This window comes from Microbacterium sp. MM2322 (assembly GCF_964186585.1).
Classification (GTDB): domain Bacteria; phylum Actinomycetota; class Actinomycetes; order Actinomycetales; family Microbacteriaceae; genus Microbacterium.
In genome coordinates, this window is sequence record NZ_OZ075067.1 from 2,092,552 (window position 1) to 2,149,130 (window position 56,579).

Annotated in this window: 56 protein-coding genes (2 of these 56 only partly in view); 23 read left to right on the forward strand and 33 right to left on the reverse strand. The window is 69.7% G+C overall.

The window, feature by feature from the left end; all coding sequences use genetic code 11:
• Positions 1–170, forward strand: partial view of a phosphoserine transaminase gene (serC, locus tag ABQ271_RS10270; protein ID WP_349308666.1) — the final stretch only. 949 nt of this gene lie to the left of the window's left edge; only the last 170 of its 1,119 coding nucleotides appear in the window; its start codon lies off the left edge, out of view; it ends in the stop codon at positions 168–170.
• 73 nt (positions 171–243) lie between these two features.
• Here serC and ABQ271_RS10275 read toward each other — a convergent pair whose 3' ends face one another.
• Together ABQ271_RS10275 and ABQ271_RS10280 are read right to left on the reverse strand one after the other, a co-directional pair.
• On the reverse strand, positions 244–903 hold the full coding sequence (locus ABQ271_RS10275) for a DUF3027 domain-containing protein (protein ID WP_349310890.1): 660 nt from the start codon (positions 901–903) through the stop codon (positions 244–246).
• Positions 896–1,279 carry a cold shock domain-containing protein gene (locus ABQ271_RS10280; RefSeq protein ID WP_349308667.1) on the reverse strand — a complete coding sequence of 128 codons (384 nt, stop codon included), beginning with the start codon at positions 1,277–1,279 and terminating at the stop codon, positions 896–898. Before ABQ271_RS10280 ends, ABQ271_RS10275 begins: the two co-directional genes overlap by 8 nt.
• Positions 1,280–1,384: 105 nt before the next feature.
• Between ABQ271_RS10280 and ABQ271_RS10285 the strand changes: the two genes are divergently transcribed.
• The 3 genes from ABQ271_RS10285 to ABQ271_RS10295 are packed head-to-tail and all read left to right on the forward strand — an operon-like array spanning position 1,385 to position 5,042.
• On the forward strand, positions 1,385–1,663 hold the full coding sequence (locus ABQ271_RS10285) for a multidrug ABC transporter ATPase (RefSeq protein WP_349308668.1): 279 nt from the start codon (positions 1,385–1,387) through the stop codon (positions 1,661–1,663).
• Position 1,664: 1 nt separating this feature from the next.
• The gene (locus ABQ271_RS10290) at positions 1,665–3,371 is read left to right on the forward strand and encodes a helicase-associated domain-containing protein (RefSeq protein WP_349308669.1); all 1,707 of its coding nucleotides are present in this window, start codon (positions 1,665–1,667) and stop codon (positions 3,369–3,371) included.
• A 27-nt stretch (positions 3,372–3,398) separates the two neighbouring features.
• On the forward strand, positions 3,399–5,042 hold the full coding sequence (locus tag ABQ271_RS10295) for a DNA repair helicase XPB (protein WP_349308670.1): 1,644 nt from the start codon (positions 3,399–3,401) through the stop codon (positions 5,040–5,042).
• Positions 5,043–5,050: 8 nt separating this feature from the next.
• Here the strand turns inward: ABQ271_RS10295 and ABQ271_RS10300 are convergent, their stop codons facing one another.
• The gene (locus ABQ271_RS10300) at positions 5,051–6,415 is read right to left on the reverse strand and encodes a type II CAAX endopeptidase family protein (protein WP_349308671.1); all 1,365 of its coding nucleotides are present in this window, start codon (positions 6,413–6,415) and stop codon (positions 5,051–5,053) included.
• 99 nt (positions 6,416–6,514) lie between these two features.
• Between ABQ271_RS10300 and ABQ271_RS10305 the strand changes: the two genes are divergently transcribed.
• The 3 genes from ABQ271_RS10305 to ABQ271_RS10315 all read left to right on the forward strand — a co-directional run bounded on the left by ABQ271_RS10305 (position 6,515) and on the right by ABQ271_RS10315 (position 9,342).
• Positions 6,515–7,207, forward strand: coding sequence for a response regulator transcription factor (locus ABQ271_RS10305; protein ID WP_036311868.1), 693 nt, complete (start codon positions 6,515–6,517; stop codon positions 7,205–7,207).
• Positions 7,208–7,295: 88 nt separating this feature from the next.
• Entirely contained in the window at positions 7,296–8,936 is a 1,641-nt protein-coding gene (locus tag ABQ271_RS10310; RefSeq protein ID WP_349308672.1) for a HAMP domain-containing sensor histidine kinase, read from the forward strand.
• A 118-nt stretch (positions 8,937–9,054) separates the two neighbouring features.
• Positions 9,055–9,342 (forward strand): WXG100 family type VII secretion target, encoded by a 288-nt coding sequence (locus ABQ271_RS10315; protein WP_349308673.1) that lies wholly within the window; start codon positions 9,055–9,057, stop codon positions 9,340–9,342.
• A gap of 65 nt (positions 9,343–9,407) precedes the next feature.
• Here the strand turns inward: ABQ271_RS10315 and groL are convergent, their stop codons facing one another.
• Entirely contained in the window at positions 9,408–11,027 is a 1,620-nt protein-coding gene (groL, locus tag ABQ271_RS10320) for a chaperonin GroEL (RefSeq protein WP_349308674.1), read from the reverse strand.
• Positions 11,028–11,437: 410 nt separating this feature from the next.
• Between groL and ABQ271_RS10325 the strand changes: the two genes are divergently transcribed.
• Complete coding sequence (locus ABQ271_RS10325) at positions 11,438–11,962, forward strand: DUF4303 domain-containing protein (protein WP_349308675.1); 525 nt, start codon at positions 11,438–11,440, stop codon at positions 11,960–11,962.
• 6 nt (positions 11,963–11,968) lie between these two features.
• Here ABQ271_RS10325 and ABQ271_RS10330 read toward each other — a convergent pair whose 3' ends face one another.
• The 3 genes from ABQ271_RS10330 to ABQ271_RS10340 all read right to left on the reverse strand — a co-directional run bounded on the left by ABQ271_RS10330 (position 11,969) and on the right by ABQ271_RS10340 (position 13,217).
• The gene (locus ABQ271_RS10330; protein WP_036311856.1) at positions 11,969–12,172 is read right to left on the reverse strand and encodes a cold-shock protein; all 204 of its coding nucleotides are present in this window, start codon (positions 12,170–12,172) and stop codon (positions 11,969–11,971) included.
• A 142-nt stretch (positions 12,173–12,314) separates the two neighbouring features.
• Positions 12,315–12,947, reverse strand: coding sequence for a LytR C-terminal domain-containing protein (locus ABQ271_RS10335; RefSeq protein WP_349308676.1), 633 nt, complete (start codon positions 12,945–12,947; stop codon positions 12,315–12,317).
• 9 nt (positions 12,948–12,956) lie between these two features.
• Positions 12,957–13,217 carry a DUF3263 domain-containing protein gene (locus ABQ271_RS10340; protein ID WP_349308677.1) on the reverse strand — a complete coding sequence of 87 codons (261 nt, stop codon included), beginning with the start codon at positions 13,215–13,217 and terminating at the stop codon, positions 12,957–12,959.
• 87 nt (positions 13,218–13,304) lie between these two features.
• On the opposite strand from ABQ271_RS10340, the gene msrB reads away from it, so the two are divergent.
• On the forward strand, positions 13,305–13,715 hold the full coding sequence (gene msrB, locus ABQ271_RS10345; protein WP_349308678.1) for a peptide-methionine (R)-S-oxide reductase MsrB: 411 nt from the start codon (positions 13,305–13,307) through the stop codon (positions 13,713–13,715).
• A 12-nt stretch (positions 13,716–13,727) separates the two neighbouring features.
• Here msrB and ABQ271_RS10350 read toward each other — a convergent pair whose 3' ends face one another.
• From ABQ271_RS10350 to ABQ271_RS10360, 3 genes are all read right to left on the reverse strand, one after another.
• Entirely contained in the window at positions 13,728–14,684 is a 957-nt protein-coding gene (locus ABQ271_RS10350; protein ID WP_349308679.1) for a DMT family transporter, read from the reverse strand.
• Positions 14,685–14,693: 9 nt separating this feature from the next.
• A complete protein-coding gene (locus ABQ271_RS10355) occupies positions 14,694–15,722 on the reverse strand; it encodes an ATP-dependent 6-phosphofructokinase (RefSeq protein ID WP_349308680.1) in 1,029 nt (342 codons plus the stop codon).
• Between the two features lie 93 nt (positions 15,723–15,815).
• Complete coding sequence (locus tag ABQ271_RS10360) at positions 15,816–17,972, reverse strand: DEAD/DEAH box helicase (protein WP_349308681.1); 2,157 nt, start codon at positions 17,970–17,972, stop codon at positions 15,816–15,818.
• Between the two features lie 228 nt (positions 17,973–18,200).
• On the opposite strand from ABQ271_RS10360, the gene deoC reads away from it, so the two are divergent.
• Positions 18,201–18,911 (forward strand): deoxyribose-phosphate aldolase, encoded by a 711-nt coding sequence (gene deoC, locus ABQ271_RS10365; protein ID WP_349308682.1) that lies wholly within the window; start codon positions 18,201–18,203, stop codon positions 18,909–18,911.
• Between the two features lie 9 nt (positions 18,912–18,920).
• On the opposite strand, the gene ABQ271_RS10370 is transcribed toward deoC, so the two are convergent.
• Genes ABQ271_RS10370 through truB form a run of 4 tightly spaced genes read right to left on the reverse strand, consistent with a single transcriptional unit; the run spans position 18,921 to position 21,667 of the window.
• Positions 18,921–19,886, reverse strand: a complete 966-nt coding sequence (locus ABQ271_RS10370) for a bifunctional riboflavin kinase/FAD synthetase (protein ID WP_349308683.1) — start codon at positions 19,884–19,886, stop codon at positions 18,921–18,923.
• A complete protein-coding gene (locus ABQ271_RS10375; RefSeq protein ID WP_349308684.1) occupies positions 19,883–20,347 on the reverse strand; it encodes a hypothetical protein in 465 nt (154 codons plus the stop codon). Before ABQ271_RS10375 ends, ABQ271_RS10370 begins: the two co-directional genes overlap by 4 nt.
• 58 nt (positions 20,348–20,405) lie before the next feature.
• Positions 20,406–20,774, reverse strand: coding sequence for a hypothetical protein (locus tag ABQ271_RS10380; protein WP_349308685.1), 369 nt, complete (start codon positions 20,772–20,774; stop codon positions 20,406–20,408).
• Positions 20,771–21,667, reverse strand: a complete 897-nt coding sequence (truB, locus tag ABQ271_RS10385; RefSeq protein ID WP_349308686.1) for a tRNA pseudouridine(55) synthase TruB — start codon at positions 21,665–21,667, stop codon at positions 20,771–20,773. Before truB ends, ABQ271_RS10380 begins: the two co-directional genes overlap by 4 nt.
• 23 nt (positions 21,668–21,690) lie before the next feature.
• Here truB and ABQ271_RS10390 point away from each other — a divergent pair, with 23 nt between their 5' ends.
• Entirely contained in the window at positions 21,691–22,557 is an 867-nt protein-coding gene (locus ABQ271_RS10390; RefSeq protein WP_349308687.1) for an A/G-specific adenine glycosylase, read from the forward strand.
• Positions 22,558–22,563: 6 nt separating this feature from the next.
• Here ABQ271_RS10390 and rbfA read toward each other — a convergent pair whose 3' ends face one another.
• The 4 genes from rbfA to nusA all read right to left on the reverse strand — a co-directional run bounded on the left by rbfA (position 22,564) and on the right by nusA (position 27,241).
• On the reverse strand, positions 22,564–22,995 hold the full coding sequence (rbfA, locus tag ABQ271_RS10395) for a 30S ribosome-binding factor RbfA (RefSeq protein WP_349308688.1): 432 nt from the start codon (positions 22,993–22,995) through the stop codon (positions 22,564–22,566).
• 137 nt (positions 22,996–23,132) lie between these two features.
• On the reverse strand, positions 23,133–25,883 hold the full coding sequence (gene infB / locus ABQ271_RS10400) for a translation initiation factor IF-2 (protein WP_349308689.1): 2,751 nt from the start codon (positions 25,881–25,883) through the stop codon (positions 23,133–23,135).
• A gap of 92 nt (positions 25,884–25,975) precedes the next feature.
• Entirely contained in the window at positions 25,976–26,242 is a 267-nt protein-coding gene (locus ABQ271_RS10405) for a YlxR family protein (RefSeq protein WP_349308690.1), read from the reverse strand.
• Between the two features lie 9 nt (positions 26,243–26,251).
• The gene (gene nusA / locus ABQ271_RS10410) at positions 26,252–27,241 is read right to left on the reverse strand and encodes a transcription termination factor NusA (RefSeq protein WP_036311820.1); all 990 of its coding nucleotides are present in this window, start codon (positions 27,239–27,241) and stop codon (positions 26,252–26,254) included.
• 119 nt (positions 27,242–27,360) lie between these two features.
• On the opposite strand from nusA, the gene ABQ271_RS10415 reads away from it, so the two are divergent.
• Positions 27,361–28,161 (forward strand): DUF1206 domain-containing protein, encoded by an 801-nt coding sequence (locus ABQ271_RS10415; RefSeq protein ID WP_349308691.1) that lies wholly within the window; start codon positions 27,361–27,363, stop codon positions 28,159–28,161.
• Position 28,162: 1 nt separating this feature from the next.
• Here ABQ271_RS10415 and ABQ271_RS10420 read toward each other — a convergent pair whose 3' ends face one another.
• The 3 genes from ABQ271_RS10420 to ABQ271_RS10430 all read right to left on the reverse strand — a co-directional run bounded on the left by ABQ271_RS10420 (position 28,163) and on the right by ABQ271_RS10430 (position 31,965).
• Positions 28,163–28,864: a hypothetical protein gene (locus ABQ271_RS10420; protein ID WP_349308692.1), complete on the reverse strand. Its 702-nt coding sequence runs from the start codon at positions 28,862–28,864 to the stop codon at positions 28,163–28,165.
• A 151-nt stretch (positions 28,865–29,015) separates the two neighbouring features.
• On the reverse strand, positions 29,016–30,095 hold the full coding sequence (locus tag ABQ271_RS10425; protein ID WP_349308693.1) for a TIGR00730 family Rossman fold protein: 1,080 nt from the start codon (positions 30,093–30,095) through the stop codon (positions 29,016–29,018).
• Between the two features lie 76 nt (positions 30,096–30,171).
• A complete protein-coding gene (locus tag ABQ271_RS10430) occupies positions 30,172–31,965 on the reverse strand; it encodes a proline--tRNA ligase (RefSeq protein ID WP_349308694.1) in 1,794 nt (597 codons plus the stop codon).
• Between the two features lie 62 nt (positions 31,966–32,027).
• On the opposite strand from ABQ271_RS10430, the gene pcp reads away from it, so the two are divergent.
• On the forward strand, positions 32,028–32,663 hold the full coding sequence (pcp, locus tag ABQ271_RS10435; RefSeq protein ID WP_349308695.1) for a pyroglutamyl-peptidase I: 636 nt from the start codon (positions 32,028–32,030) through the stop codon (positions 32,661–32,663).
• 12 nt (positions 32,664–32,675) lie between these two features.
• On the opposite strand, the gene ABQ271_RS10440 is transcribed toward pcp, so the two are convergent.
• On the reverse strand, positions 32,676–33,692 hold the full coding sequence (locus ABQ271_RS10440; RefSeq protein ID WP_349308696.1) for a hypothetical protein: 1,017 nt from the start codon (positions 33,690–33,692) through the stop codon (positions 32,676–32,678).
• A 74-nt stretch (positions 33,693–33,766) separates the two neighbouring features.
• Complete coding sequence (locus tag ABQ271_RS10445; protein WP_349308697.1) at positions 33,767–34,594, reverse strand: cation-transporting ATPase; 828 nt, start codon at positions 34,592–34,594, stop codon at positions 33,767–33,769.
• A gap of 90 nt (positions 34,595–34,684) precedes the next feature.
• Between ABQ271_RS10445 and ABQ271_RS10450 the strand changes: the two genes are divergently transcribed.
• The 3 genes from ABQ271_RS10450 to ABQ271_RS10460 are packed head-to-tail and all read left to right on the forward strand — an operon-like array spanning position 34,685 to position 37,846.
• On the forward strand, positions 34,685–36,121 hold the full coding sequence (locus ABQ271_RS10450) for an RNB domain-containing ribonuclease (RefSeq protein WP_349308698.1): 1,437 nt from the start codon (positions 34,685–34,687) through the stop codon (positions 36,119–36,121).
• Between the two features lie 46 nt (positions 36,122–36,167).
• Complete coding sequence (locus ABQ271_RS10455; protein ID WP_349308699.1) at positions 36,168–36,830, forward strand: GntR family transcriptional regulator; 663 nt, start codon at positions 36,168–36,170, stop codon at positions 36,828–36,830.
• Complete coding sequence (locus ABQ271_RS10460; RefSeq protein ID WP_349308700.1) at positions 36,827–37,846, forward strand: 1-aminocyclopropane-1-carboxylate deaminase; 1,020 nt, start codon at positions 36,827–36,829, stop codon at positions 37,844–37,846. Before ABQ271_RS10455 ends, ABQ271_RS10460 begins: the two co-directional genes overlap by 4 nt.
• A gap of 45 nt (positions 37,847–37,891) precedes the next feature.
• Here the strand turns inward: ABQ271_RS10460 and ispG are convergent, their stop codons facing one another.
• Positions 37,892–39,043, reverse strand: a complete 1,152-nt coding sequence (gene ispG / locus ABQ271_RS10465; RefSeq protein ID WP_349308701.1) for a flavodoxin-dependent (E)-4-hydroxy-3-methylbut-2-enyl-diphosphate synthase — start codon at positions 39,041–39,043, stop codon at positions 37,892–37,894.
• A gap of 217 nt (positions 39,044–39,260) precedes the next feature.
• On the opposite strand from ispG, the gene ABQ271_RS10470 reads away from it, so the two are divergent.
• The gene (locus ABQ271_RS10470; RefSeq protein WP_349308702.1) at positions 39,261–41,162 is read left to right on the forward strand and encodes a chorismate-binding protein; all 1,902 of its coding nucleotides are present in this window, start codon (positions 39,261–39,263) and stop codon (positions 41,160–41,162) included.
• Positions 41,163–41,171: 9 nt separating this feature from the next.
• On the opposite strand, the gene ABQ271_RS10475 is transcribed toward ABQ271_RS10470, so the two are convergent.
• Positions 41,172–42,488 (reverse strand): site-2 protease family protein, encoded by a 1,317-nt coding sequence (locus ABQ271_RS10475; RefSeq protein WP_349308703.1) that lies wholly within the window; start codon positions 42,486–42,488, stop codon positions 41,172–41,174.
• An 85-nt stretch (positions 42,489–42,573) separates the two neighbouring features.
• Between ABQ271_RS10475 and ABQ271_RS10480 the strand changes: the two genes are divergently transcribed.
• The 3 genes from ABQ271_RS10480 to ABQ271_RS10490 all read left to right on the forward strand — a co-directional run bounded on the left by ABQ271_RS10480 (position 42,574) and on the right by ABQ271_RS10490 (position 45,545).
• On the forward strand, positions 42,574–43,158 hold the full coding sequence (locus ABQ271_RS10480) for a hypothetical protein (RefSeq protein ID WP_349308704.1): 585 nt from the start codon (positions 42,574–42,576) through the stop codon (positions 43,156–43,158).
• A gap of 79 nt (positions 43,159–43,237) precedes the next feature.
• Positions 43,238–43,930, forward strand: coding sequence for a DUF1775 domain-containing protein (locus tag ABQ271_RS10485; RefSeq protein WP_349308705.1), 693 nt, complete (start codon positions 43,238–43,240; stop codon positions 43,928–43,930).
• A gap of 40 nt (positions 43,931–43,970) precedes the next feature.
• A complete protein-coding gene (locus ABQ271_RS10490) occupies positions 43,971–45,545 on the forward strand; it encodes a UDP-N-acetylmuramoyl-L-alanyl-D-glutamate--2,6-diaminopimelate ligase (protein WP_349308706.1) in 1,575 nt (524 codons plus the stop codon).
• Between the two features lie 6 nt (positions 45,546–45,551).
• On the opposite strand, the gene ABQ271_RS10495 is transcribed toward ABQ271_RS10490, so the two are convergent.
• Both ABQ271_RS10495 and ABQ271_RS10500 read right to left on the reverse strand, forming a co-directional pair.
• Complete coding sequence (locus ABQ271_RS10495) at positions 45,552–46,634, reverse strand: 1-deoxy-D-xylulose-5-phosphate reductoisomerase (RefSeq protein ID WP_349308707.1); 1,083 nt, start codon at positions 46,632–46,634, stop codon at positions 45,552–45,554.
• A 43-nt stretch (positions 46,635–46,677) separates the two neighbouring features.
• The gene (locus tag ABQ271_RS10500) at positions 46,678–47,637 is read right to left on the reverse strand and encodes an FKBP-type peptidyl-prolyl cis-trans isomerase (RefSeq protein WP_349308708.1); all 960 of its coding nucleotides are present in this window, start codon (positions 47,635–47,637) and stop codon (positions 46,678–46,680) included.
• 142 nt (positions 47,638–47,779) lie between these two features.
• Here ABQ271_RS10500 and ABQ271_RS10505 point away from each other — a divergent pair, with 142 nt between their 5' ends.
• Positions 47,780–48,559: a lysophospholipid acyltransferase family protein gene (locus tag ABQ271_RS10505; protein WP_349308709.1), complete on the forward strand. Its 780-nt coding sequence runs from the start codon at positions 47,780–47,782 to the stop codon at positions 48,557–48,559.
• On the opposite strand, the gene ABQ271_RS10510 is transcribed toward ABQ271_RS10505, so the two are convergent.
• Complete coding sequence (locus ABQ271_RS10510; RefSeq protein WP_349308710.1) at positions 48,528–49,025, reverse strand: OsmC family protein; 498 nt, start codon at positions 49,023–49,025, stop codon at positions 48,528–48,530. The genes ABQ271_RS10505 and ABQ271_RS10510 overlap by 32 nt on opposite strands.
• 60 nt (positions 49,026–49,085) lie before the next feature.
• On the opposite strand from ABQ271_RS10510, the gene ABQ271_RS10515 reads away from it, so the two are divergent.
• Entirely contained in the window at positions 49,086–50,075 is a 990-nt protein-coding gene (locus ABQ271_RS10515; protein WP_349308711.1) for an asparaginase, read from the forward strand.
• Positions 50,076–50,084: 9 nt separating this feature from the next.
• On the opposite strand, the gene ABQ271_RS10520 is transcribed toward ABQ271_RS10515, so the two are convergent.
• Both ABQ271_RS10520 and ABQ271_RS10525 read right to left on the reverse strand, forming a co-directional pair.
• The gene (locus ABQ271_RS10520) at positions 50,085–52,805 is read right to left on the reverse strand and encodes an FtsK/SpoIIIE domain-containing protein (protein ID WP_349308712.1); all 2,721 of its coding nucleotides are present in this window, start codon (positions 52,803–52,805) and stop codon (positions 50,085–50,087) included.
• Positions 52,806–52,871: 66 nt separating this feature from the next.
• Positions 52,872–53,690 carry a protein phosphatase 2C domain-containing protein gene (locus ABQ271_RS10525; protein ID WP_349308713.1) on the reverse strand — a complete coding sequence of 273 codons (819 nt, stop codon included), beginning with the start codon at positions 53,688–53,690 and terminating at the stop codon, positions 52,872–52,874.
• Between the two features lie 177 nt (positions 53,691–53,867).
• Here ABQ271_RS10525 and ABQ271_RS10530 point away from each other — a divergent pair, with 177 nt between their 5' ends.
• The gene (locus tag ABQ271_RS10530; protein ID WP_349308714.1) at positions 53,868–54,386 is read left to right on the forward strand and encodes a DUF4870 domain-containing protein; all 519 of its coding nucleotides are present in this window, start codon (positions 53,868–53,870) and stop codon (positions 54,384–54,386) included.
• Here the strand turns inward: ABQ271_RS10530 and ABQ271_RS10535 are convergent.
• The 3 genes from ABQ271_RS10535 to atpD form a co-directional block, all read right to left on the reverse strand.
• Entirely contained in the window at positions 54,376–55,140 is a 765-nt protein-coding gene (locus ABQ271_RS10535; protein ID WP_349308715.1) for a peroxide stress protein YaaA, read from the reverse strand. The genes ABQ271_RS10530 and ABQ271_RS10535 overlap by 11 nt on opposite strands.
• 63 nt (positions 55,141–55,203) lie before the next feature.
• Positions 55,204–55,464, reverse strand: coding sequence for a F0F1 ATP synthase subunit epsilon (locus ABQ271_RS10540; RefSeq protein ID WP_349308716.1), 261 nt, complete (start codon positions 55,462–55,464; stop codon positions 55,204–55,206).
• Between the two features lies 1 nt (position 55,465).
• Positions 55,466–56,579, reverse strand: partial view of a F0F1 ATP synthase subunit beta gene (gene atpD / locus ABQ271_RS10545; protein WP_349308717.1) — the 3' portion only. Its footprint extends 335 nt past the window's final position; only the last 1,114 of its 1,449 coding nucleotides appear in the window; its start codon lies off the right edge, out of view; the stop codon is at positions 55,466–55,468.

A 56,579-nucleotide genomic window follows, 5' to 3' on the forward strand; every position in this document is an offset into this window, starting at 1 on the left:
CCGCCGCCATCGCGAAGAGCCTCCGGGCGAACGGCATCGTCGACACCGAGCCGTACCGCAAGCTCGGCCGCAACCAGCTGCGCGTCGCGACGTTCGTCTCGATCGAGCCCGACGACGTCCGTCAGCTGATCAAGGCCATCGACTACACGGTGGAGCACCTGCGCGACTGAGCTCCGCTCTACGACGACGCGGCCCCGAGGAGTGATCCCCGGGGCCGCGTCGTTTCAGAGCGGATGCCGCGCGTCAGTACTCGCGCAGCACCTCGGTGTTCTCGTCGCCGTCATCCGACTCGTCGTCCTCGTCGGACTCGTCGTCGTCGGCTTCAGCGTCGTCGGACTCGTCGTCGTCGTCCTCGTCGGACTCGTCGTCCTCGTCGGATTCGTCGTCGTCGTCAGCAGACTCGTCGAGCTCGTCGATGTCGACTCCGTCGACGTCGCCCGCGTGAAGGATGGGCGATCCGTCGTCGTCGAAGTCGGCGGCGTCGAGGTCCTCCGCATCCACCTCGTCATCGTCATCGTCTTCGTCTTCGTCTTCGTCGTCGACGTCCTCCGGCTCATCGCCCGAGGCCGCCTGCGCAGCCTGGTACTCGGCAAGGCGCTCCGCCCACGGCAGCCATTCGGGGGCGAGCAGCGCACCGTCGCCGGGGAGCAACTCGACCTCGAGCACCGTCGGGTCGGATCCCTCGACGACCGCGACGCTCACCGTCCAGAGCCAGCCGGGGTAGCCCGGCATGCGGTTCGCGAAGCGCAGCGACACGACGCCGTCGTCTTCGAGGAGGTAATCCGCGGCGTCACCGATCGTCGCCTCGGGGGTCACCTCGACGAGCGCGGCGCGCGCGAGATCGTACGCTTCGAAGAGGCGCGGATCGGTCGGAGCGGACTCCTGCTCGGCGGACTCAGGCATCGAGTTCATCGGCGACCTTGCGGAGCACGGCGGCGACCTTCTTACCGTGTGCGCCGCTCGGGTACCGCCCGTGGCGGAGGTCCCCGCCGATGCCGTCGAGCAGCTTCACGAGGTCCTCGATGATGACCGCCATGTCGTCGGCGGGCTTGCGGTTGCGCTTGCTGAGGCTGACGGGAGCATCGATCACGCGGACGGCGAGCGCCTGCAGACCGCGGCGGCCGTCGGCGACGCCGTACTCCAGACGCGTGCCGGGCTTCATCGTCGTGGTGTCGGCGGGGAGCGCAGTCGCGTGCAGGAAGACATCCTGACCGTCGTCGCCGGTGATGAAGCCGAAGCCCTTCGCCTCGTCGTAGAACCTGACCTTGCCGGTGGGCATGTGTCGAACCTCGCTGCTCGAGCCCGCGTGCGGGCATGGAAAAGTGGAACCGTCTCAGCCCCACCACCAGACTACGGCACCCCGACGAGCCGCTACTCTGATCGGATGAGCACTCCGCCCCCGGCCGGCGACCTTCCCGTCCGTCGCATCGACCGCATCCTGGCGTTCATGTCCCTGGGGCTGCTCATCCTGTCGGTGGTCTGCTTCTTCGCGATCATCTTCGCCTCGGGTCCGGGCGGACTGAAGCAGGCCGACTTCGCGACCGGGGTATGGCCGGTGGTGAGCCTCGTCGTCTACGTCGCCCCGCCGGTCGCGTTCGCGCTGCTCCTCGCGCTCCTGATCTCGACCTTCGTGCGACGCGGACGGGCCAATAAGGGCCTGTGACGTGACAGCTTCCGATGCTCGTGCTCTCGCGACCCGCCTCGCGACGCTCGATCCGGACGCCCTCGCCACGCTGTTCGATGCCCGCCACATCGCCCCGAGTACGACGTGGACGGACTTCTTCGACGCGGCTGACGCGCTGCTCGACCCGACTCACCTGACCCGGGCCTTCGCCGATGTCTCCGACCTCGAGGCGGCGGCTCTCCGCGCAGCGCTCGAGACGGGCTCGCCGGTCAGCCCCGCACTCCGGGACGGACTGGTGGCACGCGGTCTCGTCGACGAGAACGGCCATGCCTATGGAGCCGTCGCCAGCGCCCTCGACGCCGCGACTCCCGTCGACGCTCCCGCACTCTTCCCCGGCGAGCGGGAATCGGATGCCGCAAGCGCCGAGCGTGCGTTCGATGCCGTCGCGTCCCTCGCCGACATCCTCCACGCCGCGACGCGCACGCCGCTGGGGCGCATCGGGTCCGGCGCCCTGAGCGCAGGAGATCGGCGTCGCCTCGTCGACGCGGGCGCCGCCGGCACCCCCGACGACGCAGACACCCTCGTCGCGATCGCCGCCGAGGCGGGACTCCTCGCAGGATCCGACCGCACCTGGACGATCACCGAAGCGGGCGCGACCTGGCTCGGGACGCGCACCGTCGAACGGTGGGTCGACGTCGCCCACCGCCTGCGCGAGCGACTCCCTGACGCGTTGCGGGCGCCCGAGGGAGGGTGGCGCGCACCGGCCGAGTGGCCCGGAGCGCACCCGTTCGACCCGGCCTGGCCCGATCGGGTACGACGCCTGGCCGCGATGCTGACCCAGTGGGCGATGCTCACCCCCGATGGATCCTCGCCGAAATGGGCCGAGGGGCTGACCCTCGGAGACGATGCCGACATCGACGCGCTCCGGGCGCTCCTTCCCCACGAGGTCGACAAGGTGTACCTCCAGAACGATCTGACGGCCATCGCCCCCGGTCCGCTGGAACCCCAGCTCGACCAGCGCCTGCGCACGACCGCGCGCCGCGAGTCCCGAGCACAGGCGGCGACCTACCGATTCACGGCCGACACGATCGGCGCCGCCTTCGCCGGCGGCGAGACCGCGGCATCCCTCACCGCGTTCCTCACCGAGCTGTCGCTCACCGGAGTGCCGCAGCCACTGGCCTACGAGATCGAACGCGCCGCCGCGCGGCACGGCACCCTCCGGGTCGGACTCGACCGGCAGGGCTACACCCGCATCTCGGGGGATCGTGACCTTCTCCAAGCGATCAACGTCGACCATGCCCTCCGCCCGCTCGGACTCGTCCCTGACGGCGACGACCTGGTCACCCGAACGAGCCCCGACACGACCTACTGGATGCTCTCGGACTCCCGCTATCCGGTTCTGGCTGTGGATGCCGACGGTGCCCCCCGACCCATCGGTCGCCACGAGGTCGTCGAGAGCCCCGCGCCTGCGCCGGCGGCCACCGATCGGTACCGTCCGCTGATCGAGACGCTGCGGGCGAGCCTGTCGGACGACGCGGATGCCGCCTGGCTCGAGCGCGAACTCGATCAGGCCGTGCGCACGCGCTCGACGATCGACATCACGGTGCGGATGCCCGACGGGTCGACGCGCGACGTCACGCTGGAGGCCGCAGGCCTGGGCGGTGGCCGACTCCGCGGCCGTGACCGCGCCGCCGACGTCGAGCGGACGCTGCCGCTGTCGAGCATCGTCAGCGTTCGACCGGTGTGACCGGCGCGGCCGGTAGACTTTCCCGTTATGGCTAACGGCCCCCTCATCGTCCAGAGCGACCGCACTGTGCTGCTCGAAGTGGCGCATCCCGACGCGGAGAACGCGCGCCACGAACTGGCGATCTTCGCCGAGCTCGAGCGCGCCCCCGAACACATCCACACCTACCGCGTCACGCGTCTCGGACTGTGGAACGCCCGCGCCGCCGGGCACGACGCGGAGGATATGCTCGCGACCCTGGAACGGTGGGCGAAGTTCCCCGTTCCGCCGTCGGTGTCGATCGACATCCGTGAGACGGTCGGACGCTACGGCCGCCTCATCATCGAGCGCGACGACGAGGGCACCCTCATCCTGCGCTCCACCGACAAGCCGGTGCTCGCCGAGATCGCGCGGAACCGCCGCATCCAGCCGCTGCTCATCGCCCACCCGACGCCCGACACCTACGTCATCGACGCCTGGGCGCGCGGACAGATCAAGCAGGAACTCCTGAAGATCGGCTGGCCCGCCGAGGACCACGCCGGCTTCACGCCCGGCACACCGCACGAGATCGAACTGAACGAAGACGGCTGGTCGCTCCGCCCCTACCAGCGGAAGGCCGTCGACATCTTCAGCGAGGGCGGGTCCGGTGTCGTCGTGCTCCCCTGTGGCGCCGGTAAGACGCTCGTCGGCGCAGCTGCGATGGCCGATACGAAGACGACGACGCTCATCCTGGTGACCAACACCGTCAGCGCCCGTCAGTGGCGCGATGAATTGCTCAAGCGCACATCGCTCACCCCCGAGGAGATCGGCGAGTACTCCGGTCAGTCCAAGGAGGTCAAGCCGGTCACGATCGCGACGTACCAGATCCTCACGGCGAAGCGGAAAGGCGAGTACGCCCACCTCGCTCTGCTCGATGCGCTCGACTGGGGCCTCATCGTTTACGACGAGGTGCATCTCCTGCCGGCGCCGGTGTTCAAACTGACCGCGGACCTGCAGGCGCGCCGGCGCCTCGGCCTCACCGCGACGCTCGTCCGCGAAGACGGCCGTGAGGGCGACGTGTTCAGCCTCATCGGTCCCAAGCGGTTCGACGCCCCGTGGAAGGAGATCGAGGCGCAGGGGTTCATCTCCCCCGCCGTCTGTTACGAGGTGCGCATCGACCTGCCGGCATCCGATCGGCTCGAATATGCGGCATCCGCCGACGACGAGCGCTACCGCCTCGCAGCGACGGCTCACGCGAAGATCGACGTCGTGCGGGACCTGGTCGCCAAGCACGAGGGCGAGCAGATCCTCGTGATCGGCCAGTACCTCGACCAGATCGACGTGCTCGCCGAGGCCCTCGACGCCCCGAAGATCACCGGATCGACGCCGGTCGACGAGCGCGAGGTGCTGTTCGACGCCTTCCGCCACGGGCGCATCCCGGTTCTCGTCGTGTCGAAGGTCGCCAACTTCTCCATCGACCTCCCGGATGCGTCGGTGGCGATCCAGGTGTCGGGGTCGTTCGGCTCACGCCAGGAGGAAGCCCAGCGGCTCGGTCGCCTTCTTCGTCCCAAGTCGAACGGTCACAAGGCGAGCTTCTACACGCTCATCGCGCGGGACACCGTCGACCAGGACTTCGCGCAGAACCGTCAGCGCTTCCTCGCCGAACAGGGCTACAGCTACACGATCCTCGACGCCGACAACCTCCGCGCCGCCTGAGCGGCGGCTCAGTCAGACGACGACGAGCCCGACGAACCGTCCGAACCGCCGCCGCTACCGGAATCCGATCCCGACCCGCCGTCCGCCGGCGGGGTCGTGTCGGGCGCCGGGGTCGTATCGGGCGCGGGAGTCGTGTCGGGCGCGGGTGCGTACTCGCCCCACCGCGGCGCCTGGTGCGGCTGGAGCGGCGGCCCATCGTACGGCGCGGCCGGCGGCGGAGGAGACGGCTGGACGGCCGGCGGCTGGCCATACACCGGGGGCTGGCCGTACACCGGGGGCTGGCCATACACCGGGGGCTGGCCATACACGGGCGGCTGCCCGTACACGGGCGGCTGCCCGTAGACAGGCGGCTGCCCGTAGACAGGCGGGTAGCCGTAGACGGGCGGCGCGTAGACGGGCTCGGGTGGCGGGGAGAGGCGCAGCGTGCGACGTCCATCGCCGCGGCGCCACAGCCATTCGACAACGCCGACGAATGCCGCGATCATCACGACGGACGACACCAGGCTGACGATGCTCGTGTCGGTCGCGGCGGCGTCACTGAGACCGAAGACCGAGAACCCGAAAGCGGCCAGGTTGTTCACGATGTGCAGGGCGATGGCCGCCTCGAGTCCGCCGGTCCGCCACGTCAACCAGCCGGCCGCGATCGCGAACACGCCGACACTCGCCTGACCGACCCAGTCGTACACGTGACCCAGCACGAACAGCGGCACCGGCAACAGAATCGCCCACGCGGGATGCTTCAACCATCGCCCCACCGTCTGCATGAGGTATCCGCGGAAGACGTATTCCTCCGCCGCCGCCTGGAACGGGACGAGCAGGAGGACGACGAGAAGGGATGCCACGAAGGCCGGGTTCTCCGCAGGGGAGACCAGGTTCCCCTCGGAGCCCTCCTCCGCCGGCAGGAGGAACGACAGCGCCGAGATCACCATGTAGACGACGACGGCCGCGCCGACGCACAGGAACAGCCACTTCCAGCGGAGCCGACCTGCCACCGACGAGATGTGACCGACGCGGCGGCCGTTCACCAGGAACGACGCCAGCAGGTAGATCGGCCACATCACGGCGAGCGACAGCAGGATGATCGCCAGCCCCAGCGGGTCGGTGACGTCGATGGTCAGGAGCCGATCCGTCAACGTGAAGATGTCGACCGACGGATCCGAGACGAGGACGGCGATCCCGAAGACGACTCCGATGACGGTGCTGACGACGAGGTACAGGACCACGCCGATGGCCCCCGTCGCGAGGGGGGTCCACCAGCCGCGTCGCTGTCGCGCGAACAACAGCCGGTGGAAGGCGGCACCCGGCCCGGTGACGTCGGCGGGCAACGCCGGTGCGGGTCGGTGTGGAACGGGAACGGGCTGCGGAACAGTCACCGTTCCATCCTGTCTCACCGCGGCCGGGGATCGCACCCCGGAGCAACCCGACACCGGAATGTCCAGCAAACCGATTGATTCCGGTGCCAGTATGGGCTCATGACCGCTGCACGCATCCTCGTCGTGGACGACGAGCCGAACATCCGGGATCTGCTCGTCACCAGCCTCCGGTTCGCCGGATATCAGGTCCGTGCCGTCGCGAACGGCGCCCAGACCATCTCGGCTGTTCTCGAAGAAGAACCCGATCTCATCATCCTCGACGTCATGCTGCCCGACATGAACGGGTTCAGCGTCACGAAGCGTCTTCGCGGAGCGGGCTACACCGCCCCCATCCTCTTCCTGACTGCGAAGGATGCCACCGAGGACAAGATCGAGGGCTTGAACTCCGGCGGCGACGACTACGTCACGAAGCCGTTCAGCCTCGATGAGATCGTCGCGCGCATCCAAGCGATCCTCCGCCGCACGATGCAGGCCGACGAGGACTCCATCATCAAGGCCGGCGAGATCACGATGGATCAGGACACCCACGACGTCCAGGTCGGCGACGTCTCGATCGACCTCTCCCCCACCGAGTTCAAGCTCCTGCGCTACCTGATGCTCAACCCCAACCGGGTGCTCAGCAAGGCTCAGATCCTCGACCACGTGTGGGAATACGACTTCAACGGTGACGCGGGCATCGTCGAGAGCTACATCTCGTACCTCCGACGCAAGATCGATCCGCACTCCTCCGAACCGCTCATCCAGACCAAGCGTGGTTTCGGATACATGCTGAAGGCCGACCGCACCGCCTGAACGGAGGCGCCCCCTGGGCCCGACGGCATCGCAGGACCGCGTCACCCATTGGTGGCGCGGCCTCAGCCTGCGCACCAAAGTCACGGGGGTGACCGTCAGCATCCTCGCCTTCGGCATGATCGCCGCCGGCGTGGGGACCATGATCTTCCTCCGCAACGCTCAGCTCAGCGCGGTCGACCAGTCGCTGACCCAGACGGTCACGACGGATATCGCCAGCAACCTCATGAACGTGACGCTCGACGACGGCGAGGCGACGTTCACGCCGATCGCCGCTGCTCCGACGGACTTCTCCGTCGCCGTCTACAGCGGCAAGGGTGAGGGCGAGCGTCTCGCCGTCGCCGGTGGGGATTCGTCGCTGTCGCCGCCGGACTATCCCGCCACGTTCTCGCTCGACCAGACCGTGCTCGACGGTACTGCCCCGTTCGACCTCACGTCGGCGGACGGCACGGTGCGGTACCGCGCGAGCGTCGACACCCTGCCCATCGCGGGGTCGCGGGAGTACTACACGCAGCTCGTCGCGCTCCCGCTCAACGACGTGAACCGCACGGTCGCCAACTACATCGGCATCTACACCGCCCTCGCCCTGTTCACGATCGTCTGCAGCGCCATCCTCACCCGCGGACTCGTCACCCTGGCCTTCCGCGGACTCGGTCAGGTGGAGTCCACGGCCATGACGATCGCGAAAGGCGACTTCAGCCAGCGCATGAGCGACATCGCGCCGGGCACCGAGGTCGGACGACTGAAGACAGCGATCAACGTGATGCTCGAACGCATCGATGAGGCTCTGGGCGAGCGGGATTCGACCGTCGAGCGGATGCGGCGCTTCATCGGCGATGCGAGCCATGAGCTCCGAACGCCCCTCGTCACGGTGCGGGGGTACGCCGAGCTGTACCGGATGGGAGCCATCGGCGATCCCGAGCAGACGGCGCAGGCGATGGAGCGGATCGAGAAGGAAGCGATCCGCATGGGCGCGCTCGTCGAGGACTTGCTCGCTCTCGCCCGCCTCGACGAGCAGCGCGACATGGCCGTGGTCCCCGTCGACCTCCGTCCCATCGCGAGGGATGCCGCCCTCGACGCGCGCGCTGCGTCGCCCGACCGCGAGGTCACCTTCACTGGTCACACCCCGACGTCGACGACTCCGATCGCGGTGTTCACCGCGCAGGATCCCTCTCCCAAGCGCCGCAGTGGCGGCATGTCCGGCGCCGGCCGCCTGCTGCGTCGCCGCCCTCGGACGGATGCCGCACCCCCCTCGCACGAGACTGAGCCGATCCTCCTGCAGGCACCGCAGAGCGTCACTCCGATCGTGATCGGCGATGAGAACCGCATCCGCCAGGTCGTCGCCAACCTCCTGGGTAACGCGCGACGCTACACGCCGCCGGGGTCTCCCATCGAACTCTCGGTGGGGGCTGATCTCGACTCGGCACGCGGCTGGATCTCTGTCGCCGACCACGGCGAGGGAGTCCCGGAGCAGATCCGCAGCAAGATCTTCCAGAGATTCTGGCGGGCTGACTCGTCGCGCACGCGCGAGACCGGCGGGTCGGGGCTCGGCCTGTCGATCGTCGCATCGATCGTGGCGACACTGCAGGGCACGATCGAGGTCACCGACACCCCCGGCGGCGGCGCGACGTTCACGGTGTCGCTGCCCCTCGCGATCGACCGCGCGACGGCCGGCGAAGCGGTGGACCTCGAGACCCGACCGCTCCCGCGGCCCCCGCACGCCGAGGGCTGAGCGGGATTCCTCCCCAGGATGCCGGTACGCGGCATCCTCCCCAGGCGGATGGCGACCCGGACGAGTGCGTCGCGGTGCTGTCTAGCGTGGCGGCATCCCACTCGAAAGGACACCCGCCATGACCGCCTTCACCGTCGACAGCGACGCCGTTCTCGCCGCCACCTCCACGATCCGCGCCACGGGCGACCGGGTGCAGTCGGAGACCGCCGCGATGCTCGGACACCTCACCCAGCTGCAGGGCTCGTGGACCGGCAGCGCGTCGGTCGCCTTCCAGTCCGTGGTCGAACGCTGGCGCGCCGCGCAGCGAGAACTGGATGCCGCTCTCGCCGACATCAGCACGGCTCTCGGAGCCGTCGGCCAGCAGTACGCGCAGACCGAGATGGCTGCCGCGGGCATGTTCCGCTGACACGCCCGCAGAACGACGAAGGGCCCCTCCTCGCGGAGGGGCCCTTCGTACTGCTCAGCGCTGGATCAGAAGTCCATGCCGCCGGTCGGGTCGCCGGCCGGAGCCGACGACTTCTCGGGCTTGTCGGCCACGACTGCCTCGGTGGTGAGGAACAGGCCGGCGATCGAGGCTGCGTTCTGCAGCGCCGAGCGCGTGACCTTGGCCGGGTCGATGATGCCTGCGGCGAACATGTCGACGTACTCGCCGGTCGCGGCGTTCAGGCCCTGGCCCGCGGGGAGCTCGGCCACCTTGTTCGACACGACACCCGGCTCGAGGCCGGCGTTGAGGGCGATCTGCTTCAGGGGAGCCTGGATGGCCACCTTGACGATGTTCGCACCCGTCGCCTCGTCGCCGACGAGCTCGAGCTTGGCGAAAGCCTTCTCGCCCGCCTGGATGAGCGCAACGCCACCACCGGGGACGATGCCCTCTTCGACGGCTGCCTTCGCGTTGCGAACGGCGTCCTCGATGCGGTGCTTGCGTTCCTTGAGCTCGACCTCGGTCGCGGCGCCGGCCTTGATCACGGCGACGCCACCAGCGAGCTTCGCAAGACGCTCCTGGAGCTTCTCGCGGTCGTAGTCGCTGTCGGTGTTCTCGATCTCGCGGCGGATCTGGGTCACGCGACCCTCGATCTGCGCAGCGTCACCGGCACCCTCGATGATGGTGGTCTCGTCCTTGGTGATGATGACCTTGCGAGCACGGCCGAGCAGGTCGAGGGTGGCGTTCTCGAGCTTGAGACCGACCTCCTCGGTGATGACCTGGCCGCCGGTGAGGATCGCGATGTCCTGCAGCTGGGCCTTGCGACGGTCGCCGAAGCCGGGAGCCTTGACGGCAGCCGACTTGAAGATGCCGCGGATCTTGTTGAGCACGAGGGTCGCAAGAGCCTCACCCTCAACGTCCTCGGCGATGATCAGCAGTTCCTTGCCGTCCTGGATCACCTTGTCGACGACGGGCAGAAGGTCCTTGATGTTCGAGATCTTCTGGTTCGCGATCAGGATGTAGGGGTCTTCGAAGACCGCTTCCTGACGGTCGGCGTCGGTGACGAAGTACGGGTTGATGTAGCCCTTGTCGAAGCGCATACCCTCGGTGAGCTCGAGCTCGGTGCCGAAGGTGTTGGACTCCTCGACGGTGACGACGCCTTCCTTACCCACCTTGTCGATGGCCTCGGCGATCAGGGCGCCGATCTCGGGGTCGGCAGCAGAGATGGATGCCGTCGCCGCGATCTGGTCCTTGGTCTCGATCTCCTTCGCGCCGGCGAGCAGCTCGTCGGAGAGAGCCTTGACTGCCTTCTCGATGCCCTTCTTGAGCGAGATCGGGTCGGCGCCGGCTGCGACGTTGCGCAGACCCTCGCGAACGAGCGCCTGAGCGAGGACGGTGGCCGTCGTCGTGCCGTCACCGGCGACGTCGTCGGTCTTCTTCGCGACCTCCTTGACGAGCTCCGCGCCGATCTTCTCGAACGGGTCTTCGAGCTCGATCTCCTTGGCGATCGACACGCCGTCGTTCGTGATCGTGGGGGCGCCCCACTTCTTCTCGAGCACGACGTTGCGGCCACGGGGGCCGAGCGTCACCTTGACGGCGTCGGCCAGGATGTTGAGGCCGCGCTCGAGGCCGCGGCGGGCCTCTTCGTCGAAAGCGATGATCTTTGCCATAAGTGTGTCGTCCCTCCCGGACGTGAGGTTCAGTACCGTGCTCCCACGGAGTGGGAGCGGGATCGTTCTGGCACTCAGGATGAGTGAGTGCTAAATCATTCTGGCACTCGACCCTAGGGAGTGCAAGCCGCGCGGCCCCGACTCGCGGTACCGTTGGCGACGCCGCGCCGATGACCACGACGAGGCGTCGATCACCGCACGGAGGAACGGATGCCGACGATCTCAGACATAGCCTCTCTCCTGGGGATGCCTGCATCCGAGGCTCTTCGTTCGTCGCTGCTCGCTGGCCTCGCATCAGAGCGTTCCGTCGAGACGGATCTCCCCCGAGGACGGGCATTCGAAACACGTGCGATCCGACCTCGATCGCGGCGAGATCACGCGATCGCCTTCATGAGATCGGACATTGTGCCGTGAACCGCGAGCAGATGCGAAAAGCGCTGCGAGAGGCGACGGTGGCCGCTTTCGATGACGCGATCGGGTCTCTGGCCGGCGAGCGGTTGTACGCCGTGGCACTGACGACGGACGACGGCGCGATGAGCCCCGGGCTCTGCGTCACCACCGTCGAGCACTACGAGGCGAAGAGATCAGAAGCGGATGCCGCCGACGTCCTCGCCTCCCCCGGGTACGACGCCTACCTGCGGTGGGACACCGCCGAGTGGCGCGATGAACTGGCGGGCTGGGAGCACTTCGAACCGATCTCTGAGGCACTCCCGGAAGAGTCGGACGACGCCGACGGCTGGTTCGAGGAACACATCGATGCCCTGACCGCCGCCCTCGCGCACCTGCGGGCCGAGCGCGCAGAGGCGCTTGCCGGAGTCACCCTCTTCGTCTCCGTCACCGACAGCGACGAGACCGAGGCCATCGAGAACCGCTCCGCCCGCGCGCTGAATCCACCCGAGCTGACCGAACGGTTCCTGCGCCGCTACGAGAGCTGAGAGGCCTCAGGCGACGACGCGGACGGATTCGGCCTGCGGGCCCTTCTGTCCGCTGCCGACAGTGAACTCGACGGCTTGGCCCTCTTCGAGGACGCGGAAGCCCGACATGTCGATGTTGGAGTAGTGGACGAAGACGTCCTGTCCGTCACCGAGGGTGATGAAGCCGAAGCCCTTCTCGGCGTTGAACCACTTGACGGTTCCCTGGGTCATGCGAATCTCCTGAAGCTGTGGGACATCGAAATGCTAGCCACGCCTTCAGGCCTCGACAGGCCGTTCCGGGCTTTGTTGACACCCCGGAACCGAAGTGTTTACGACAGCGAAACACGCAGGGCCGCAGACCCCGGGGCGTACGTCATTCCGAGCCGAAGTCGAGCCCCACGACGACGACGAGCTGCGGCCGACTCGTACCGCCTGCCGCGGCCGTCTCGGGCGGAGCGACCACTTGGTAGGTGTCGTCGAGGGAGACCTCGGCACCGCCGATCGCGTCGGCAAGACCGCGCGCAGCGGCTTCGTCGGCAGACGATCCGTAGTACACCGTGGTCGTCGGGAAGTCGTTCGAGCTCGCATTGCTGACTTCGACGTCGGCCTCGGCCCAGCCGGCTCCGATCACGGCTTCGCGCACTTTCGCTCCGAGCCCGGTTTCCGCCGTGGCGTTGAGCACGAGGACCTCGTACGAGGTGTCGACTCGGGGGGCGACCACCTGGGAGCTGTTGCTGGGCTTGGCGGCCTGCGCGAAATCGAGTCGCCCCGTCGCCAGCAACGTGCCGAAGACTCCCGCGATCACGATGGCGACAGTTGCGACCGCAGACCAGAGGACGATGACTCCGACGCGAAGTCGCGGAGTCTCCGCGCGGTGCGCTCCGATACGGGCGGGGCGCCCGGGCAGGTCGTCGAAGCGGTCCTTGGCGGCGGGCCGCCCCCTCGAAGCGGAGAGTTCCGTCGGGGTGGGCTGCTCTTGCTCGGGCGGGGAGGTCGGAGACGGCACTCGAGAATGCTACCGGGCCGACGCCGGGAGGATCCTGGTCCGACTGCGACGCTCGCTCTCCTGCGTCGCCTGCAGCCGCCTGAGGCGGTGGACGAGCACAGGATCGTGGGCGACGGCATCCGCGGAGTCGAGGATGCGGCCGAGCAGCTGGTAGTACCGCGCCGGCGTCAGCGACAGCTCGGCTCGGAGCGCTTCCTCCTTCGCCCCGGAGTGCCCGTGCCAGTTCGCCTCGAAGTCGAGGACGGCTCGATCGCGGTCGGAGAGGGGCACTTCCCCACCGTACGACCGACATCGAGCGACACCGCGGAACATCCGGGCGGTTCGTCCGGTTGAATGTATCGAGGGAAGGAAGAACACATGAGCTATCGCGTGGACAAGACCGACGAGCAGTGGCGTGAAGAACTGACGGACGAGCAGTACGCCGTCCTGCGTCAGGCGGGGACGGAGCGCGCCTGGACCGGCGAACTCCTCGACGAGGACCGCGCTGGGTTGTACGCCTGCGCCGCCTGCGGATCGGAGCTGTTCCAGAGCGGAACGAAGTTCGACTCGCACTGCGGATGGCCGAGCTTCTACGAGTCGGTCCGCCCGGAAGCGGTCGAACTCATCGAGGACAACAGCCACGGCATGGTGCGCACCGAGGTGCGCTGCGCGAACTGCGGGTCGCACCTGGGACACGTGTTCCCCGACGGGTTCGGAACTCCGACCGGCGACCGCTACTGCATGAACTCGCTTTCGCTGTCGTTCACGCCGAAGAACGACGAGTCCTGAGCGAGACGCTTCTCAGCGCCGCACCCGCCAGAACGCCGCGACGGACACCGAGGCGAGGCCGATCGCGACCGTGATCGCCTCGACGAGGAGTCCGGGTCCGGCGGGTGCAGGCCAGGCGGCGTCCAGGGCCAGCGCGGCGAGAAGCTGTCCCGACACGGCGGCCAGACCGAACAGCAGGACTCCGGTCCTCACCACGATGGCTGCCGACATCACGATGTAGACGACACCCAACGCACCCCCGAGGTAGAGCCACGGCTCCCCCGGGGGTGCCGCCGGGGGCCCACTGACGATCGTCGCGATCACGGCGAGCACCGTCAGGATCGCGGTACCGACGAAGAAGTTCGCGAGCGTCGCCGTCAGGGGCGTCCCCACCCGCGCGCGCAGTCGGCCGTTCGTGGCCTGCTGCCACGAGAGACCGACCCCCACGAGGACGGGCAGGATCACCATCCACACCGGGACGCCTGCGAGACCGTCACCGGCCACCAGGACGACGCCGACAGCCGCGAGAGCGAGCACTCCCCCGACGAGGCGCGGCACGGTGACAGCCACGGCGCCGCCCGGGCCGTAGCCGATCCGATCGAGGACGAGACCGCCCAGCGTCTGACCCGCGACGATTCCGACCGTGTAGAGCGACACCCCCACGACGCCCACCGCGATGCTCTGAGTTGCGACCGTGAACGCTCCGGCGGCGCCGCCCGCCAGCATCCACCAGGGAATCGTGTGTTCGCGGATGCCGCGCACCAGAGCGACCGCTCCGCGTCGCCCCGCAGACGTCATCGCGCTGATCGCGGCGATGAGGAGCAGTCCGCTCGCGAAGGAGATGACGGCGGCCGCCGTCGGGTGTTCCAGATTCACGCCCAGCTGGCCGTTGACGCGCGCTTGGACCGCGGTCAGCACGCCCACCGACACCGCGCCGAGAAGCGCGGGGGTGAGGGATGCCGGAGCGGAGGGTGTCGTCGCCTGAGTCACGCGTCCGGCTCAGCCGAAGAGCGCGGCAGCTTCTTCGTAGCGGTGCAGAGGCACCGTGTGGAGCGAACCGAGGGCCTCGGCGAAGGGGACCCGGACGATCTCGGTGCCCTGCATCGCGACCATCTGCCCCCACGCGCCGTCGACGATCGCGTCGGCGGCGTGGAGACCCAGTCGCGTAGCGAGGACGCGGTCGAAGCCCGACGGCGAACCGCCGCGCTGGATGTGACCGAGGACCGTCGAGCGGGTCTCGATGCCCGTGATGCGCTCGATCTCGGGGGCGAGGATCTCGCTGATGCCGCCGAGTCGGGGCCGGTTGAAGGCGTCGAGTCCCTTGTCGCTGAAGGCCTCGTCCATGCCGGTGAGCGTGAAGCCCTCGGACACAACGACGAGCGGAGCGCGGCCGCGATCGTGCGCCTTCGTGACCTGCTCGGCGATGTCGTCGATGGACATCGGGTGCTCGGGGATGCAGATGACGTGCGCACCTGCGGCGATGCCCGAGTGCAGCGCGATCCAGCCGACGTGGCGTCCCATGACCTCGGCGACCATGCAGCGCTGGTGCGAGTCACCCGTCGTCCGCAGGCGGTCCATCGCTTCGGTGGCGATGTTCACCGCCGTGTCGAACCCGAAGGAATAGTCGGTGGCGTGCAGGTCGTTGTCGATCGTCTTCGGCACGCCGAGGACGTTGATGCCGTCCTTGTGCAGGCGGTCGGCCGCAGCGAGCGTGCCTTCGCCGCCGATCGCGACGATGCCGTCGAGGCGGTGACCGTACAGGGTCTTCGAGATGTTCTCGGCGCCGCCGCGGGGACCCTCGTAGGGGTTCGTCCGGCTCGTTCCGAGGATCGTCCCGCCGACCTTCGACAGACCCTTCACCTCGTGGCGGGTGAGGGGGAAGAAATCACCGTCGACCACGCCGCGCCAGCCATCGCGAATCCCGACGAACTCGATGTCGTAGGTCGTCGTGCCCTTCAGCACGATGCCTCGGATGACGGCGTTCAGGCCGGGGCAGTCGCCGCCGCTCGTGAGGATACCGATCTTCATGAGACGTCCTTTGGTGATTCGGGTTGATGCTGGGGGCGACGCTGCCTCCACGACACTAGCGTCGCGGAGGCAGCGTCTGCCAGCGGATCGATCTCAGACGGCTCCGAGGGACTGCCGGAGCAGGTGCATCAGCGCCGACAGCTGCACGGAGTCGCTCGAGGTCGGGTCGACCGCGTCGCCGTCGAGCGCACGCTGGGCGAGGCCCTGCTTACTGTCGATGAGCTCGGCGATCTTGGTGTCGATCGTGTGCGCCGCGATGATCCGCCACGCGGTGACCGGCTCGCCCTGACCGATGCGGTGAACACGGTCGATCGCCTGCGTCTGCTCGGCGGCCGTCCAGCTGAGCTCGGCGAGGACGACGTTGGATGCGGCCTGGAGGTTGAGGCCGACACCGGCCGCGGTGAGCGAACACACCGCGATGGCGACATCCGGCTCACCGTTGAAGGCGTCGATGGCCTGCTGGCGGACGGGCGTCGTCTGGTCGCCACGGATCGAGACGGTGCGAAGGCCGGCCGACGCGAAGTGCGCCTCAGCGGCATCCATCACGTCGATGTGCTTCGCGAAGAAGACGACCTTGCCGACCGAGCGCTGCAGCTGGACGGCGTAATCGGCGGCGAGGTGCGCCTTCGCCTGGCCGATGCGTCGCACCATCGTGAAGACGTTCTCGGAGCCGCTGCCGGCAGCCTTCGCCTCTTCGAGTTCGCCGTGCGCGACGAGACGCACGATGTCCTCGTCGACGTCACCGCGGACGACGCGGTCGCCGCGGGCTTCGAGGATGCGGCGGTACTTCGCCGCGAGGCGATCGCCCAGCTCGCGCTCGGCGGCGCGGATGGAGCGACCGAACTCGTCGTCGAGCTCGACGGGGAGATCGGCGACGAGCTTGTCGGGCAGGTCGGCGGCGACGTCCTTCTTCTTGCGCCGCACGATGCCCATAGAGATGACAGCGGAACGCGCCTCGGGGTAGAACGCCTTGTCGGCCGGAGTCAGGCCGGTCTCATCGAGACGGGCCATGAGCTCGGGACCGGGCTTCTCGCCGGTGGTCCAGCCCAGGAAGCGCCAGATGGCGTCGAAGTCCTCGACGTCGTTGATGAGCGGGGTACCCGTGAGGGCCAGCAGGAGCGGGTCGCGCACCTGTTCGCGGATGCGCCCCGCGAGAGCGAGCACGTTCCGGGAGCGCTGCGAGGTCAGGTTCTTGATGAAGTGGGCCTCGTCGACGACCATGCCCTTCAGGCCGATCGAGCCGAGCCACGACAAGTGGCGGTCGAGGATCTCGTAATTGACGATGAAGATGTCCGCGAAGGCATCCATCGTCTCGCCGTCGCCCTGGATGACCGTCGCGCGGCGCTGCGGCGTCCACCGCTCCACCTCGCGCGCCCAGTTCATCTTGACGACGTTGGGAACGACGACCAGCAGCGGGTATGCGTCGGCGACGGATGCCGCCAGCACCGACTGCGCCGTCTTGCCGAGGCCCGGCTCATCGGCGAGCAGGAAGGCGCGGTGTCCCGTGCGGACGGCCTCGAGGAACCGCGACTGGTGCGGCATGACGTCGAGGCCCTTGGGCGACAGCCGGTCGAATTCGGGCAGCGGCGGCAGGTCCATGGAGGCGGCACCGCCACCGGCACCCGTCTCGAACGCCTTGTAGAGGGGGCCCATGAGCTCCCAACCGTCGAGTCGACGGCGCGGCGTGGGTCCCGCGGCGCGGATTGCCGCGTCGGGGGCGAGGAAGGGGTTCGACTCCTTGCGCGCCTCGATCTGCGGGGGCACGACCTGACGGTCGACGACGCCCTCGGGGACGACCGGCGTCTGAGCCGGCTTCGCGTCGGTGATGATCAGCTCGTCCTCGGGCAGGTCGGCACCCGACTCGATGAGCCAGTCGCGTCGCATGCGGCGGGCGACGGGCGACGTCGCCTGATCGACCTCGAGCAGCTGGATGAGCGAGGTGTCCCGAGCAGCCGTCTTCGCGAGGATCGTCGCGACCCCGTCGAGCCGCTTGAGCAGCTCGGCACGGGCACCGTCGGCGATGTCGGTCGCCGACTTGACTCGCGCGCGTTCCTCGCGGACGAGGAAGGCGATCACCTGGAACTTGACGCGGTTGGTCGGCCCCAGCTTTCCGCGCTGCGCCTTCGCCTCGACCTCGCGCACCTTTCGGGCGAGGATCGGGATGAGGGGGGCTTCGTCGTCTCGACGCGACGATGATCCCCGGCGACGCCGAGCGGCGGTCTTGGGGGCGGTGGCTGCCGTGGTCGGCATGCTCCTCCTGAGCGTGACACCGGCGGATGCCGGCGATCGCCGTCAGTGACGACGTTCTTACGGGACCGCGACGGACGAGTCGCGGCGAGGTGTGTTCCTCGGACCTCCCGGCTGCGGGCACTCGCTTCAGCGAGCTGCGGCGACGGAGGGATCCTTCGGGAGACAGTCTAGCGCGTCCCCGGCGTCGGACACGTCGCCGCACCGAAGCGGACGCGTACGCTGGTGAGCATGCCCACCGAACGCGAACTCGCCGCCACCATCGACCACGCCATCCTGAAGCCCGAGCTGACCCGGGCCGACGTCGACAGCGAGCTCGACATCGCGGCCGAGTGGGGCGTCTTCAGCGTCTGCGTGCGCCCGAGCGACATCCCCCACGCCGTCGAGCGGCTGGCCGGAACGGGCGTCGCCGTCGGCACCGTCATCGGGTTCCCCCACGGCACCACCTCCACTGCGGCGAAGGTGGCCGAGACCCGCCAGGCGATCGCCGACGGTGCGGCCGAAGTCGACATGGTCGTCAACATCGCCGCCCTCCGCTCCGGATTCGACGACGTGGTCGTCGCCGATATCCGCGCAGTCGTCGAGGCTGCGGACGGTCACGTGACCAAGGTGATCCTCGAGACCGCCCTCCTCGACGACGAGCAGATCGAGCGCGGCAGCCGCCTCACCGAAGCCGGCGGCGCGCACTTCGTGAAGACCTCCACGGGCTTCGCCGGCGGCGGCGCAACGGCCCCCCACGTCGAGCTCATGCGCCGCACCGTCGGTGCCGACGTGCAGGTGAAGGCGTCCGGCGGCGTTCGCAGCTACGCAGACGCGCTCGCGATGATCGAGGCCGGTGCCAGCCGCCTCGGTACGAGCGGCAGCGCCGTCATCCTCGGCGAAGCGCGTCGAGTGGATGCCGGGGCCGACGCGACCGGCGCCGTCGACGACACCTCGTACTGACGCGCGGCCTCAGCGTCCGGGCTGGAGGGCTGCGCGGACGCTGGTGACGTCGGCATCCATCTGAGCGATCAGCGCCTCGATGCCGTCGAAGCGCACCATGCCGCGGACGCGCGCGGTGAAGTACACCTGGACGATGTGGCCGTACAGGTCGAGCCCCGTCTCGTCGAGCACGTACGCCTCGACCTGCCGGACGGGCACATCGTCGAACGTGGGGTTCGTGCCGACCGAGATCGCCGCGGCGTAACGGGTCGCGGGAGCGTAGCCACCGGCATCCGTCCCCTCGTCGACGAGCCAGCCGGCGTACACGCCGTCGGCGGGGATGAACCCTTCGGCCGCCGTGGCGAGGTTCGCCGTCGGGTAGCCGAGCTCGCGACCGCGCTTGAGGCCGTGGACCACTTCGGCACGCACGGCGTGAGGGCGTCCCAGCAGACGAGCGGCGTCCTCGACCTGCCCTGCGGCGAGCAGCTCGCGCACCCACGTCGAAGAGACCCGTCGGCCGCCGCCCTGGACGTCGCCGACGATGTCGACGGTGAATCCGTGCTCCTGGCCGAAGGCGACGAGGAAGTCGGGTGTGCCCGCTCCCCCGCGACCGAAACGGAAGTCGGCGCCCACCATGACGCGGACCGCACCGAGCGCGTCCACGAGGATCCGCTCGGCGAACGTCTCGGGCGCGAGCGCGGCAAGCGCTTCGTCGAAGCGGAGCACCAGGACGGCGTCGACTCCGGCGTCGCGGAGGAGCGCGATCTTCTGATCGACGCTGACGAGTGCCTCGGGGCAGAGCTCGGGACGCAGCAGGCTGAGGGGATTGCGGTCGAACGTGACCGCGACGACGCGGGCTCCGGCATCCGTCGCCGTCACACGGGCGCGATCGATCACGGCGCGGTGACCGGAGTGGACGCCGTCGAACTTGCCGATCGCGACAACGCTCGGGCCGAAGCCGTCGGGGATCTCGCTCGGGTCGCGGAAGACGATCACGCCGCCACCTCCGTCGGACGGCCGCGTCGATGCGCGATCAACCACCAGAGGCCGAGGAACGGCAGCACGAGCGGGATGAGGACGTAGCCGATGCCGTACCCGGACCACACGGTCGGGTGGTCGAAGAGCTCGGGATGCGTAAGGGAGAGCGTCCCGACGACGAGGACGCCGACCAGCTCGAACACGATCGCCGCCCACGCGACGCGGTACCACCGCTCCGACGCGCTGAAGATCAGAGCCAGGGTCGCGAGGATGTAGACGAGCGCCGACAAGGCAGACAGCGAATACGCGAGCGGAGCCTCATCGAACTCGCGGACGATCTGCACGAACGAGCGGCCCGTGGCGCCGAGCGCCATGATCGCGTAGACCACGACGAGAACGCGGCCGACACCGGTCATCCGGCGAGGGGACGAGGAGGATGCGGCCGACGGAGCGGTCGAGGTCGGCGCGGTCTCAGGCATGGCCCCTCAATCCTACGACCGCCAGCGGACGCCTCCGCCGTCCTGGCGGGAGTCCGGATCAGGCGACCTGGACGGTCCAGATGACGTTCATGCGCCACACCATGACGGCGATCGCGAACGCGGCGAAGCCCATGACGACCGTGCTCCAGCGGCTGCGCTCGATGAGCGCCCAGATGACGGCTGCCGGCGGGATCAGCACGGCCGAGACGAGGTAGACCCAGAACTCGAGGAGGTCGCCCGTGGGTGGATTGCCCGCGAGCGGGGCGATGATCGCGATCACCACCTGCACGACGAGCAGGACGAGAATCAGCGCCTGGGTGCCGACGGACAGGTCGCTGGGGCGACGGCCGGCGAGACCGAGCACCGTGCACAGGAGGCCCGCGCCGCACGCGACGATGATCTGCGTGACGGTGAACCAGGCGATCACGACTGCTGCTCCTCGGGCATGTTCATGAGGCTCTTCACGTCGGAACCGCGCCGGCCGACGATCCCCACGAGCACGCCGTCCGGCGCGATCGCGGCGGGCGTCTCGCCCTCCAGGCGGTCGGCCGCGCCGAGCAGACGCTTGCCGTGGCGGAGATCGCGAGCTTCGTCAGCGGTGACGGGGAAAGCGCCGAGGAGGGATGCGGCGACACCGGCGGCATCCTTCAGCGGGGCATCCGGGGTCAGTTCCGAGACGGCGTCGGCGACGTCGAAGGGCCCGACGCGAGTGCGGCGGAGCGCGGTGAGATGGCCGCCGACACCGAGGTCCCCACCGAGGTCGCGAGCGAGCGCGCGGATGTACGTGCCGCTGGAGCAGTCCACGACGACGTCCACGTCGATGACGCCGTCCCCGCGACGGATGCCGCGCACGTCGAACCTGCTCACGACGACGTCTCGCGCCTTCAGCTCGACCTGCTCCCCCGCCCGGGCCAGATCGTACGCACGTCGTCCGCCGATCTTGATCGCCGAGACCGTGCTCGGCACCTGAGCCATGGGCCCGGTCAGCGAGCGGATGCCGGCGTGGATCGCGTCGTCGGCGACCGCAGCGGCATCCGTTCGGGAGGTCTCGACGCCGTCGGCATCATCGGAGTCCGTCGTGACGCCGAGACGGATGGTGGCCTCATACGTCTTGTCGAGACCGACCACGTAGGTGAGCAACCGGGTGGAGTGTCCGATGCCGAGCACGAGGAGTCCGGTCGCCATCGGGTCGAGGGTGCCGGCGTGGCCGATCTTGCGCGTGTTCAGCGCACGGCGGGCCCGCGCCACGATGTCGTGGCTGGTGACGCCGCCCGGCTTGTCGACGAGGAGGATCCCGCCGCTCCCCTGGGTCTGCTGCATGGGTTCCAGCCTAGGCTGGAGCGGTGCCCGACCTCGCCTCCCCGCTCATCGCGTGGTACCGCGAGAACGCCCGGGACCTGCCGTGGCGACGCGAGGGTTTCGGCGCGTGGGGGACGCTCGTGAGCGAGTTCATGCTCCAGCAGACACCCGTCGCACGCGTCATCCCCCGTCTCGACGAGTGGCTCACCCGCTGGCCGACACCGGCGGACCTCGCCGAAGCTCCGCCGGCAGACGCGGTGCGCCTGTGGGCGAACCTCGGCTATCCGCGCCGGGCGCTGTGGCTGCACCGCGCGGCGACGGAGATCCGCGACCGCCACGACGGAGTGGTTCCCCGCGACGTCGACGCCCTCCTCGCTCTGACGGGTATCGGGGACTACACGGCGCGCGCGGTGGCGGTGTTCGCGTACGGCGACCGGCATCCCGTCGTCGACACCAACACCCGACGCGTACTCGCGCGGGCCGTCGACGGACGCTCCCAGCCCGGCCCGCCCGCCAAGACCGACCTCGCAGCCATGACCGCGATCCTCCCGGTCGACGACGATGAGGCTGCCGTCGTCAACGCGGCGACGATGGAGCTCGGCGCCGTCGTCTGCACGGCGCGCTCCCCCCGCTGCGAGGCGTGCCCGCTCGCCGACGTCTGCGCGTGGCGCGCAGCGGGCTACCCCGACACCGGCGACGACCGCCGCAAGCAGGCCCGGTACGAGGGCAGCGACCGCCAGGCACGGGGCGCCGTCATGAAGGTGCTGCGGGATGCCGACGGCCACGTCGCGCGCGCGGAGGACGTGATCGCCGAATGGCCCGACCCGCATCAGCGGGACCGGGCCATCGACTCACTCATCGCCGACGGCCTGGTCGAGGCCACCGGCGGGACGTTGCATCTGCCGCGCTGACGCGGGTCAGTCCTCGTCTTCTTCGCGGGGCTTCACATACGGGTCGGCGTCGCCGGCGTAGGTGCCGGATGCCGCGATACCCGCGACCTCGGCGTCGCGCTCGCGCGCGGCGCGGAGGAGCTCCTCGATGTGCCCGGCGTTCTCGGGGAGGGCGTCGAGGATGAACTCGAGGCTCGGGGTGAGCCGCGTGCCGAGCTGACGCCCGACCTCGCTGCGCAGCAACCCGGTCGCCGCCTTCAGGGCCGCGGCGGAGTCCGTGCGCGCGTCGTCATCGCCGTAGACCGTGTAGAAGACGGATGCGTGCTGCAGATCACCCGTCACCCGGACGTCGGTGATCGTCACGAAACCGAGGCGCGGGTCGCGCAGCCCCTTCTCGAGGCGCTCCGCGATGAGCACGCGGATGCGGTCCGCCAGCCGTGCCTGACGTTCTCCGGCCATGTCTTTCTCCTTCTCTACCCGGCCCGCGATACGGCGGGCCGGAAACTGCGGAGGACTCGGATGTCCGTCCGAGGCAATCGGGGTAGGGGCCCCGCTCTTGCCGAGGACGGACATCCGAGTCCGTAGCAACCTGAGGATCAGCCGCGCGGCTTCTCCACCATTTCAGTCGTCTCGATCTCGTCGCCGATCTGGATGTCGTTGAACTTGCCGAGACCGATACCGGCCTCGAAGTCCGTACGAACCTCGGTGACGTCATCCTTGAAGCGACGCAGCGACTCGATGGCCAGGCCATCGGCCAGCACGACACCGTCGCGGATGACACGAGCCTTCGCGTTTCGCGTGATCGTTCCGGAGCGGACGATGACACCGGCGATGTTGCCGAACTTGGAGGAGCGGAACACCTCGCGGATCTCGGCGACACCCGACTGGATCTCTTCGAACTCCGGCTTGAGCATGCCCTGGAGGGACTGCTCGACGTCGTCGATCGCGTTGTAGATGACCGAGTAGAAGCGGACGTCCACGCCTTCACGGGCGGCACGCTCGCGCGCCTTCGTGTCGGGTCGGACGTTGAAGCCGATGACGATCGCGTTGTCGATCGTCGCCAGGTTGATGTCCGACTCGGTGACGGCACCGACACCGCGGTGGATGATGCGCAGCTGGACGCTGTCGTCGACCTCGATCTTGAGGAGCGACTCCTCGAGGGCCTCAACGGCACCCGAGACGTCACCCTTGATGATGAGGTTGAGCGACTCGACCTTGCCCTCTTCGAGAGCACGGGTGAAGTCCTCGAGCGAGATGCGCTTGCGGGCCTTGGCCAGCTGAGCGTTGCGCTCGACCGCTTCACGCTTCTCAGCGATCTGGCGGGCCATGCGGTCCTCTTCGGTGACGATGAACACGTCGCCGGCGCGGGGCACGGAGTTCAGACCCTGCACCTGCACGGGCCGCGAGGGGTAGGCCTCGTCGACCGCGTCGCCGTTCTCGTCGATCATGGCGCGGACGCGGCCGTAAGCCGTGCCGGCGACGATCGCGTCACCGATGCGCAGCGTTCCGGACTGGATCAGCACCGTGGCGACCGAACCGCGGCCCTTGTCGAGCTTGGCTTCGATCGCGACACCGCGCGCCGCCTTGTTCGGGTTGGCCGTGAGGTCAAGACCCGCGTCAGCGGTGAGCAGGACGGCATCCAGAAGTTCCTGGATGTTGGTGCCCTGGCGAGCCGAGACGTCGACGAACATGACGTCGCCGCCGTACTCCTCGGCGACGAGACCGTATTCGGTCAGCTGCTGACGGACCTTGGCCGGGTTGGCGTCGGGCTTGTCGACCTTGTTGACCGCGACCACGATCGGCACGTTCGCCGCCTGGGCGTGGTTCAGCGCCTCGACCGTCTGCGGCATGATGCCGTCGTCGGCCGCGACCACGAGGATCGCGAGGTCGGTCACCTGCGCACCACGGGCGCGCATGGCGGTGAACGCCTCGTGACCCGGCGTGTCGATGAAGGTGATCGCGCGCTCGATGCCCTCGTGCTCGGTCCACACCTGGTAGGCACCGATGTGCTGGGTGATGCCACCCGCCTCGCCGCCGACGACGTTGGTCTGACGGATCGCATCGAGCAGTCGCGTCTTACCGTGGTCGACGTGGCCCATGACGGTGACCACGGGAGGACGGATCTCGAGGTCATCCTCGCTCTCCGCCTCCAACTCGGCCTCGAGGTCGAGACCGAAGCCCTCGAGGAGCTCTTTGTCCTCGTCCTCGGGCGAAACCATCTGGATCTTGTAGCCGAGTTCCTCACCGAGGATCTCGAACGTCGCCTCATCCAGCGACTCGGTGGCCGTAGCCATCTCGCCGAGGTTGAAGAGGATCGTCACCAGGGTGCCGGGCTGGACGTTGTAGCCGCGCAGGGCCTCGAGCTTGTCGGCGAAGTCCGAGATCGACGCACCACGACGCAGGCGGATGATCTCGCCGTTGCCCTTGGAGACGTTGACGCCGCCGACGACAGGCGCCGACCGCATCTCGAACTCTTGCCGCTTCGCCCGACGCGACTTGCGCTGCTTGGACTTGCCGCCGCCCTTACCGAAGGCACCAGCTGTACCGCCGCCGGGGCCGCGGCCGCGGCCGCCACCACCGCCGGGACGACCGGCGAAACCACCGGCAGGAGCACCGCCACCGGGACGAGCTGCACCGAAACCACCGGCGCCGCCGGGACGGCCGGGACCGCCGGGACGCTGCTGGAACGGAGCGCCCGGACGACCTGCGCCACCGGGGCGACCAGCGCCACCGGGACGCGGAGCACCCGGACGCGGGGCGCCGGGACGCGGCGCCTGCGGACGCGGGATGTTGCCGGGGCTCGGACGCTGGCCCATCCCCTGCGCCGAAGCAAAGGGGTTGTTGCCGGGGCGGGGGCCGGCGGGACGCTGACCCATGCCCTGTGCGCTGGCGAACGGGTTGTTGCCGGGACGCGGAGCGCCACCGGGACGGGGCGGCTGCGAACCGGTCGCACCCGGCGCGGGCGTGCCGCCGGGCTTGGGAGCGTCGCTCTCCGCAGCTGCGGGAGCGGGAGCCTGTGCAGACTCTGCAGGCTTCTCGGCGACCGCAGGCTGCTCAGGCGCTGCCGGAGCGGCCGGCTCGGGAGCCGGGGCGGGCTTCGGCGCCGCCGGGCGAGGTCCGGGCGTCGCGCCGGATGCCGGTGCCTTGGCGGCGGGCTTCGCGGGCGCGGCGGCGGGTGCCTTCACGCCTTCCGCCTCGAGGGCGGCGCGGAGCTTGCGAGCCACGGGGGGCTCGATGGTGGATGAGGGGCTCTTGACGAATTCGCCGAGCTCCTTCAGCTTCGCGAGGGCGACTTTACTGTCGACGCCGAGCTCGGAAGCGATCTCGTGCACGCGTGGTTTTGCCACAATTCTCCTGTCTGGGGCCCACCCCGGACAGGGCGGACCGTCAATCGCGGACGGGTCTCATTTCGAGCCGTTCACTTTGTGTCCATAGCCGTTCAGCCGTTTCGCTGGAGGGATTCTTTGGTGGTCCGTGCATCCAGTCCCGATGTTTCCAAGGGGGTGGATACCCGTAGTGCGCGTCCGAATGCGCGCCGCTTGATCGCGGTGCTCACGCATGTGTCCGTGTCATGCACCCACGCGCCCCGACCCGGGAGGACGGCCTTCTCGTCGATGACGAGGGCACCGTCCCTGGCCACGATGCGAAGCAACGAGGACCGGGGGGCACGCGCGCGGCATCCCACGCACGTTCGAACAGGTTCCATCCTACCGCGTCAGGACTCGTCGAGAATGCTGTCGGGCTGGATGTCGATCTTCGCGCCGGTCAATTTCGCCGCGAGCCGGGCGTTCTGACCTTCCTTGCCGATCGCCAGCGAAAGCTGGTAGTCGGGAACGAGCGCCCGAACGGCCTTCGTGGCCTGATCGAGCACGAAGCTCGATGTCACCTTCGCCGGCGACAGCGCGTTCGCGACGAACTTCGGGAGGGTCTCGTCGTAGTCGACGATGTCGATCTTCTCGCCGCCGAGCTCCTCCGTGACGGCACGGACTCGCCGACCGAGCTCGCCGATGCAGGCGCCCTTCGCGTTGACGGCGGGGTCGTTCGCCTTCACGGCGATCTTGGTGCGGTGACCGGCTTCGCGCGCGAGCGAGATGATCTCGACGACGCCGGAGGCGATCTCGGGGACCTCGAGGGCGAAGAGCTTGCGGACGAGACCCGGGTGGGTGCGGGACACGGTGATCTGGGGGCCCTTCATGCCCTTCGACACCGACGTGACGTAGACGCGCAGGCGCGAGCCGTGCGCGTAATTCTCACCGGGCACCTGCTCCTCGGGCGGGAGGATCGCCTCGATCGTGCCGAGGTCGACGTGCACCATGCGGGGGTTGGGTCCCTGCTGGACGACGCCCGCGACGATGTCGCCCTCTTTGCCCTTGAACTCGCCGAGCACGGCGTCGTCCGCGATGTCGCGGAGGCGCTGGCTGATGACCTGCTTCGCGGCGAAGGCGGCGATGCGGCCGAAGTCGTCGGGCGTCGACTCCTCTTCGCCGATGATGACGTCGTCCTCATCGCGGAGCGGGATGTAGACCGCGACGTGGCCGGTCTTGCGGTCGAGCTGAGCGCGGGCGCCCTCGGGGAGTTCGCCGTCGGGAGACGTGTGCTTCGCGTAGGCGGTCAGGATGGCCTGCTCGATGATCCGGATCAGTTCTTCGAACGGAATCTCCCGTTCGCGTTCGACAGTCCGCAGCAGCCCCAGGTCGATGTCCATAGGTGCCTCCCTTTTTCAGTTGCTCAACACGGCGCCGCTCGCACCCGGTGTTCCGGTGCGTCGCGGCATCCCGTCAACGTTACCCGATCAGATCCCGGACGACCTGAGAGGATCGACGGATGACCGATGCCGTGAAGGACGCCGCGAAGAGCGTCCGCCGGTCCCCCGTCGCCCGGATGCTGGCACGCGGCGGCTATGCCGCGAACGGCGTCGTGCACCTTCTGTTCGGCGTGGTCGTCATCGTCATCTCCCTCGGCGGGCGCGGCGAATCCGATCAGGCGGGCGTGTTCAAGAGCATCCTCCTCGCACCGCTCGGGGTCGCGCTCGTCTGGCTGCTCGGTCTCCTCCTCGCGGCGCTGGGGCTGTTCCAGGCGCTGCGCGCGTTCACGGCGAAGGGCTCCGACGGTGCGGCCTGGGGACGCCGGATGTCGGCGGCCGGACAGTCCGTCGTCTACCTCGCCCTGGCGGCCATCGCCGTCACGGTGGCGCTCGGCGCGCGCCCCGACGGCGACCGCAGCGCACAGGAGCTCACCCGCGGACTCCTCGGAACCCCCGGTGGTGTGTTCGTCATTGCGGCTGCCGGCCTGGGTCTTGCGATCGGCGGCCTCGTCTTCGCGTCGATCGGGGTGCGGCGTTCCTTCGACAAGCAGGTCCGGATCCCCCGCGGACGGATGGGGCGCGCCGTCACCGTCACCGGTGTCCTCGGATATCTGGGCAAGGGGATGTCGGTCGCGATCGTCGGTGTGCTCCTCACCGTGGCGGCCGTGAAGCAGGAGGCGGCAGCGGCCGGCGGGTTCGACGCGGCCATCGCGGCATTGCTGGAGCAGGTGTTCGGCCCGTTCCTCGTGTTCCTCATCGGATTCGGCCTCGTGGTCTACGCCGCCTTCAGCTTCTTGCGCGCACGCTACGCGAAGCTCTGACTCAGCCGCCGAAGTCGCATCGTTCGGCGACCCAGCTGAGGATCCGACCGCGCTCGGCGTCGGACACCGGCACATCGACGACACCGCTCCGGCCGCCGATCTCCACCTCCAGAGCGAAGACCGTTCCGCGCTTGTCCTCCTGGACGACGTGAGGATCGCAGCGCTGCGGCTCGATCGGGACATCGACGAGAGTCTCGCCGGAAGGCACACGGAACCGTGTGGTCCGGCTCCCGAACTGCAGGAGCGGGGTGGACTGCACCGCGACCACACGCGCGTCGCCGTCATCACCCGCCGGCGTGATCTCCAACGGGAGAACGCCCGGACCGGATGCCGGCAGCACCGCCTCGTGCCACGCCACGTGGAGCTTCGTCGCGAGCGCCTTCTCGAGACATTCCCGTTCGTTCATGCGTCCGAGGAAGCCGAGGGCGTCGGTCAGAGCGCCGGTCCGGTCGGTGCCGTCCGCGAGTTCGAGCTCCCAGCGACGGTCGGGCGAACCGCTCCCACAGGCCGACGCGGGCAGGACGAGCGGGAAGTCGAAGGACTCCCCGGCTGCCACTCTGCCGCCGTCCGCGAGGACGGGCCCGCTCAGTCTGTCGTCGACGATGCGGATCGCCGAGATGTCGAGAGCCTGCTCCGAATCGTTCACGACTCGAAGCAGCGCCCGGCGTCGCTGCTCGTCGCCGCGCTGCTGGCTGAGCCACACCTGGACACCGGTGTCCGTCGTGGACGGACTCGGCGCGGGCGCAGGAACAGAGCAGCCCGATGCGGCGCACCCGAAAATGATCAGAAAGGCAGTGAGGGCCGCGAGTGCGGACAGCCGCGACGGGCGGGATCGCGGCATCCGGATCATGCGCTCAGGATAGGTCGTGGGGCTCGGTCGGCGGAGTGGCCGGCGGCGCGGAGTCGAGCTCGTTGACGGCGCGGATGAGGTGGTGGAGTTCGCCGACGCGGCGGCGGTCGAAATCCATGAGCAGGCGTGGGAGCGCGAGGCGGTCCTCGTCCTGCCGCTCGCGGCGAAGCGGCGCCGTCCGCTCGATGCGACCACCCGTGAGGAGATGCGAGAAGCGTGTGGAGAGGTCGGCGACCTCGGCGTCGGTCGGATCCGCACAGAGGCGCAGGACGAGTCGGGATCCGATCCACCGGAGCGAGTCGTAGTTGCGCCAGAAGCCGGTGATCTCCGCCTCCGCCGCCTCGACCGAGTCGGTCACGAGGACGCGGTCGAGGTCGTCTCGGGAGATCACCCCGGCGGGAATCAGCTGCTCATCGGCGAACTTCTGAAGCCCCTGCCAGAAGGTGCCGCCCGGCGCATCGAGCAGGACGATGGGCGTCGGCTCGGCTTTGCCTGTCTGCTGGAGGGTGAGCAGCTCGAACAGCTCGTCGAGGGTGCCGAAGCCACCGGGAACGCAGACGAAGCCGCGGGACTCCTTCACGAGCATGAGCTTGCGGGTGAAGAAGTACTTCATCGCGACGACGCGATCGGCCTCGGCGATCACGGCGTTGGGCTTCTCCTCGAAGGGCAGTCGGATCGAGACGCCCAGCGAGTTTTCCGGGCCTGCCCCCTCGGCCGCGGCCTGCATGATGCCCGGCCCCGCTCCCGTCACGACCATCCACCCGCGGTCGGCGAGCGCGCGCGCGATGTCGGCGGCGGCGCGGTAGAGCGGGTCGTGGGGCTGCGTCCGCGCCGAGCCGAAGATCGTTACCTTCGGCGCGGACCGGTACGGCGCGAACAGCGAGAACGCCGACCGCATCTCCGACAGTGCGGCCGACGCGATCTTCAGGTCGAGGCGGTCGGTGTCGTCGAGACCCATCCCCAGGCCTGTCACGAGGATGCGAGCGACGAGGTCCGCGTCCTCCTCGACACCGGCATCGGTCAGGAGGGTGCGGATGGCGTCGGTGACGTCACCGTCGAGGGAAGAGGTGGAACTCGGCGACATGGCTCCAGGCTGTCACGATCCGGCATCCGTCGGGTGAACGACAGGGTTTCTGCCAGTGACGGATGCCGCGGGCGCGTCAGGCGGTGAGAGCGGCGACCGCTTCAGCGGCTGCGAGCGTCGTGCGCTCACCCGATCGGCGATCCCAAAGCTCGACCTGGCCATCGGCAGCGCCGCGACCGACGATGAGGATCCACGGGACGCCCACGAGCTCGGCGTCGCCGAACTTGACGCCCGGGGAAACCTTCGGGCGGTCGTCGAGCAGCACGTCGCGGCCAGCCGACTCGAGGTCGACGGCGAGCTTCTCCGCGAGGTCGAAAGCCACGGCATCCCGTCCCGTCGCGACGACGTGGACGTCGAACGGCGCGATGGACTCGGGCCAGACGAGACCGCGGTCGTCGTTGTTGAGCTCGGCGAGGATCGCGAGGATGCGGGTCACGCCGATGCCGTAGGAACCCATCGTGACGGTGACGAGCTTGCCGTTCTCGTCGAGGACCTTCAGCCCCAGCTTCTCGGCGAAGAACCGGCCGAGCTGGAAGACGTGACCAATCTCCATGCCGCGTGCGAGCTCCACGGGGCCGGAGCCGTCGGGGGCCGGGTCGCCGGCGCGGACGTCGGAGATGTCGACGACGCCGTCGGCGACGAAGTTGCGGCCGGCGACGACGGAGTGGGCGTGCTTCTCGTGCTCGTTCGCGCCGGTGACCCACGCGGTGCCGGGGACGACGCGGGGGTCGACGAGGTAGCGGATGCCGGTGGTCGACTCTTCGCCCAGCACGGCTCCCGCGGCGGACCAGGGACCGATGTACCCCTTGACGAGGCCCGGGTGCTTGGCGAAGTCGGCCTCGGTGGCCGCCTCGACGGCGGCGGGCGCGAAAGCGACCTCGGCCCGCTTGTCGTCGATGTCGCGGTCGCCCGGGAGCCCGACGATGACGAGCTCGCGCGTGCCGTCGAGGTGGGTGAGGGCGAGCACGACGTTCTTGAGCGTGTGCGCTGCCGTCCACGACGAGGCGCCGTCGGTCGCGGGGCCGGCGATGCCGGGCGCGGGGGCGTCGAGGTGGGCGTTCGAATGGGCGACGAGAGTGTCGATCGTCGGGGTGTTCGGGGAATCGAAGACGACGGGCGACCCCTCCGCGATCGGAAGCGCGTCGGGAACGACCGTGGTGAACGCCTCGACGTTGGCTGCGTATCCCCCGGCAGACCGGACGAACGTGTCCTCGCCGACCGCGATCGGGTGGAGGAACTCCTCGCTCCGGGCACCGCCCATGAGGCCGTTGTCGGCAGCGACGATCACGTACTCCATGCCGAGGCGGGTGAAGATGCGCTCGTAGGCGTCGCGCTGCGACTGGTACGACACGTCCTGCCCGGCGTCGGTGTAGTCGAAGGAGTAGGCATCCTTCATCGTGAACTCGCGGCCCCGCAGGAGGCCGGCGCGCGGACGTGCCTCGTCGCGGTACTTGTCCTGGATCTGGTAGATCGTCAGCGGCAGGTCCTTGTAGGACGAGTAGAGGTCCTTCACGAGGAGGGTGAACATCTCCTCGTGGGTGGGGGCGAGCAGATAATCGGCGCCCTTGCGGTCCTGCAGCCGGAAGATGCCGTCGCCGTAGGACGTCCAGCGGCCCGACTCCTCGTACGGGTCACGCGGCAGCAACGCCGGGAAGTGCACCTCGAAGGCGCCCGCGTTCGCCATCTCGTCGCGGATGATCGCCTCGAGCTTCGCCTTGACGCGCAGGCCCAGCGGCAGCCAGGTGAAGATGCCCGGGGCGGCGCGGCGGATGTAGCCGGCGCGCACCAGCAGGCGGTGACTGGTGACCTCGGCGTCGGCCGGGTCTTCGCGGAGCGTGCGGAGGAAGTATGTCGAGAGACGGGTGACCACGAGGATCAAGTCTAGGTGCGTGGACCAGGCGATCGCGGCGGTGAGGCGCTTAGCCTGGAGGGATGCCTACCGTGCTGCTGACCGGATTCGAACCCTTCGCGGGTGACGCCGTCAATCCGTCCGGGGATGCGGTCCGCGCCGTCGCCGACAGGTGGACGGGATCCGAGCGCCTGATCGTCGACGTCCTGCCTGTCACCTTCGACGGCGCGACCGCGCGCCTGGCGGCTCTCCTCGACGAGTACCGACCCGATGTCGTCATCGCGACCGGTCTCGCGGGTGGCCGGGACGCGGTCACGCCCGAGCGGATCGCGGTGAACCTCGCCGACGCGACGATCGCCGACAACGCCGGCCACCGACCGCAGGACGCCCCCGTCGTCGACGGCGGACCCGCCGCCTACTTCGCGACGCTCCCGGTGAAGGCGATCAGTGCGGGCCTGGTGGCCGGCGGCATCCGCTCGACGGTGTCGCACACTGCCGGCACGTTCGTCTGCAACGCGGTGATGTACGCCGCACTCCACGCGACGACCGGCACGCCCGTCCGCGCCGGTTTCGTGCACGTGCCGTGGGCGAGCGGGACGGGCCCGGAAGGGACGCCGTCGCTGCCGCTCGAACAGATCGTCGACGCTCTCGAGACGGTGATCCGCGTCTCGCTCGCATCAGACGGCGACCTCGATGCGCCCGGCGGCACCGTCAGCTGAGGACACGGATCGTCAGTCGGCGAGGAGATCCTCCGCAACGGCGCGGAGGTCGTCGACGCCGAGCCCGCGCTGCGCTGAGGACGTTCGGCCTTCGATGAGGATGAGATCGGCTACTCCGCGAACCAGGAGCCGTGCCTCGTTGTCCCCCTCCACCTGCTGCGCATCCGCGGTGCCGATCGGCGCCCGCGTCCCGCCCAGTCGCGCCGCCTCGGCGTTCCACCGATCCGCCGCTCCCGGCACGATCACGACGCCGAGCTCGCGGAAGTCGGTCAGCTCGGACCAATCGCACGCGCGGACGAGACCGGCATCCTCCATCACTCGACGGTCGAAGGGGAGATTTCCTTCCATGATCGGATCGGGATAGACGGTTTCCGCCCGCAGGACGGCTGCCGGGTCGATCGTTTCGGCCAGGTCGCTGCACGAGGGGGGCGCGGCAACGGCCGCGGCGATGGGTGCCTGGTCGGCCCCGAGGACGGCGACGACGGCCGCGTCTCGGAGCTTCGTGACGGTTGCGGTCGTCGAGGGCGACTTCTCCGACGCCTCGAACGCAACCGCCACCTTCATGTCCTCGGCGGTGCCGGTGCCGATGCACTCGACCCCGTCGTACGACGGTTCGCATGTCGCAGAGTCTTCGGCTGCTACGGACCCCGCCCGCTCCGCGGGCAGCACGACGATGGTGCCGGCGAGGTCGTTCGAACGGAAGTCGCACAGCAGGCCGCCGGCCGCCTCGGCAGCCGTCGACCACAGACCGTCGGATTCCGTCGCTTCGGCAGCGCCCGCGACATCTGCCAGGGCCGGATCAGCCAGGAGGTCATCGCAGGTCGACGCCACACCCTGCGCTGCCGGCGTCGTCGCCTCCGGCGACGGGGTCGGCGCGGTCGTCGCCGAGGCCTGCGCGCCCGCCGAGCCAGACGGCGGCGGAGGAGCGGCCTGCGGCCCCGCACATCCGGTCACGAGGAGCGTGGCGAGCGCAGCGACCCCGCTAACCGTGATGATCCGTCGACGAGTGCGCTTCCCCCATTGGTGCATGACGGGATCCTATCGGGCGGGCGAACGGCGCTGCGCACGCCGCACCGGGGCACTCGCGCTCTTGGGTTCGGCGGTCAGCGGCCGAAGATGTCGTCGAGTCCCGGCAATCCGAATCCGCCGAGGTTCTCACCGAAGCCGGCGACCTGATCACCCATGCCGGTCACCTGCTCTCCGATGCCCGACACCGCCTCCCCGGCGACACCCTCGAGGTCGACGCCCTGCGCGAGAGCGTCGAAGTCGACGCCCAGTCCGGCCGCCTGCGCGAGAAGCGGTCCCGCGACCGAGGTGAGGATCGCACCGCCGGCGACCGCGCCGAGGATGCCGACGCCCGCGCCGATCGCCGCACCACCGGCGAGGCGACTCGCGCCGCGGCCTCCGCCGGCGCGCGCGAGAAGCCCCTTGAGCATTCCCGGTCGCGTGGCCTCACCGCGGGCCGCAGCCCGGGCGAGATCGGACGGGGACGAGGAGCGGGGACGCTCGTGGGGCGGCAGTTCCGCGGCCATCCGAGCCTCGAGGTGGGCACGCTGCTCGGGAGTCAGCCGCGCGAAGGCCTCCTGGTGGATCTGCTCGACCTGATGCGGGTCGGCGGTCTGCAGCAGGTAGTCGTACCGGGCGATCGCCTGACGATCGGCGGGCGAGAGGTCAGCGGTCGATGCGGATGCCTGGCCGCCGGGCGCGGGCGGCGGGGTGAGCGGCGTCGCCGCCGCACGCGGGGCGCCGGCCCCCCCGGGAGCGGTCGTGCCCGCGGGGCGCCCGTCGCCGATGAGCGCGTCGGCCGCAGATCGGGCCATGCTGCGCCAGTCCCCCGAACGCGAGGACGGTGCCGAGGATGACGCCGTGGCGTCGGACCTCGAGTCGAGTGCCTTCGTTGCCATGCCGATCAATTTGGAGAGCTTGCTCATACCTGTGACGGTATGCGTCGGCGCTATGGGGTGCCTGGACGGCAGCGAGCATTCCGCTGACCGGCGACGACACCGTCCTACACTGACGGCGTGCCCTCCCGCCGTGCGCGTCTCGTCTCCCCCGTCCAATCCGAGCTGAGGGACGCCCTCACCGCCCTCCGCCTCGAGTTCGACCTCCACGACGGCTTCTCGCCGGAGGTCCGGATCGAGGCGGAAACCGCGGCGAGGACCGTCTCCGTCGAGCCGACGGGATCGGGGCTGGCGGACCTTCGCGGCATCCCGTTTCTCACGATCGACCCGGCGGGATCGACCGACCTCGATCAGGCGTTGCACCTCGAACGGACCGGTGACGGCGGCGGCATCCTGCACTATGCGATCGCCGACGTACCTGCGTATGTCGAATTGGGCGGCGCCGTCGACGCCGAAGCACGCAGGCGAGGCCAGACGATCTACGCTCCCGACGGCCGCATCCCGCTCCACCCTCCCGTTCTCAGCGAGGACGTCGCGTCCCTGCTCCCGGACCGCGACCGCCGTGCGTACGTATGGCGCTTCGAGCTGGATGCCGGGGCCCGCCCCCGTGCGACGTCGCTGACCCGCGCCGTCATCCGCTCCCGCGCGCAGTGGTCCTACGTCGACGCGCAGGAAGCGCTCGCGCGCGGAGATGCGCCCGATACGCTCCGGCACCTCGTCTGGTTCGGCGACGAACGGGCCAGCCGGGAGATCGAGCGCGGCGGCGCCAGCCTCAACCTGCCCGAGATCCGCGTCGTCACCTCGGCGGACGGGTACGCCCTGGAGGCCGACGAGGGCGTCCCCCTCGAAGACGCCAACGCGCACGTGTCACTTCTGACCGGGATGGCTGCGGCAGAACTCATGATCGCCGGGAAGGTGGGGATCCTCCGCACGATGCCCCCGGCATCCGACGAGGACGTCGCGGCGTTCCGCGCGCAGACCGTCGGATTCGGGCTGCCGTGGCGCGCCGGCATGGCGTACGGGGAGTACCTGCGGGATCTCCCCCGCACTCCGGCGGGCCGGGTCGTCCGCGAGCACGCCGCCGGCCTCTTCCGAGGGGCCGGGTACGCGGCCTTCGACGGCGAACTTCCTGCGCTGACGACACAGGCCGCGATCGCCGCGCCGTACGCGCACGTGACGGCCCCGTTGCGACGACTCGTCGACCGGTGGTCGCTGCTCGTCTGCGACGCGCTGGCCAACGGACGCGAGGTGCCGAGCGAGGTCCGCGCGTCCCTCGCAGATGTGCCGGAGGCGATGGCGAGGTCCTCGCGGATCGCGTCTCAGGTCGATGCGGCAGCCATCGAGCGAGTCGCCGCTGCCGTGCTCACCGGCCGCGAGGGCGAAGAGTTCGACGCTGTCGTCCTCCGGCAGCGCGAGAACGGGGCGCGCGTGGCGCTCGCGTCGCCCCCGCTCGAGACCGTCGTACCGGGTGTCGACTCCGAGCCGGGGAGCACGGTCCGCATCCGACTCGTGTCGACCGACATCGGTACGGGGAGGAACGAGTTCGCGCTCGCCTGAGCGCGTCGATTTGCGCGGCGTCCGCTCCTAGTGTGCAATATATTGCATGCCTGTACCTGCTACCGCTCTCCCCCCACGCGGTCTCCTCAGAGACGAGGTCCGCACACGCCTTCGCGATGCGATCGTCGACGGGACTCTCGCCCCCGGCGAGCAACTCCGCGATCTGGAGCTCTCCACGTGGCTCGGGGTGTCGCGGACGCCTGTCCGCGAAGCGCTCCTCGACCTCGCCCGCTCCGGCCTCGTGCTCGCACAGCCCGGCCGCTCCACGATCGTCGCCCCGATCGACGGACGAGCGGCGCGGGATGCCGCCGCGGTCGTCGCCGCGATGCACCGCATCGCCGTCGTGGAAGCGACGCCGCTGTTCACCGACGACGACATCCAACGGATGCGGGACGCGAACGACGCGTTCGTCGCTGCCCACGCCGCCGGCGACACCGCGGCAGCGCTCCGGGCGGATCACGACTTCCACGCCGTCGCGGTCGACCGGGCGGACAACGAGGCGGTCCGCACGGTGCTCGCGCTGTACGGCCCCGTGCTGGAACGCGCCGAGCGACTCCGGTTCTCGTCCGATGACGCTGATGCGTCGGCTGTCCGCCACACCGAACTCATCCGCCACTGCGCAGCTCGCGACGCTCAGGCGGCCGCCGCCGTCGCCGAGGGCCTGTGGCTCGACCTGCTCGCCGACACCATCCCCCAGGAGACCGCATGATCCTCGACCAGTTCCCCCGGCATCCGCTCACCTTCGGGCCGAGCCCGATCCACCACCTGAAGCGGCTGACGCAGCACCTCGGCGGCGCCCAGGTGTGGGCCAAGCGCGAAGACGTCGCCAGCGGTCTGGCGTTCGGCGGCAACAAAACCCGCAAGCTCGAGTACATCGTGCCCGACGTGCTCGCCAGCGGCGCCGACACCCTCGTGTCCATCGGCGGGTACCAGTCCAACCACACCCGTCAGGTCGCCGCGGTCGCGGCCCACCTCGGACTCAAGGCACGCCTCGTGCAGGAGAAGTGGGTCCCGTGGGACGAGCCGGTCAACGACAAGGTCGGCAACATCCTGCTCTCCCGGATGATGGGCGCCGACTCGAGGCTCGACGACGCCGGTTTCGACATCGGCATCCGTGATTCCTGGAAGCAGGCGCTGCAGGACGTCGAGGATGCCGGCGGCACCCCCTACCCGATCCCCGCCGGAGCTTCGGAGCACCGCCTCGGCGGTCTCGGTTTCGCGAACTGGGCGTTCGAGGTCGCCGAGCAGGAGAAGCAGTTCGGCGTGTTCTTCGACACGATCGTCGTCTGCACCGTGACCGGATCCACCCACGCCGGCATGATCGCCGGCTTCGCGGCGCTCGAGGACCTCACGGGCGTGAAGCGCCGCGTCATCGGCATCGACGCCTCCGCCACCCTGGAGAAGACGCGGGATCAGGTCGCCCGCATCGCCCGCAACACCGCAGCGCTCATCGAGCTCGGCCGTGACCTCCGCGACGACGAAATCAACGTGCTCGAGGGGTGGGCGGGCGAACTGTACGGCCTCCCGGTCGAGTCCACCATGGCGGCGATGGCGCTCGGCGCCCAGCTGGAGGCGATGATCACCGACCCGGTGTACGAGGGGAAGTCGCTCGCGGGTCTCATCGACCTCGTGACAGACGGCGACATCCCGAAGGACTCGACGGTCCTGTACGCCCACCTCGGCGGTCAGCCCGCGATCAACGCCTACCACTCCCTCTGGAGCTGACGCGGAGAGGATGCCGGGGGTGCAACCCTCGGCATCCGTGTCGTGTCAGGAGGTGACGACCTGCGCGGTGCCCAGAGGCGCGTCCGGGCCCATCTCGGCGGCGAGGCGGTTCGCCTCTTCGATGAGCGTCGCGACGATGTCCGCCTCGGGAACGGTCTTGACGACCTCGCCCTTGACGAAGATCTGGCCCTTGCCGTTGCCGGACGCGACACCGAGGTCGGCGTCGCGCGCCTCGCCCGGACCGTTCACGACGCAGCCCATGACGGCGACGCGGAGCGGCACGGTCATGTCCTTGAGGCCCTCGGTGACGTTGTCGGCGAGCGAGTAGACGTCCACCTGCGCGCGTCCGCACGACGGGCACGACACGATTTCGAGCTTGCGCTCCCGGAGGTTGAGCGACTGGAGGATCTGGTGACCGACCTTGACCTCTTCGGCCGGCGGCGCCGACAGCGAGACGCGGATCGTGTCGCCGATACCCTCGCCCAGCAGGATGCCGAAGGCCGTCGCGCTCTTGATCGTGCCCTGGAATGCGGGGCCCGCCTCGGTGACGCCGAGGTGGAGGGGCCAGTCGCCTCGCTCGGCGAGCAGGCGGTAGGCCTTCACCATGACGACGGGGTCGTTGTGCTTGACCGAGATCTTGAAGTCGTGGAAGTCATGCTCCTCGAAGAGGGATGCCTCCCACACAGCGCTCTCGACGAGCGCTTCAGCGGTGGCCTTGCCGTATTTGTCGAGGATCCGCTTGTCGAGCGATCCCGCGTTGACGCCGATACGCAGCGACACGCCTGCGGCCTTCGCCGCCGCGGCGATCTGACCGACGTTCCCGTCGAACTCGCGGATGTTGCCCGGGTTCACGCGCACCGCGCCGCAACCGGCGTCGATGGCCGTGTAGATGTAGCGGGGCTGGAAGTGGATGTCGGCGATCACCGGGATTTGGCTCTTCATCGCGATGATCTTGAGCGCGTCGGCATCCGCCTGGTGCGGCACCGCAACACGAACGATCTCGCAGCCCGAGGCGGTGAGTTCAGCGATCTGCTGGAGCGTCGCATTGATGTTCGTCGTGGGCGTCGTCGTCATGGACTGGACGCTGACCGGCGCGTCGCCGCCGACGAGGACCTTGCCGACCTTGATCTGACGGCTTTTGCGACGAGGCGTGAGGACCTCCGGCACGCGGGGCATCCCGATGTTGACAGCTGGCACGACTCCAGCCTAAGCCGCGCAGGCCCTGGCGGCACGGTGCCTGACCGCGAGGATGCCGCCAAAGGCGCCTGTGGTAGGTTCACCCCATGTTCGCGAACCGCACCTGGTGGCGCTCCGCCTGAGGCGGACGCTGCGAGCATCCCGACGACCGCCTGAGCTGACAGCCCGGCGGTCGTTTCTCGTTTTACCGGCGACCGCCCCGAACGGAAGATCCCCCATGTCCGGTACCGCCCCGATCATCCTCGCCGACCTCGCCGCCCGCGGCATCCCCTTCGCGCTCCTCGCTCGCGATGGAGAGACGGTCGAGGTGCTCACCGGCGACGTCGTCGACGTCGACCTGCTCGCCGACATCCCGCTGACCGATGCCGCGGGCTCGGCCCGCGAGGTCCTCGCGCTGGTGCCCTTCCGCCAGGTCGTCGAGCGCGGTTTCGCGTGTCACGACGACGCCGCGCCGCTGCGCTGCCTCGTGGTCGGCGAGCGCCACTCGCTTTCCCTCGCCGACGCGCTCGCGCAGTTGCCGACCGACCGCATCCCGCTCGAGGACGCCGGTTTCGACATCGACGACGAGGCGTACGCCGACATCGTGCGCCGTGTCATCGCGGAGGAGATCGGCCGCGGCGAGGGGGCGAACTTCGTCATCCGCCGCGACTACACCGCGAGCGTCGGCGGCGATCCGCTGACGGCGGGACTCACCTGGTTCCGCGCCCTCCTCGAGCACGAGCGCGGCGCGTACTGGACGTTCCTCGTCTCGACGCCGGACCACCTCGCCGTCGGCGCGAGCCCCGAGGCGCACGTGAGCGCCCAGGACGGCATCGTCACGATGAACCCGATCTCAGGGACGTTCCGCCACCCGGCGGGCGGGGCGACGGCCGAGACACTGACTGAGTTCCTCTCCTCAACGAAGGAGACCGAAGAGCTCTTCATGGTGGTCGACGAGGAGCTCAAGATGATGTCGGCCGTCTGCAGCGACGGCGGCCGCATCACGGGGCCGCACCTGAAGGAGATGTCGCGCCTGACGCACACGGAGTACATGCTGCGCGGGACGAGCACGATGGACCCGCGTGACATCCTCCGCGAGACGATGTTCGCCCCGACCGTGACCGGCTCCCCGATGCAGAACGCGTGCACCGTGATCGCGCGGCACGAGCAGAGCCCCCGCGGGTACTACTCGGGCGTCGCCGCTCTCTTCACGCCGCGCGCTGACGGCGGCCACGACCTCGACGCCCCGATCCTGATCCGCACCGCCTACGTCGTCGACGGCCGACTCCGGGTGCCCGTCGGGGCGACCCTCGTGCGTCACTCGGACCCGTACGGCGAGGTCGGCGAGACCCACGGAAAAGCCGCCGGCGTGCTGGGGGCGATCGGTGCCATCCCGCGTGACATCGTCGTCGCTCCCGTGGACGAGGACGCTCCTGCCGTCGCCACCCGCCCGCTGGGCGAGGACCCCGCGATCGCGGAGCTGCTCTCGTCCCGGAACGCCCGACTCGCGGCGTTCTGGCTGAACCCGCAGGGCGAGCCCGAGCGCGGTCCGTTCGCGGGCACGCGCGCTCTGGTGGTGGATGCCGAGGATCGCTTCACGACCATGCTCGCCCATCAACTCCGTCACCTCGGATTCGATGTGACGATCTCGCACTGGTCCGAGGCGTCCCGCGACGCCGTCGCCGCGGCGGACCTCGTCGTCTCAGGCCCCGGCCCCGGCGATCCGCGTGACGAGGACAGTGAGCGCATCGCACGCATCCGCGAGGTCGTCGCCGCACGCCTCGACGCGGGCGCACCCCTCCTCGCAGTGTGCCTCAGCCACCAGGTCCTCGCGAACCGGCTCGGTCTGGACCTCGCCCCGCTGGCGAGCCCCCACCAGGGGCTGCAGAAGACGGTCGACGTGTTCGGGACCCCGGCATCCATCGGGTTCTACAACACCTTCACCGCGCGCGTCGCACCCGGCGTCGACCGCGTGGGTGCGACGGAGATCGCCGCTGATCCGGACACGGGCGACGTCTATGCACTCCGGGGTGCGGGGTACGCGTCCGTGCAGGGCCACCTCGAGTCGATCCTGTCGCGAGACGGTCTCACGACCCTCGAGCGTCTCGTCGCTCACGCGCTCAACCCCGTCGAGGGCTGAACGCCGGGCTCAGCCCAGCAGCTGGACCGGGTTGACGATGTCCGCGAGGATCAGCGTTCCGCCCATGAGCACGAGCGCGATCACCACGACGAAGGTCACGGGCACAAGTCTCGTCGCGTCCACCGGACGCGGGGGGCGTCGCCCGGCCACCCGGGCCCACACGCGCTTCAGCCCGTCCCACAGCGCGACGACGATGTGTCCACCGTCGAGGGGCAGCAGCGGCACGAGGTTGAACACGAAGAGGGCGATGTTGAGGGAGCCCAGGAGCGCGAGCATGCCCGAGACCCGGTTGAGGATCGGCGCCTCCGTTGCGGCGACCTCACCCGCGAGGCGGCCGGCGCCGACGACGGACAGCGGCCCGTTCGGGTCACGGCCGGCACCGGTGACCGTGTCGACGGCCGTCTGGTAGATGCGCGCCGGGAGCTGCCAGATGATCCCGACGACGCGGCCGGTCTGTTCGAACGCGGCCTGCGGCCCCGCCCAGATCGGCTGCGGCACGAACGCCACGGTGGCCGTCATGCCGACGAACCCGACCTCCGCGGTCTGCGTCGAGCCGTCCGCCGCGGCGACCTCGCGCGTGGCGGAGACGGGCGTGACCTGGAGGGTCTGCCGTGCGCCGTCGCGTTCCACGGTCACGGGGATCGTGGCACCGGGCGACTTCTGGATGATCGCCGACGCCGCCGCGAAGGTGTCGACGGCGGTCCCGTCGACCGAGACGATGACATCGCCCGGACGGATGCCGGCGGCCGCCGCCGGGGACGCGGGGTCCCCGTCCGCGCAGGCAGTCTGGGACGTGCCCGCAGGCAGGACGCATTCGTTCACCGACGCGATCGTGGTGGTCGCGGTCTGCGCGCCGATGCCCGAGAACATGATCGCGAACAGGATGATGGCGAGGATCAGGTTCATCGCCGGACCGCCGAGCATGATGATCACGCGCTTGTAGACCGGCAGGCGGTAGAACGCCCGGTCGGCGCCGTCGCCCTGCAGGGTCTCTTCGTTGACCGTGCGCGCGTCCTGGATCATCGTCTCGAACAGCCGGCGGCGACGAGGAGGACGGCCTTCCGCTTCCGCCTCCGCGGACCGGGGCGAGGGCGGGTACATCCCCGCCATCGAGATGTAGCCCCCGAGGGGCAGGAGCTTGAAGCCGTACTCGGTCTCGCCTTTCCGACGGGAGAAGATCGTGGGACCGAAGCCGATCATGTACTGGCCGACGCGCACGCCGAAGGCCTTCGCGGGTGCCAGGTGGCCGACCTCGTGGAGTGCGATGGATACGGCGAGCCCGAGCACCAGCACGACGACGCCGATGATGAATGCGAGAACGGTCACGAGCCGACACGCTACCCCCGCACGCTATGAACCGGCGATGACGTCGCCTGCCGCCGCGTCGGCGCGGCGGATCTAGGCTGGAGGGGTGATCTCCCGCCCCGCCGACTCGCGCCACGTGCGCGCCGTCCGCGCGGGCGGGGCAGCATCGATCGCGACCCTCACGGCGGCGGCCGCCCACACCCTCGGCGGGGGCATTCCGCCCGCACCGTGGCTCGTGGTCGCGGTGACGCTCCTGGCCTGGCCCGTCGCGCTCCTGATCGTCGGCGCACGCCCGTCGGCGCTGCGCACGGCGACCGCCGTCGCCGCGGCGCAGGCCCTGCTCCACAGCGCCTTCGCGCTCGTGGGCGATGCCGCCCCGCGGAGCGCCGCCCTCGCCGGGCATCACCACGGCACCGCTCTCCTCGGCCCCGTCACCGGCACCTCGATGCCGCTCGACGCCGCCATGCTCACCGGCCACGTCATCGCCGCGATCCTCACCGCGGTGGCGGTCTGCCACGGCGAACGGATGCTGCGCGCCGTGGCCCGCGGCATCCGGGAACTCCTGCGTCCCGCCGCCATCGTCGTCCTCCAGCCGACGCCGACGGTCCCCGCGGCCGCCACGTCCTCGACTCGCGGCCCCCGCCCGCGGCTCATCCTCGCCGACCTCTCCCGCCGCGGACCTCCCCGCTGAGCCGGCCGCCGACCACGCGGCACATCGCTCACCACTCACTCGCGGGCCCATCCCCGCATCCCACCGGGAGATCACGACCATGACCATTCGTTCCGCGCGCCGCTCGGCGCTCACCCTCAGCGGCATCGCCCTCGGCGGCGCCCTCGTCCTCGCCGCTCCCCTCGCGGCATCCGCCCATGTCCACGTCCACTCCGACGACGCCGCCGCCGGGGCCACGTCGCGGCTGGAGTTCTCGTTCAGCCACGGCTGCGACGGCGCCGCCACCACCGCGCTCGTCTTCGACGTCCCGAAGGGCGTGGACAACGTCACCCCCGTCGTCGACGCGTCGTGGAAGATCAGCCGGACCCTCGGGGCGAACAACGTCCCCACCCAGGTGACCTACACCGCGGTGACGCCCATCGAGGACGGGCTCGCCGCCTCCGTGTCGCTCGACGCGCTGTTCTCCTCGAAGGTGGGCGGCACCGACATCGCGTTCCCCGTGACCCAGAAGTGCGTGACCGGGGAGACCGCCTGGACGCAGATCGCGAAGGACGGCGAGGATCCCGAGACGCTCGAGTCGCCGGCTCCGGTCGTCGCGGTCGCGCCGGCCTCCGCGGCGACCGCATCGGAGCACGACGGCGACCACGACGGTGACGACGAAGGAGCAGCCGCTGCTCCCGCGGCAGCTGCGACCTCGTCCGACCAGCCCGTCGCGACGTGGCTCGGCGGCGGCGCACTCGTGCTCGCCGGTACCGCGCTCGTCGTCGCACTCCTGAACCGCCGCCGGGTCTGAGCCGGGTCGGCCGGAGGCCGGGTGCGATGATGGAGGGACCATGCAGAACCCCTCCGCTCCGCCCCCCGTCCTCCGGCCGTCGGATCCGCCGACGGTGCCTCTCGCCGACGTCGCGGCCCACCTGGGCGCCGTGTCCGAGGTGAACCTGGACGGCGTCTCCGCCCGCGGCGTGACGCTCGCCACGGCGGACCTGCGGCCGGGTGAGGTGTTCGTCGCCGTCCGCGGCGTGCACCGGCACGGTGCCGAGTTCGCGCGCGACGCGATCTCGAAGGGGGCCGTCGCGATCGTGACGGATGCCGACGGTGCCGCCCTCCTCGCAGGCGCCGCGGTTCCCGTCCTGGTGGTCGACGATCCGCGCGCCGTCCTCGGCGAGCTGTCCGCGCTCGTCTACGGAACCGGAGCGGATGCCGCCCTTCCGCCTCTTCTCGCGGTCACCGGCACGAACGGCAAGACGAGCGTCACGCATCTCATGGAGGGGATGCTGCACGGGCTCGGCGTCGTGACCGGGCTGTCCTCCACGGCGGAGCGCCACATCGCCGGCGAGGTGATCCCCTCTCGGTTGACGACACCCGAGGCATCCGAGATGCACGCGCTCCTCGCGCTGATGCGCGAGCGGGATGTCGAGGCGATCCTCGTAGAGGTGAGCGCGCAGGCCCTCACGCGTCACCGCGTCGACGGGCTGCACTTCGATGTCGCCGGATTCACGAACCTGTCGCACGATCACCTCGACGACTACGGCGACATGGGTGCCTACCTCGACGCCAAGGCAGCCCTCTTCACACCGGCGCGCTCACGGCGTGCGGTCGTCTGCGTCGATCAGCCCGCAGGCATCGAGATCGCGGCGACCGCCGGCATCCCGGTGACGACGGTCGTCACCCCCGCCATCGCGGCGGATCCCACCGTCGCCGCCGACTGGCGGGTCGAGATCGTCACGGAAACCCCCGAGGGGACGACGTTCACGCTGACCGGCCCCGCCGGCGCGCTCACCACGACGGTGCCCGTGATCGGACCGCACATGGCCTCCAACGCGGGCCTCGCCATCGTCATGCTGCTCGAGGCGGGCTGGGAGTGGTCCGCTCTCACCCGACTCGTCGGCGACGGGCGCATCGACGCGCACCTGCCGGGACGCATCCAGCGGTTGTCGGGCGAGCGCGGACCGGCCCTCTACCTCGACTTCGGGCACTCCCCCGACGCGTTCGAGAAGACGCTGGATGCCGTGCGCCGGGTGACCCCCGGCCGCGTCGTGATGGTCTGCGGCGCCAACGGCGATCGCGACACGACCAAGCGCGCCGATATGGGCGCCGTGGCTGCTCTCGGGAGCGACATCCTCATCGTCACCGACCAGCACCCGCGGTCGGAGGATCCCGCAACCATCCGACAGGCGCTCATCGACGGTGCGCTGGCCGCGAGGCCCGACGCCGTCATCCACGAGGTGACGCCGCCGGAGGACGCGATCGCGACCGCCGTCTCGCTCGCGGGCGACGGCGATGCGATCCTGTGGGCAGGTCCCGGGCACCAGCATTACCGCGAGATCAACGGCGTGCGGACCCCGTTCGACGCCGCGGGCGCCGCGCGGGACGCTCTCCGCGGCGGCGGGTGGCCCGTTCCCGACTGACCGGGCTCAGCGTGCGGCGATGAGTCGGTCCGCCGTCTCACGGGCCCACCGCTCGGCGGCGGCGAGGGACTCCCTCGTCAGCTCCGCGGGCGGCTCGTGGGCGTCGACGACGCGCGCGATCGTGTCGACGATGCCGAGGAACGGCAGAGCGCCGTCGTGGAAGGCGTCGACGGCCTGCTCGTTGGCGGCGTTGAAGACAGCAGGGTAGGTGGCCCCCGCGACCCCGACCTGCTTGGCGAGCGCGACGCTGGGGAAGGCCTCGGCATCCAGCGGCTCGAAGGTCCAGCTCGACGAGGTCGTCCAGTCGAGCGGGGCCCCCACGCCCGCGACCCGATGCGGCCAGTCCAGCGCGAGGGAGATCGGCAGCCGCATGTCGGGTGGGGATGCCTGGACGATCGTCGACCCGTCGACGAACTCCACCATCGAGTGGACGATCGACTGTGGATGCACCGTGACGTCGATGCGGTCGTACGGGACGTCGAAGAGGAGGTGCGCCTCGATGACTTCGAGCCCCTTGTTCACGAGGGTCGCGGAGTTCGTGGTCACGACGCGGCCCATGTCCCAGGTTGGGTGGGCGAGCGCTTCGCGCGGGGTGACGTCCTCCAGCTGCGCACGTGAGCGTCCGCGGAACGGTCCACCGGAGGCGGTGAGCACGAGCCGCTGCACCTCGCCGGCATCGCCCGAGCGCAGGCACTGGGCGATCGCGGAATGCTCGGAATCGACCGGGACGATCTGACCGAACGCCGCGATCCTCGTCACGAGCGGACCGCCGACGATCAGCGACTCCTTGTTGGCGAGGCCCAGGATCGCCCCCGACTCGAGGGCCGCGAGCGTCGGCCCGAGCGCGACGGACCCCGTGATGCCGTTGATGACGACGTCGGTTTCGACGCTCCGCACGAGCCGCTCGGCGTCCGCTGCGCCCAGCGCAGTGTCGGCGACCCCGAACTCGTCCGCCTGGGCCTGCATTCCTTCGCGGTCGCGTCCGGCAGCCAGACCGACGACGTCGAATCGGTCGCGGTTCTGCCTGATGACGTCGAGCGCCTGCGTCCCGATCGAGCCGGTCGAACCCAGGATCAGGATGCGTCGCATGGCCCTCACCCTACCGGCGGGCGCCGAAGCACCCGCCGCGCGGTCACTCTGCGGGCGAGCCGGCGGTCGCCGACTGAGCTCCGAGGATGTCGATGACGAAGACGAGCGTCTCGCCCTTCAAGTCGGCCTCGTTGATCTTGCCTTCGCCATAGCCCTCGGCCGGCGGGATGACGACCAGCACCTGCGACCCGACCGCCTGACCTTCGAGGGCCTTCTGGAAGCCCGGAACGTACTGGGTCGTGGGGTAGGCGATGGGAGCGTTCTTCTCCCACGTGGTGTCGAAGGTCTTTCCGTTGGACCAGCGGACACCGTGGTACTGGATGAGCGCGTAGTCGCCCTTCTTCACGGTGTAGCCGTCACCCTTCTTCAGGGTCGCGACCTTCGTCTCGGTGGGCGGGTCCTCACCCTTCGGAATCGCCACCGTCGGGGCACCGTTCTTCGCGAGGGTCACCTTCGGGAACCCGGCGGGAGCTGCCTGCGACTCGCCCCAGGCTGCCGTCGGGACTGTCCCGAGGAGGTCGAGGACGTACACCTCGGCCTGTGCCTTGTCGGTGGCGGGGAAGGTGGCGACGACGCGCTTGCCGACGTTCCCGCATCCGAACACCTGGCCGAGGATCGTGCTGGCGGACAACTGCGACGGCAGGAACTCGCCCGGCTTGTAACCGACGGTCGCGAGCTCGTCACCCGTCTTGGCGTTGTACGCGGTCATCGCGTACGAAACGAACTCTCCCGGCTTGACGGCCTCGCCCTTACCCTCGTCGAGCACGGTCACCTCGAGGTTCTTGGGCTCGAGCGGAGTCTTGAAGGTCGCCTTCGAAGGCTTCCCGACGCTCCCGTCGACCGTGACGGAGTCGGATGCCTTGCCCGGAGCGGCGGCGGCGGCACAGAGATCGGCGGCCGCCGTGCCGGTCGGCTGAGCAGAGCCTTGACCAGACGCGCAACCGGCCAGCAGGAGGGCGGCTACGGCAGCGGCGGAGAGAGCGGCGAGAGGGCGGAAACGCACGAAAGAACCTCACAGAGTGATGGGGAGTCCCCTCATCCTCCCTCACCTTCTTTTGTCCGGGGTGTGAGTCGGCGAACGAATCCCCCACGACTGCACGTCGGCCATGTCCTGGCGTGCATGGGTTTGGCAGTACCCTCTTGTGGTGACCGAAGCGCCTGTTCCCCCCGAGACCCCCGCCGAGTCATCCGTCGATGAACTCGCGCGCGCCGGGGCTCTGTATTACCTGGTGCGCTGGGGTTTCGGTCCTCTCGCGCGGCTCATCTACCGCCCGCGGATCGAGGGCGTGGGGAACATCCCGCGCACCGGCCCCATCATCCTCGCGAGCAATCACCTGAGTTTCATCGACTCATTCGTGCTTCCGCTGTTCGCTCCGCGTCCCGTGTACTTCCTCGCCAAGTCGAGCTACTTCGACGGCACCGGCATCAAGGGGTGGATCAGCAACCGCTTCTTCCGTGCTCTCGGCGCGACGCCCGTCCAGCGCGGGGCGGGTCAGGCGGCTCTCGAGGCGCTCGATCAGCAGCGAAGGATCCTGCAGTCGGGCAAGGCCATCGCGCTCTACCCCGAAGGAACGCGTTCCCTCGACGGTCGTCTCTACAAGGGGCGCACGGGCGTCGCCTTCCTCGCCCTCGAGACCGGCGCCAAGGTCGTCCCCGTCGGGATCGTCGGGACGAACGACGCGATGCCCGTCGGCGCCAAGTGGCCGCGCATGTCGCCTCGGGTGACGATTCGCTACGGCGAGCCCATCGACCTCTCGCACCACGGCCCGGCGTCTTCGGGACGTGCCCGCCGTCAGGCGACGGACGACATCATGACCGCGATCCACTCTCTGTCCGGACAGGAGCTCGCCGGGTCGTACAACGAGGTGCCCGCGCAGAACCCGGTGGAGCGCCTCAAGCAGGTCCTTCCGCACGAGCGTCGCTGACAGCCGTCACCGTCGCCTCGTGGTGAACGGGGAAGTTGACCGAATTCGCGATGAAGCACCACTCGCGCGCCTGTCGGTGGGCGGCCTCAGCGGCCGGGACCATCGCGGCGTCCGCCACGGTGACACGCGGGTGAAGGGTGACCTCGCGGAAGGCACCGCCGCCCTTTCCGTCGAGCACCATCGTGCCGGTGGCGTCGTCTTCGTAGGCGGTGACGACCACCCCCGACGTGACGCACGCATGCAGGTACGAGAGCAGGTGGCACTCCGAGAGGGCAGCCAGCAGGAGGTCTTCCGGATTCCAGCGAGACGCGTCCCCTCGGAACGGCTTGTCGCTCGATGCGAGGAGTTCCGGCTTGCCGTCGACTCGAAGGGTGACCGCGCGGTCGTAGTCGCGGTACCCGCTCGTCCCGGTGCCGCGATCGCCCGTCCAGAGGGTGCTGACGCGGTAGTGATGTTCGTCGTACACGCGGCCAGTCTCGCACGCGACCGCCGCGAGAGGGCGGAGCGCGCTGAGTAGGCTGGACGGGTGCCTGAGACCTTCGCCGTGACGGATGCCGTCGAACTCGCCGTCGTCGAACGCAGCGGGTTCGTGGAGTCCCGCCACTCGGGTTCGGCGATCGTGCTCGACCCCGACGGCGTCGTCATCTCGTCGCTGGGAGCCGTCGACTCCCCGATCCTCCCCCGCTCCTCTCTGAAGCCCATGCAGGCGCTCGCGAGCGTGACCGCGGGAGCGACGCTCGAAGGCCCTCACCTCGCCATCGCCACGGCGAGCCATTCGGGAACCGACCGTCATGTCGCACTCGTGACCGACATCTTGAACGCCGCGGGTGTCGCGGAGGACGCCCTCCTCTGCCCGCCTGCCTGGCCGGGGGACGCCGCGGCACGCGACGAGATGACGCGCGAGCTCATCGGACCGCAGCGGGTGCGGATGAACTGCTCCGGCAAGCACGCGGCCATGCTGCTCGCCTGCCAGGCGAACGGGTGGGACATGGCGACGTACCTCGACCCGCAGCATCCGCTGCAGGTCCACACCCGCGAGGTCGTCGAGCGTCTCACCGGAACCAAGATCACCGCGACGGCGATCGACGGATGCGGGGCGCCGGTGCATGCGATGCCCCTCGCCGCCCTGGCGCGCGCGATCCATCGCATCGGGGCGTCCTCTGAACGATCGCCCTTCGCACTGCACCGCAGCGCCGGCGTCCTGGTTCGAGCGGTCCGCGAGCACCCGTGGGTGATCCAGGGGCCGGGGCAGCCGGACTCGATCGTCACCGAGCGTCTCGGAGTCTTCGCGAAGCACGGCGCGGAGGGCGTGATGGCGATGGTCGCCCCGAATGGGACGACGGTCGTCCTCAAGGTGCTCGACGGCAGCAATCGTGTCGGCGCTGTCACCGCGCTCACCCTGCTCGTCCGCGCCGGAGCCCTGCAGGCCGCGGATGTCGCGCGCACCCTCGGCGATCTTCCGCTGACGGTCACGGGCGGGGGCCGGGACGTCGGCGTCATCCGCCCCACCGTCTGACCCGCACTGTCACTCCGCTTCGAGCAGCACCCGACGAACCGGTCGATCGGGGGCGTGCAGCCACGCGCGCCCGGCTCCCGGAAGCGCGAACGGCGGCAGGTCGCGCGACCCGATGAGGGAACGGTACTCCGCGGCGCACGCGGCATCGATGACGAGGTCGGCGTCGGCACGAGCTGCGGCGAGCAGCCGCCACTGCGCGAGCCAGGCATCCGGCGGTCCGACGACTACGCCGCCGCGCTCCAACGACGCCTCGCCGTCGACGTAGCTCACCCGCACACCGAGGCGCTCCCACGCGGCCGACAGTCTGCGGAGGCGGGGCCCGGCGGGAACGACCACGGCCGCGGCGCGACGGCCGGGCTGCCACGCCGGCGGATCCTCGACAGGCGCGAGCAGCGCGGAGTCCCCTGCGTCGACCACCTGGACGAGCGTCCGCCCCAGACGCCCCCGGCCCGGCGGCAGGTCGGGCACGAAGTCCGCGGCCTCCCCTCCGGCGGCGACGTGATCCGCCCGGGACGCCGTCCCGAGGATGAGCCGTCGCGGAACGAGGTCGAGGATCCGCCCCACTCCGCCGCCCACTCGCTGCGTCGCGAGGACGAACCGGATGCCACGCGTCCGAGCTCCGCGCAGGGCGCTCTCGAGCGCTTCCGCCGCCACGGCCCCGTACTCCCCCGGCAGGGCTGACAGCGTCGCGTCGAGATCGTCGACGAGCACCGTGCCGCTCGGTGTCTGCGCGAGCGCGGTGAGGGCATCCCACGCCGCCTCGGGATCTCCCGGCACGACCCGTGCGGGCGTCTGAGCCGCGATGGTCCGGAGGACACCGGTTCGGCCGCTTCCGGGACCGCCGATGACCGCGAGCGTCGGGTCCGCCCAGACCACCTCTCCCTGACGCTGACGGTCGGGTTCGTCGGCGACGGCCAGGAGGACACCCTCTCGACGGCGCGTCGGATCGAGCGGGATCCGATCGGGCAGCGCGGGCAGCCAGGGCCGCCGCGCCCGTTCACCGGGGTGACGCTCCGCCGTCTCCGCGATGATGCCGCCGTCGCAGAGGGAGACGCGTACCGCTCGCGGCGCCGTATCTCGGGAGCGACGCACGAGAGCCGTCCCGCGGGCTTCGGGACGCCCCGACAGCCGACTGGCATCGTCGACGCCGAGGACGGCGCGCGAATCGCCCGCGTCGGCGACGCGGAGCGCGATGCGCAGTGGCGCGTTGGCGAGGACGGCGTCGCGGAACACGCCCGTGGCGCGCTGCGCCGCGAGGATCAGGTGGATGCCGAGTGCCCGCCCGCGTGCCGCCAGGTCACCGAACACGTCGTGCAGGACGGGATGCGCGGCGACGAGCGCCGCGTACTCGTCGACGACGATCACGAGCCGCCCCAGCGCGTCACCCGACTCGTCGATGTCGCGCGCGCCGATCGCAGCGAGGGTCCGCTCCCGATACCGCACCTCTGCGCGGAGGCTCTCGATCGCACGGACCGTGGTCGGCTCATCGAGATCCGTCAGCACCCCGGTGACGTGCGGAAGCGGTGTCAGGTGATCGAAGGTGCGCCCCCCTTTGAAATCGACCAGGAGTAGGCCCAATTGTGACGGGGTGTGGGCTGCGCACAGCGAGACCACCCACGAGGTGAGCAGTTCGCTCTTGCCGGCACCGGTCATCCCGATCACGACGGCATGAGGACCATCACCGACCAGGTCGAGAGGAAATACCGCGCCGCCGTCACTCGCGAATGCCGCCGGCAGGGCGCCGGTCCGCGCCGCGGGGGCCCCGCGGAGAGCATCGCGCAGCGTGAGCGTCTCGTCGGCGGAGTGCCCGAGTGCGCGGACAGCCCGCTCGGCGAGCAGATCAGCCACGAGCGCTGCCTGCTGTTCCGACGCGACGTCGACCGTCACTTCGCGGGATCGCCCGTCGAGATCGAGCCGGGCGGTCGTGGGACCGGTCAGCCGCAACACGGCTCCGCATCGGGGCGGCGGCGGCGCACCGTCGGGGACGACGACGATCGGAATATCCACGTCGGCTCCGACGATGCCGCCTTCCTCGAGGATCTGCAGGAGGGGTCCCACGGCCGCCGCACGGTGGGGCGTGGCATCCGCCCACCCGGGCCCGCCGTCCCCGATCCGCACCCTCCCGGGCGCGAGACACAAGAGGACTTGCAGAGCGAGGGCGCGGGCGACCGATGCGGCGAGGGGCCCCGGTCCGATGACGGCGACACCCGTCGTCAGCGGGACGAGGACCGGCGCATCGGCAATGAGGCCGGCACGCCGACGGAGGGCGGTCGCTGCCTCGTCGCCGTCGCCTCCGGAGATGCGGAGCGAGCTGGGATCCTCCCCCGACCCGATCACGAGCATCGCCTCGCGCTCGGGGACAGCCCGCCAGATCGATTCGGGACGGGCGAGGAAGCGAGCGACGTCCGGATGCGTCGCCCAGCGTTGTTGCCGCTCCTCGTCGTGCCGTCGGGCGATCTCCGCCTCGGCCTGCGCCAACTCGCGCGCGAGTGTCGCTGCTTCCTTCTTCGACGTCCGCTTCGATGTGCGCGCGGCGTCGGCGACGGAGGCCACGGCGATGAGGGGTCCGAGAGCCGCGAACAGGAGAGCGTAGGCGGAACCCGTGACCGCCCAGAGCACCACGGCCCCGATGACGGGAACGATCGCCGTGAGAAGCGGAAGCGGCGGGCGAGCCGGTGGAGCGGCACGACGCGGGAGGGTCAGCGGTTCGTCAGGAGCGAGGGTGGACACCCACCCACAGTGCGCGGCACCCGGCATCCGTCCCGAAGAATCGGCGCGTCCTGTGGACAGGACGCGTCAGGACGAGACTGGGGAGGAGATCTCGACCGTCGACGTGTCGTCGTCGGCCGACAGCAGACGCGTACTCACGACGATGATCGACACGTTGTCGCGACCGCCGTTCTCGAGCGCAGCTTCGAGCATCGCGTCGACCGCTGCAGCGGGATCCTCGTGCTGGAGCAGGAAGTGAAGGATGCCGTAGTCCGTGAGCTCCTTGGTGAGCCCATCACTGCACACGACGAACCGGTCGCCGTCGACGACTTCGAGGCGGACGTAATCGGGCACGACGCCGTCGCTCGGCCCCACGGCGCGGGTGATGACGTTGCCGTACGGGTGGTTCTCCGCCTCTTCGGGGCTGAGCCTGCCAGCGGCGATGAGCTCCTGGACGACCGAGTGATCCGTCGTCACCTGCGCCAGCGCACCGTCGCGGAGGAGGTACACCCGGGAGTCGCCGATGTTGAGGGTCACCCACGTCGGCTCGTCGCCGGTCAGATCCAGATAGACGCCGGTCACCGTCGTCCCGGTGCCGTCGTCGGTGGTCTCGGTGTGCGAGGCGATGTCGTCGACCGCGCGCTCGAGAGCATCCTCGATGATCTCGGGAGTGACGGTTCCCCGGGTCACCGCGGCGGACAACCGCTCGACCGTGCGAGAACTCGCGATCTCACCGCCGATGTGACCACCCATGCCGTCAGCGACGACGAAAAGGGGAAAGGCCGACAGCACGGCATCCTGGTTGTTCTCCCGGCGCCGGCCCTGATGGGTGACCTCGGCCCAGCGCACCTCGATGGAGCCCGTGACGGAGGAGACGACGCGGGATGAGGTGACGGCTTCGGGCACGCTCCCACCCTTCTTTCCTGATCGGTGCAGCGTCCTCACACTCTAGTGGACGCGATCCCCGTCATCTTGCGTCACTACCCGTTGCCATCACCTCCCCGGCAGCACTACGGTTTCGCTGAGGCAGCGCAGAGCCGCTGAGCGCCGCGCCCGCGGCCACGCCGAAAGAAGGGCACACCGATGTCAGACCCGAACACGCCGCCGCAGGGCGAACCCGCGTCTCCCCCTCCCGCAGGCAGCCCCACGCCCCCTCCGGGGCAGGCTCCGGGAGGGTATTCCGCGCCGCCCCCGCAGCAGCCGTACACGCAACAGCCCCCGCAGCAGCCGTACGCACAGCCGGCAGCCTCCGGTCCGCTCTCCCCGGATCAGGACAAGCAGTGGGCGTCGTTCGCCCACTTCGGTGGGATCCTCTGGTTCCTCCCGGTGCTGATCATCTGGCTCGTGTTCAAGGACCGCGGACCGCGCACGAACACCGAGGGGAAGGAAGCCCTCAACTGGCAGATCACGGTCACGATCGCCTTCATCGTCGCCAACATCCTGGCGCTCATCTTCAGCTGGATCCCTGTTCTCGGCTTGCTCGTGGGGCTTCTCCCGCTCGCCGTCTGGGTGGTGAACGTCATCTTCTCGATCCTGGGCGGCGTCCGCGTCAACGCGGGGGGCAGCTACCGCTACCCCGTGACGCTCCGCTTCATCTCGTAACAGACCGCACGACGAGCTCCAGCTCGCCGGCCGCCGATGGGCGCAGGACGATTCCCTCGTCCTGCGCCCATCGCATGAGGTCAGCAGGGCCCGAGACATCGGGGCGCGTCTGGGCGAAGCTGCGAACGAGCTCCCCCTTGGCGTGCTTGTTGAAGTGGTTGAGGGCGCGCACCGCGCCGTCCGGCCCCTCCGAGACGACGCGGACGTACGCCTGAGGAATGTCCGCCGGCACGGGGCCCAACGCGACGTAGGCCTCCGACCGCAGGTCGAGCACGAAGGACGGGGATGCCGCAGCGATCGCGGCATCGACGGCATCCGCCCAGACCGCACGCATCGCCGGCAGGCCGGGAACACGGATGCCGGCGCCCAGACGGTATGCCGGGAGCGGGTCGAGCGCCGCGACGACGCCGAACGGCGCGGAATGGATCGCGACGTGGGAGGCGAGCCAGCTGCGAGCCGCCTGCTCGAGGGTCGGGGCATCCAGCGCATCGAAGAGGACCCCGGTGTACCGATCGACAGCCGGGAGCGTCGGCGAGGTCCGGAGCGCGGCGTTCACGGCGACCTCCGCGCGCTGCCGTGCAGAGAGCTTCAGCACCCGAGCCGCGGCATCCTCGTCGGCGCTGAGCGCGACGAGCGCGTCGACGACACTCTCACGTTGTTCGACGAGCTCCGGGAATGCGAGACCGTCCGCCCGGAACGGCGGGCCGTCCCCGCCGGGCCGCTTGGTCTCGGACGGGGGCAACAGGATGAGCACGAAGACCTCCGGGAAATGCACAGCGCCGCCCGGCGAACCGGACGGCGCTGTGTGGAAAGGGTGTCAGGACTGCAGGGCTGCGTTCCCCGCCACGATGGTGAGCTCGTCGTTCTCCATCGAGAGGAAGCCGTCCTCCGCCGTCGCGACGATCTTCTCGCCGTTCGACTGCGTGATCCGGACCTGGCCCTCCGCGAGGATGGCGAGGACGGGCTCGTGGCCGGCCATGAAGCCGATTTCGCCCTCGACCGTCTTGGCGATGACGAGGCTCGCCTCGCCGTGCCAGACCTCCGCCTCAGCGGAGACGAGGGTGACGGTCAGCGCCATGTCAGCCGTTCTCCTTCTGGATCTGAGCCCACTTCTCTTCGACGTCGCCGATGCCACCGACGTTGAAGAACGCCTGCTCGGCGACGTGGTCGAAGTCACCCTTGACGATCGCGTCGAACGACTCGATGGTCTCCTTGATCGGGACCGTGGAGCCCTCGACGCCGGTGAACTTCTTCGCCATGTAGGTGTTCTGCGAGAGGAACTGCTGGATGCGGCGTGCACGCGACACGACGATCTTGTCCTCTTCGGAGAGCTCGTCGACACCGAGGATCGCGATGATCTCCTGCAGTTCCTTATTCTTCTGCAGGATCTGCTTCACCGAGGTGGCCACGCGGTAGTGGTCCTCACCGATGTAGCGCGGGTCCAGGATGCGGCTCGTCGAGGTGAGCGGGTCGATCGCGGGGTAGAGACCCTTCGATGCGATCTCGCGCGAGAGCTCGGTCGTCGCGTCCAGGTGGGCGAACGTGGTCGCCGGAGCCGGGTCGGTGTAATCGTCGGCGGGGACGTAGATCGCCTGCAGCGAGGTGATCGAGTGACCGCGGGTCGAGGTGATGCGCTCCTGGAGCACACCCATCTCGTCGGCGAGGTTCGGCTGGTAACCGACGGCGGAGGGCATGCGGCCCAGCAGCGTGGAGACCTCGGAACCGGCCTGCGTGAAGCGGAAGATGTTGTCGATGAAGAGGAGCACGTCCTGCTTCTGGACGTCGCGGAAGTACTCCGCCATCGTCAGCGCCGACAGGGCGACACGGAGGCGCGTCCCGGGCGGCTCGTCCATCTGGCCGAAAACGAGGGCGGTCTTGTCGAAGACCCCCGCCTCTTCCATCTCGGCGATGAGGTCGTTGCCCTCACGGGTACGCTCACCGACACCGGCGAACACCGACACACCACCGTGGTCCTGCGCGACGCGCTGGATCATCTCCTGGATGAGGACGGTCTTGCCGACACCGGCACCACCGAAGAGGCCGATCTTTCCACCCTGGACGTACGGGGTGAGGAGGTCGATGCTCTTGATGCCGGTCTCGAACATCTCGGTCTTGGACTCGAGCTGATCGAAGTTCGGCGCCTGGCGGTGGATGCCCCAGCGCTCGGTGATCTCGATGGTCTCGCCCGGAGCG

Excerpts from the sequence above, each read along its gene's own strand:
- ABQ271_RS10275 (WP_349310890.1), bottom strand. The coding sequence starts at position 903 with ATGCCTGAGTCCGCCGAGCAGGAGTCCGCTCCGACCGATCCGCGCCTC.
- ABQ271_RS10280 (WP_349308667.1), bottom strand. The coding sequence starts at position 1,279 with ATGCCCACCGGCAAGGTCAGGTTCTACGACGAGGCGAAGGGCTTCGGC.
- ABQ271_RS10285 (WP_349308668.1), top strand. The coding sequence starts at position 1,385 with ATGAGCACTCCGCCCCCGGCCGGCGACCTTCCCGTCCGTCGCATCGAC.
- ABQ271_RS10295 (WP_349308670.1), top strand. The coding sequence starts at position 3,399 with ATGGCTAACGGCCCCCTCATCGTCCAGAGCGACCGCACTGTGCTGCTC.
- ABQ271_RS10305 (WP_036311868.1), top strand. The coding sequence starts at position 6,515 with ATGACCGCTGCACGCATCCTCGTCGTGGACGACGAGCCGAACATCCGG.
- ABQ271_RS10315 (WP_349308673.1), top strand. The coding sequence starts at position 9,055 with ATGACCGCCTTCACCGTCGACAGCGACGCCGTTCTCGCCGCCACCTCC.
- groL (WP_349308674.1), bottom strand. The coding sequence starts at position 11,027 with ATGGCAAAGATCATCGCTTTCGACGAAGAGGCCCGCCGCGGCCTCGAG.
- ABQ271_RS10330 (WP_036311856.1), bottom strand. The coding sequence starts at position 12,172 with ATGACCCAGGGAACCGTCAAGTGGTTCAACGCCGAGAAGGGCTTCGGC.
- msrB (WP_349308678.1), top strand. The coding sequence starts at position 13,305 with ATGAGCTATCGCGTGGACAAGACCGACGAGCAGTGGCGTGAAGAACTG.
- ABQ271_RS10355 (WP_349308680.1), bottom strand. The coding sequence starts at position 15,722 with ATGAAGATCGGTATCCTCACGAGCGGCGGCGACTGCCCCGGCCTGAAC.
- ABQ271_RS10360 (WP_349308681.1), bottom strand. The coding sequence starts at position 17,972 with ATGCCGACCACGGCAGCCACCGCCCCCAAGACCGCCGCTCGGCGTCGC.
- deoC (WP_349308682.1), top strand. The coding sequence starts at position 18,201 with ATGCCCACCGAACGCGAACTCGCCGCCACCATCGACCACGCCATCCTG.
- ABQ271_RS10375 (WP_349308684.1), bottom strand. The coding sequence starts at position 20,347 with ATGCCTGAGACCGCGCCGACCTCGACCGCTCCGTCGGCCGCATCCTCC.
- truB (WP_349308686.1), bottom strand. The coding sequence starts at position 21,667 with ATGCAGCAGACCCAGGGGAGCGGCGGGATCCTCCTCGTCGACAAGCCG.
- rbfA (WP_349308688.1), bottom strand. The coding sequence starts at position 22,995 with ATGGCCGGAGAACGTCAGGCACGGCTGGCGGACCGCATCCGCGTGCTC.
- ABQ271_RS10405 (WP_349308690.1), bottom strand. The coding sequence starts at position 26,242 with ATGGAACCTGTTCGAACGTGCGTGGGATGCCGCGCGCGTGCCCCCCGG.
- nusA (WP_036311820.1), bottom strand. The coding sequence starts at position 27,241 with ATGGACATCGACCTGGGGCTGCTGCGGACTGTCGAACGCGAACGGGAG.
- ABQ271_RS10415 (WP_349308691.1), top strand. The coding sequence starts at position 27,361 with ATGACCGATGCCGTGAAGGACGCCGCGAAGAGCGTCCGCCGGTCCCCC.
- ABQ271_RS10425 (WP_349308693.1), bottom strand. The coding sequence starts at position 30,095 with ATGTCGCCGAGTTCCACCTCTTCCCTCGACGGTGACGTCACCGACGCC.
- pcp (WP_349308695.1), top strand. The coding sequence starts at position 32,028 with ATGCCTACCGTGCTGCTGACCGGATTCGAACCCTTCGCGGGTGACGCC.
- ABQ271_RS10440 (WP_349308696.1), bottom strand. The coding sequence starts at position 33,692 with ATGCACCAATGGGGGAAGCGCACTCGTCGACGGATCATCACGGTTAGC.
- ABQ271_RS10445 (WP_349308697.1), bottom strand. The coding sequence starts at position 34,594 with ATGAGCAAGCTCTCCAAATTGATCGGCATGGCAACGAAGGCACTCGAC.
- ABQ271_RS10455 (WP_349308699.1), top strand. The coding sequence starts at position 36,168 with ATGCCTGTACCTGCTACCGCTCTCCCCCCACGCGGTCTCCTCAGAGAC.
- ABQ271_RS10460 (WP_349308700.1), top strand. The coding sequence starts at position 36,827 with ATGATCCTCGACCAGTTCCCCCGGCATCCGCTCACCTTCGGGCCGAGC.
- ABQ271_RS10470 (WP_349308702.1), top strand. The coding sequence starts at position 39,261 with ATGTCCGGTACCGCCCCGATCATCCTCGCCGACCTCGCCGCCCGCGGC.
- ABQ271_RS10485 (WP_349308705.1), top strand. The coding sequence starts at position 43,238 with ATGACCATTCGTTCCGCGCGCCGCTCGGCGCTCACCCTCAGCGGCATC.
- ABQ271_RS10490 (WP_349308706.1), top strand. The coding sequence starts at position 43,971 with ATGCAGAACCCCTCCGCTCCGCCCCCCGTCCTCCGGCCGTCGGATCCG.
- ABQ271_RS10495 (WP_349308707.1), bottom strand. The coding sequence starts at position 46,634 with ATGCGACGCATCCTGATCCTGGGTTCGACCGGCTCGATCGGGACGCAG.
- ABQ271_RS10530 (WP_349308714.1), top strand. The coding sequence starts at position 53,868 with ATGTCAGACCCGAACACGCCGCCGCAGGGCGAACCCGCGTCTCCCCCT.
- ABQ271_RS10540 (WP_349308716.1), bottom strand. The coding sequence starts at position 55,464 with ATGGCGCTGACCGTCACCCTCGTCTCCGCTGAGGCGGAGGTCTGGCAC.